58 protein-coding genes, 1 tRNA gene and 1 pseudogene (1 of these 60 cut by a window edge) are annotated in these 54,358 nt (G+C 70.9%); 22 read left to right on the top strand and 38 right to left on the bottom strand.

Features of this window, described 5'->3' with window-relative positions; genetic code table 11:
- A protein-coding gene (locus ACFUNE_RS00300) for an ACP S-malonyltransferase (protein ID WP_383560515.1) crosses the window boundary here: on the bottom strand, nt 1–781 show its 5' portion. The gene continues 134 nt to the left of window position 1, outside the view; 781 of the gene's 915 nt are visible here — the first part of the coding sequence; it begins with the start codon at nt 779–781; its stop codon lies beyond the left edge, outside the window.
- A gap of 89 nt (nt 782–870) precedes the next feature.
- Entirely contained in the window at nt 871–2,070 is a 1,200-nt protein-coding gene (locus tag ACFUNE_RS00295) for a PucR family transcriptional regulator (RefSeq protein WP_383560512.1), read from the bottom strand.
- A gap of 81 nt (nt 2,071–2,151) precedes the next feature.
- On the opposite strand from ACFUNE_RS00295, the gene ACFUNE_RS00290 reads away from it, so the two are divergent.
- The gene (locus ACFUNE_RS00290; RefSeq protein WP_383561655.1) at nt 2,152–2,820 is read left to right on the top strand and encodes a pirin family protein; all 669 of its coding nucleotides are present in this window, start codon (nt 2,152–2,154) and stop codon (nt 2,818–2,820) included.
- 34 nt (nt 2,821–2,854) lie between these two features.
- Here ACFUNE_RS00290 and ACFUNE_RS00285 read toward each other — a convergent pair whose 3' ends face one another.
- The 4 genes from ACFUNE_RS00285 to ACFUNE_RS00270 all read right to left on the bottom strand — a co-directional run bounded on the left by ACFUNE_RS00285 (nt 2,855) and on the right by ACFUNE_RS00270 (nt 7,559).
- Nucleotides 2,855–3,511: a response regulator gene (locus ACFUNE_RS00285; protein ID WP_383560509.1), complete on the bottom strand. Its 657-nt coding sequence runs from the start codon at nt 3,509–3,511 to the stop codon at nt 2,855–2,857.
- A gap of 1 nt (nt 3,512) precedes the next feature.
- Nucleotides 3,513–4,706 carry a sensor histidine kinase gene (locus ACFUNE_RS00280; protein ID WP_383560507.1) on the bottom strand — a complete coding sequence of 398 codons (1,194 nt, stop codon included), beginning with the start codon at nt 4,704–4,706 and terminating at the stop codon, nt 3,513–3,515.
- Between the two features lie 4 nt (nt 4,707–4,710).
- Nucleotides 4,711–6,906 carry an MMPL family transporter gene (locus ACFUNE_RS00275; RefSeq protein WP_383560504.1) on the bottom strand — a complete coding sequence of 732 codons (2,196 nt, stop codon included), beginning with the start codon at nt 6,904–6,906 and terminating at the stop codon, nt 4,711–4,713.
- A gap of 179 nt (nt 6,907–7,085) precedes the next feature.
- On the bottom strand, nt 7,086–7,559 hold the full coding sequence (locus tag ACFUNE_RS00270; protein ID WP_383560501.1) for a DUF2269 family protein: 474 nt from the start codon (nt 7,557–7,559) through the stop codon (nt 7,086–7,088).
- 86 nt (nt 7,560–7,645) lie between these two features.
- Here ACFUNE_RS00270 and ACFUNE_RS00265 point away from each other — a divergent pair, with 86 nt between their 5' ends.
- Complete coding sequence (locus ACFUNE_RS00265; protein ID WP_383560498.1) at nt 7,646–7,990, top strand: PadR family transcriptional regulator; 345 nt, start codon at nt 7,646–7,648, stop codon at nt 7,988–7,990.
- Entirely contained in the window at nt 7,987–8,661 is a 675-nt protein-coding gene (locus tag ACFUNE_RS00260) for a permease prefix domain 1-containing protein (RefSeq protein WP_383560495.1), read from the top strand. Before ACFUNE_RS00265 ends, ACFUNE_RS00260 begins: the two co-directional genes overlap by 4 nt.
- Nucleotides 8,662–8,730: 69 nt before the next feature.
- Here the strand turns inward: ACFUNE_RS00260 and ACFUNE_RS00255 are convergent, their stop codons facing one another.
- The 3 genes from ACFUNE_RS00255 to ACFUNE_RS00245 all read right to left on the bottom strand — a co-directional run bounded on the left by ACFUNE_RS00255 (nt 8,731) and on the right by ACFUNE_RS00245 (nt 11,109).
- On the bottom strand, nt 8,731–9,357 hold the full coding sequence (locus ACFUNE_RS00255) for a DUF4232 domain-containing protein (RefSeq protein ID WP_383560492.1): 627 nt from the start codon (nt 9,355–9,357) through the stop codon (nt 8,731–8,733).
- Between the two features lie 579 nt (nt 9,358–9,936).
- Complete coding sequence (locus tag ACFUNE_RS00250; RefSeq protein WP_383560489.1) at nt 9,937–10,467, bottom strand: hypothetical protein; 531 nt, start codon at nt 10,465–10,467, stop codon at nt 9,937–9,939.
- Nucleotides 10,468–10,530: 63 nt separating this feature from the next.
- The gene (locus ACFUNE_RS00245) at nt 10,531–11,109 is read right to left on the bottom strand and encodes a hypothetical protein (RefSeq protein ID WP_383560487.1); all 579 of its coding nucleotides are present in this window, start codon (nt 11,107–11,109) and stop codon (nt 10,531–10,533) included.
- 158 nt (nt 11,110–11,267) lie between these two features.
- Here ACFUNE_RS00245 and ACFUNE_RS00240 point away from each other — a divergent pair, with 158 nt between their 5' ends.
- A complete protein-coding gene (locus ACFUNE_RS00240; RefSeq protein ID WP_383560484.1) occupies nt 11,268–12,416 on the top strand; it encodes a hypothetical protein in 1,149 nt (382 codons plus the stop codon).
- Nucleotides 12,417–12,420: 4 nt separating this feature from the next.
- On the opposite strand, the gene ACFUNE_RS00235 is transcribed toward ACFUNE_RS00240, so the two are convergent.
- A complete protein-coding gene (locus ACFUNE_RS00235; RefSeq protein WP_383560481.1) occupies nt 12,421–12,687 on the bottom strand; it encodes a DUF397 domain-containing protein in 267 nt (88 codons plus the stop codon).
- A complete protein-coding gene (locus tag ACFUNE_RS00230; RefSeq protein WP_383560478.1) occupies nt 12,647–13,495 on the bottom strand; it encodes a helix-turn-helix domain-containing protein in 849 nt (282 codons plus the stop codon). The genes ACFUNE_RS00235 and ACFUNE_RS00230 overlap by 41 nt, the downstream gene beginning before the upstream one ends.
- Before the next feature lie 83 nt (nt 13,496–13,578).
- Here ACFUNE_RS00230 and ACFUNE_RS00225 point away from each other — a divergent pair.
- Nucleotides 13,579–13,986: pseudogene (locus ACFUNE_RS00225) on the top strand (ATP-binding protein); the annotation flags it as partial.
- Between the two features lie 2 nt (nt 13,987–13,988).
- On the opposite strand, the gene ACFUNE_RS00220 reads toward ACFUNE_RS00225, so the two are convergent.
- Entirely contained in the window at nt 13,989–14,810 is an 822-nt protein-coding gene (locus ACFUNE_RS00220; RefSeq protein WP_383560475.1) for a serine hydrolase domain-containing protein, read from the bottom strand.
- A gap of 87 nt (nt 14,811–14,897) precedes the next feature.
- On the opposite strand from ACFUNE_RS00220, the gene ACFUNE_RS00215 reads away from it, so the two are divergent.
- Together ACFUNE_RS00215 and ACFUNE_RS00210 are read left to right on the top strand one after the other, a co-directional pair.
- Nucleotides 14,898–15,362: a MerR family transcriptional regulator gene (locus ACFUNE_RS00215; RefSeq protein ID WP_383560472.1), complete on the top strand. Its 465-nt coding sequence runs from the start codon at nt 14,898–14,900 to the stop codon at nt 15,360–15,362.
- A gap of 5 nt (nt 15,363–15,367) precedes the next feature.
- A complete protein-coding gene (locus ACFUNE_RS00210; protein WP_383560470.1) occupies nt 15,368–16,384 on the top strand; it encodes an aldo/keto reductase in 1,017 nt (338 codons plus the stop codon).
- A 19-nt stretch (nt 16,385–16,403) separates the two neighbouring features.
- Here the strand turns inward: ACFUNE_RS00210 and ACFUNE_RS00205 are convergent, their stop codons facing one another.
- The 7 genes from ACFUNE_RS00205 to ACFUNE_RS00175 all read right to left on the bottom strand — a co-directional run bounded on the left by ACFUNE_RS00205 (nt 16,404) and on the right by ACFUNE_RS00175 (nt 24,289).
- On the bottom strand, nt 16,404–17,612 hold the full coding sequence (locus tag ACFUNE_RS00205; protein ID WP_383560467.1) for an acyltransferase: 1,209 nt from the start codon (nt 17,610–17,612) through the stop codon (nt 16,404–16,406).
- Nucleotides 17,609–18,652, bottom strand: a complete 1,044-nt coding sequence (locus ACFUNE_RS00200) for an alpha/beta hydrolase (protein ID WP_383560464.1) — start codon at nt 18,650–18,652, stop codon at nt 17,609–17,611. Before ACFUNE_RS00200 ends, ACFUNE_RS00205 begins: the two co-directional genes overlap by 4 nt.
- A 316-nt stretch (nt 18,653–18,968) precedes the next feature.
- Nucleotides 18,969–19,649 (bottom strand): response regulator, encoded by a 681-nt coding sequence (locus ACFUNE_RS00195; RefSeq protein WP_383560461.1) that lies wholly within the window; start codon nt 19,647–19,649, stop codon nt 18,969–18,971.
- Between the two features lie 13 nt (nt 19,650–19,662).
- Nucleotides 19,663–20,994 carry a sensor histidine kinase gene (locus ACFUNE_RS00190; protein ID WP_383560459.1) on the bottom strand — a complete coding sequence of 444 codons (1,332 nt, stop codon included), beginning with the start codon at nt 20,992–20,994 and terminating at the stop codon, nt 19,663–19,665.
- Nucleotides 20,995–21,159: 165 nt separating this feature from the next.
- Nucleotides 21,160–22,065, bottom strand: coding sequence for a DUF4429 domain-containing protein (locus ACFUNE_RS00185; RefSeq protein ID WP_383560457.1), 906 nt, complete (start codon nt 22,063–22,065; stop codon nt 21,160–21,162).
- A 107-nt stretch (nt 22,066–22,172) separates the two neighbouring features.
- Nucleotides 22,173–23,384, bottom strand: coding sequence for an alpha/beta hydrolase (locus ACFUNE_RS00180; RefSeq protein ID WP_383560454.1), 1,212 nt, complete (start codon nt 23,382–23,384; stop codon nt 22,173–22,175).
- A gap of 236 nt (nt 23,385–23,620) precedes the next feature.
- Complete coding sequence (locus ACFUNE_RS00175) at nt 23,621–24,289, bottom strand: TetR family transcriptional regulator (protein WP_383560452.1); 669 nt, start codon at nt 24,287–24,289, stop codon at nt 23,621–23,623.
- A 238-nt stretch (nt 24,290–24,527) separates the two neighbouring features.
- On the opposite strand from ACFUNE_RS00175, the gene ACFUNE_RS00170 reads away from it, so the two are divergent.
- Together ACFUNE_RS00170 and ACFUNE_RS00165 are read left to right on the top strand one after the other, a co-directional pair.
- Nucleotides 24,528–26,015, top strand: a complete 1,488-nt coding sequence (locus ACFUNE_RS00170; RefSeq protein WP_383561653.1) for an MFS transporter — start codon at nt 24,528–24,530, stop codon at nt 26,013–26,015.
- Nucleotides 26,016–26,223: 208 nt separating this feature from the next.
- The gene (locus ACFUNE_RS00165) at nt 26,224–26,652 is read left to right on the top strand and encodes a peptidase inhibitor family I36 protein (RefSeq protein ID WP_383560449.1); all 429 of its coding nucleotides are present in this window, start codon (nt 26,224–26,226) and stop codon (nt 26,650–26,652) included.
- A gap of 221 nt (nt 26,653–26,873) precedes the next feature.
- On the opposite strand, the gene aceE is transcribed toward ACFUNE_RS00165, so the two are convergent.
- Nucleotides 26,874–29,606: a pyruvate dehydrogenase (acetyl-transferring), homodimeric type gene (gene aceE, locus ACFUNE_RS00160; protein WP_383560446.1), complete on the bottom strand. Its 2,733-nt coding sequence runs from the start codon at nt 29,604–29,606 to the stop codon at nt 26,874–26,876.
- 480 nt (nt 29,607–30,086) lie between these two features.
- Here aceE and ACFUNE_RS00155 point away from each other — a divergent pair, with 480 nt between their 5' ends.
- From ACFUNE_RS00155 to ACFUNE_RS00130, 6 genes are all read left to right on the top strand, one after another.
- Complete coding sequence (locus ACFUNE_RS00155) at nt 30,087–30,524, top strand: DUF3052 domain-containing protein (protein WP_383560443.1); 438 nt, start codon at nt 30,087–30,089, stop codon at nt 30,522–30,524.
- A 166-nt stretch (nt 30,525–30,690) separates the two neighbouring features.
- Nucleotides 30,691–31,149 carry a peroxiredoxin gene (locus ACFUNE_RS00150; protein WP_383560441.1) on the top strand — a complete coding sequence of 153 codons (459 nt, stop codon included), beginning with the start codon at nt 30,691–30,693 and terminating at the stop codon, nt 31,147–31,149.
- Nucleotides 31,150–31,365: 216 nt separating this feature from the next.
- On the top strand, nt 31,366–31,941 hold the full coding sequence (locus ACFUNE_RS00145) for a TerD family protein (RefSeq protein WP_124276684.1): 576 nt from the start codon (nt 31,366–31,368) through the stop codon (nt 31,939–31,941).
- Nucleotides 31,942–32,093: 152 nt separating this feature from the next.
- The gene (locus ACFUNE_RS00140) at nt 32,094–32,669 is read left to right on the top strand and encodes a TerD family protein (RefSeq protein WP_383560437.1); all 576 of its coding nucleotides are present in this window, start codon (nt 32,094–32,096) and stop codon (nt 32,667–32,669) included.
- A 71-nt stretch (nt 32,670–32,740) separates the two neighbouring features.
- The gene (locus ACFUNE_RS00135) at nt 32,741–33,892 is read left to right on the top strand and encodes a DUF475 domain-containing protein (protein ID WP_383560435.1); all 1,152 of its coding nucleotides are present in this window, start codon (nt 32,741–32,743) and stop codon (nt 33,890–33,892) included.
- Nucleotides 33,893–34,053: 161 nt separating this feature from the next.
- Nucleotides 34,054–34,788, top strand: a complete 735-nt coding sequence (locus tag ACFUNE_RS00130) for a Tellurium resistance (RefSeq protein WP_383560432.1) — start codon at nt 34,054–34,056, stop codon at nt 34,786–34,788.
- 33 nt (nt 34,789–34,821) lie between these two features.
- On the opposite strand, the gene ACFUNE_RS00125 is transcribed toward ACFUNE_RS00130, so the two are convergent.
- Nucleotides 34,822–35,691, bottom strand: coding sequence for a TerD family protein (locus tag ACFUNE_RS00125; RefSeq protein ID WP_383560429.1), 870 nt, complete (start codon nt 35,689–35,691; stop codon nt 34,822–34,824).
- A 212-nt stretch (nt 35,692–35,903) separates the two neighbouring features.
- On the opposite strand from ACFUNE_RS00125, the gene ACFUNE_RS00120 reads away from it, so the two are divergent.
- The 4 genes from ACFUNE_RS00120 (at nt 35,904) to ACFUNE_RS00105 (ending at nt 41,412) form a co-directional block, all read left to right on the top strand.
- Complete coding sequence (locus ACFUNE_RS00120) at nt 35,904–37,064, top strand: HpcH/HpaI aldolase/citrate lyase family protein (RefSeq protein ID WP_383560426.1); 1,161 nt, start codon at nt 35,904–35,906, stop codon at nt 37,062–37,064.
- A gap of 38 nt (nt 37,065–37,102) precedes the next feature.
- The gene (locus tag ACFUNE_RS00115; protein WP_383560424.1) at nt 37,103–39,727 is read left to right on the top strand and encodes a phosphoribosyltransferase; all 2,625 of its coding nucleotides are present in this window, start codon (nt 37,103–37,105) and stop codon (nt 39,725–39,727) included.
- A gap of 68 nt (nt 39,728–39,795) precedes the next feature.
- The gene (locus ACFUNE_RS00110) at nt 39,796–40,695 is read left to right on the top strand and encodes an HAD family hydrolase (RefSeq protein WP_383560421.1); all 900 of its coding nucleotides are present in this window, start codon (nt 39,796–39,798) and stop codon (nt 40,693–40,695) included.
- A 57-nt stretch (nt 40,696–40,752) separates the two neighbouring features.
- Nucleotides 40,753–41,412, top strand: a complete 660-nt coding sequence (locus tag ACFUNE_RS00105) for an O-methyltransferase (protein ID WP_383560418.1) — start codon at nt 40,753–40,755, stop codon at nt 41,410–41,412.
- Nucleotides 41,413–41,512: 100 nt separating this feature from the next.
- Here ACFUNE_RS00105 and ACFUNE_RS00100 read toward each other — a convergent pair whose 3' ends face one another.
- From ACFUNE_RS00100 to ACFUNE_RS00085, 4 genes are all read right to left on the bottom strand, one after another.
- Nucleotides 41,513–41,743 (bottom strand): zinc ribbon domain-containing protein, encoded by a 231-nt coding sequence (locus ACFUNE_RS00100; RefSeq protein ID WP_383560415.1) that lies wholly within the window; start codon nt 41,741–41,743, stop codon nt 41,513–41,515.
- Between the two features lie 9 nt (nt 41,744–41,752).
- Nucleotides 41,753–42,340, bottom strand: a complete 588-nt coding sequence (locus ACFUNE_RS00095) for a DUF4383 domain-containing protein (RefSeq protein ID WP_383560412.1) — start codon at nt 42,338–42,340, stop codon at nt 41,753–41,755.
- Between the two features lie 282 nt (nt 42,341–42,622).
- Nucleotides 42,623–43,990 carry a hypothetical protein gene (locus tag ACFUNE_RS00090; protein ID WP_383560408.1) on the bottom strand — a complete coding sequence of 456 codons (1,368 nt, stop codon included), beginning with the start codon at nt 43,988–43,990 and terminating at the stop codon, nt 42,623–42,625.
- Nucleotides 43,991–44,060: 70 nt separating this feature from the next.
- Nucleotides 44,061–44,834 carry a DUF4097 family beta strand repeat-containing protein gene (locus ACFUNE_RS00085; protein ID WP_383560405.1) on the bottom strand — a complete coding sequence of 258 codons (774 nt, stop codon included), beginning with the start codon at nt 44,832–44,834 and terminating at the stop codon, nt 44,061–44,063.
- Between the two features lie 195 nt (nt 44,835–45,029).
- On the opposite strand from ACFUNE_RS00085, the gene ACFUNE_RS00080 reads away from it, so the two are divergent.
- A tRNA-Val gene (locus ACFUNE_RS00080) sits at nt 45,030–45,104 on the top strand.
- A gap of 100 nt (nt 45,105–45,204) precedes the next feature.
- On the opposite strand, the gene ACFUNE_RS00075 is transcribed toward ACFUNE_RS00080, so the two are convergent.
- From ACFUNE_RS00075 to ACFUNE_RS00015, 13 genes are all read right to left on the bottom strand, one after another.
- Nucleotides 45,205–46,341 carry a tyrosine-type recombinase/integrase gene (locus tag ACFUNE_RS00075; protein ID WP_383560402.1) on the bottom strand — a complete coding sequence of 379 codons (1,137 nt, stop codon included), beginning with the start codon at nt 46,339–46,341 and terminating at the stop codon, nt 45,205–45,207.
- Complete coding sequence (locus ACFUNE_RS00070; protein ID WP_383560400.1) at nt 46,341–46,553, bottom strand: excisionase family DNA-binding protein; 213 nt, start codon at nt 46,551–46,553, stop codon at nt 46,341–46,343. The genes ACFUNE_RS00075 and ACFUNE_RS00070 overlap by 1 nt, the downstream gene beginning before the upstream one ends.
- Nucleotides 46,550–47,932 (bottom strand): replication initiator protein RepSA, encoded by a 1,383-nt coding sequence (gene repSA, locus ACFUNE_RS00065; protein ID WP_383560397.1) that lies wholly within the window; start codon nt 47,930–47,932, stop codon nt 46,550–46,552. Before repSA ends, ACFUNE_RS00070 begins: the two co-directional genes overlap by 4 nt.
- Nucleotides 47,929–48,123, bottom strand: coding sequence for a hypothetical protein (locus tag ACFUNE_RS00060; RefSeq protein ID WP_383560395.1), 195 nt, complete (start codon nt 48,121–48,123; stop codon nt 47,929–47,931). Before ACFUNE_RS00060 ends, repSA begins: the two co-directional genes overlap by 4 nt.
- 95 nt (nt 48,124–48,218) lie before the next feature.
- The gene (locus tag ACFUNE_RS00055) at nt 48,219–48,770 is read right to left on the bottom strand and encodes a GGDEF domain-containing protein (RefSeq protein ID WP_383560392.1); all 552 of its coding nucleotides are present in this window, start codon (nt 48,768–48,770) and stop codon (nt 48,219–48,221) included.
- A gap of 89 nt (nt 48,771–48,859) precedes the next feature.
- Nucleotides 48,860–49,180: a SpdD-like protein gene (locus ACFUNE_RS00050; RefSeq protein WP_383560389.1), complete on the bottom strand. Its 321-nt coding sequence runs from the start codon at nt 49,178–49,180 to the stop codon at nt 48,860–48,862.
- 23 nt (nt 49,181–49,203) lie between these two features.
- On the bottom strand, nt 49,204–49,359 hold the full coding sequence (locus ACFUNE_RS00045; RefSeq protein ID WP_106972736.1) for a hypothetical protein: 156 nt from the start codon (nt 49,357–49,359) through the stop codon (nt 49,204–49,206).
- A gap of 11 nt (nt 49,360–49,370) precedes the next feature.
- Entirely contained in the window at nt 49,371–49,562 is a 192-nt protein-coding gene (locus ACFUNE_RS00040) for a mobile element transfer protein (RefSeq protein ID WP_030876212.1), read from the bottom strand.
- Between the two features lie 21 nt (nt 49,563–49,583).
- Complete coding sequence (locus tag ACFUNE_RS00035) at nt 49,584–50,273, bottom strand: DUF2637 domain-containing protein (RefSeq protein ID WP_383560385.1); 690 nt, start codon at nt 50,271–50,273, stop codon at nt 49,584–49,586.
- Nucleotides 50,273–50,458 (bottom strand): hypothetical protein, encoded by a 186-nt coding sequence (locus ACFUNE_RS00030; RefSeq protein ID WP_030876218.1) that lies wholly within the window; start codon nt 50,456–50,458, stop codon nt 50,273–50,275. The genes ACFUNE_RS00035 and ACFUNE_RS00030 overlap by 1 nt, the downstream gene beginning before the upstream one ends.
- An 84-nt stretch (nt 50,459–50,542) precedes the next feature.
- On the bottom strand, nt 50,543–51,898 hold the full coding sequence (locus tag ACFUNE_RS00025; RefSeq protein ID WP_383560383.1) for an FtsK/SpoIIIE domain-containing protein: 1,356 nt from the start codon (nt 51,896–51,898) through the stop codon (nt 50,543–50,545).
- 2 nt (nt 51,899–51,900) lie between these two features.
- Nucleotides 51,901–52,254: a hypothetical protein gene (locus ACFUNE_RS00020; protein WP_383560381.1), complete on the bottom strand. Its 354-nt coding sequence runs from the start codon at nt 52,252–52,254 to the stop codon at nt 51,901–51,903.
- Between the two features lie 139 nt (nt 52,255–52,393).
- Nucleotides 52,394–53,173, bottom strand: coding sequence for a GntR family transcriptional regulator (locus tag ACFUNE_RS00015; RefSeq protein ID WP_383560378.1), 780 nt, complete (start codon nt 53,171–53,173; stop codon nt 52,394–52,396).
- Nucleotides 53,174–53,191: 18 nt separating this feature from the next.
- Between ACFUNE_RS00015 and ACFUNE_RS00010 the strand changes: the two genes are divergently transcribed.
- Both ACFUNE_RS00010 and ACFUNE_RS00005 read left to right on the top strand, forming a co-directional pair.
- Nucleotides 53,192–53,662 (top strand): NUDIX hydrolase, encoded by a 471-nt coding sequence (locus ACFUNE_RS00010; RefSeq protein ID WP_383560375.1) that lies wholly within the window; start codon nt 53,192–53,194, stop codon nt 53,660–53,662.
- Entirely contained in the window at nt 53,659–53,946 is a 288-nt protein-coding gene (locus ACFUNE_RS00005; protein WP_383560372.1) for a hypothetical protein, read from the top strand. The genes ACFUNE_RS00010 and ACFUNE_RS00005 overlap by 4 nt, the downstream gene beginning before the upstream one ends.
- The last annotated feature ends 412 nt before the right edge of the window (nt 53,947–54,358 follow it).

Genomic DNA, 54,358 nt, shown 5'->3' with positions numbered 1-54,358 from the left:
TGAGGGCCGTGACACCGAGCTCGGCGAAGGTCTCCATGCACAGGTCCCAGCGGACCGGGTTGGCGACCTGGCCGACGAGCCGCGAGATGACCTCGGCGCCGTCGGCGACCGTCTTCCCGTCGGCGTTCGACACGTACGTCACCTTCGGGTCGGTGACCGTCAGGGCGGCGGCCGCCGCACGCAGCTTCTCCACGGCCGGAGCCATGTGGTGCGTGTGGAACGCGCCTGCGACCTTGAGCGGCACCACGCGGCGCACGCCTTCGGGCTTGTCCTCGGTCAGCGCGGCGATCTGGGCGGCCGTGCCGGCGGCGACGATCTGCCCGCCGCCGTTGACGTTGGCCGGGGTGAGCCCCAGCTTCTCCAGATGCTGCACGGTGACCTCGTGGTCTCCGCCGAGGAGCGCGGCCATGCCCGTCTCGGTGACCGCGGCGGCCTCGGCCATGCCGAGCCCCCGGGTGCGCACGAAACGGAGCGCGGCCTCGTCCTCGATGACGCCGGCGAGCGCGGCGGCGGTGATCTCACCGACGCTGTGTCCGGCGACGACGCCGGGAGAGGCGTCCAGGGCGGCGGCGGAGAGGAGACCCGCGGCGACCAGCAGTGGCTGAGCCACCGCCGTGTCGCGGATCTCGTCCGCGTCGGCCTTCGTGCCGTAGTGGGCAAGGTCGAGCCCGATGGCGTCGGACCATCCCGCGATGCGGTCGGCGGCACCGGGGAGTTCGAGCCAGGGAGTCAGGAAGCCGGGCGTCTGAGCGCCTTGGCCGGGAGCGACGAGTACGAGCACCCTCACACTCTCTCTTGTGGACGGCCCCGAACGCCCGTGGGGACAGGGACGAAGAACCGTCAGGGGAATTGTTGAAGTTCGACAAAAGTCTAGGACTGAGTGTCCCCGTCGGCCAAGCGCCCCAGGATGAGGGCGATCCGCAGAGTGAACGCGGATCGGACGTCGGAGGGTGACCACCCGGTGACGTCGGTCACACGTCGCAGCCGGTAGCGCACGGTATTGGGGTGCACGAACAGCATCCGTGCCGCGCCCTCCAGGCTGCTCGCCTGCTCCAGGTACACACTCAGGGTCTCCAGAAGTGCCGAACCCGCTTCTTCGAGCGGTCTGTAGATCTCCTCCACCAGCTGATCGCGCGCGGCGGGGTCGCCCGCCATCGCGCGCTCAGGAAGGAGATCGTCCGACAGGACGGGCCTCGGAGCGTCCTGCCACGCCGAGCAGGCCTTGAGACCGGCGGCCGCGGCCTGCGCGGAGCGGGTGGCCGCGAGCAGGTCGGGCACCACCGGGCCGGCGACGACAGGACCGGCCGCGTACGGGCCGATCAGCGACTTCGCCACGTTCAGAGGGTTGTCGCTGCCGCCCGCGATCACGACGAGACGGTGGCCGAGGACCCCGGTCAGGACCTGGAGCTTGGCGTGCCGGGCCGCCCGCCGGATCGCCTCCACGGTGAGCTCGCTGTCCCCGTCGGGCGCGGTGCCGAGGATGACGCACACGTGCTCGGGGGAGTTCCAGCCGAGGGCGGCGGCCCGGGACACGGCACCCTCGTCGGCCTCGCCGGACAGCACCGCGTTCACCACGAGCGACTCCAGCCGGGCATCCCACGCGCCACGCGCCTCGGCGGCCTGCGCGTACACCTGCGCGGTCGCGAAGGCGATCTCGCGGGCGTACACGAGCAACGCCTCGCGCAGCACCGACTCGTCGCCGGGCGCCGCGACCTCGTCGATCGCGGCCTCCATGACCTCGATCGTCGTCCGTACCATCTCGACGGTCTGCCGCAGGGTGATCGCCCTGGTCAGCTCGCGCGGGGCGGTGCCGAACACGTCGGTCGAGATGGCCTGCGGCGTCTCCGGGTGCCGGAACCATTCGGTGAACGCGGCGATACCGGCCTGGGCGACCAGGCCGATCCAGGACCGGTTCTCCGGTGGCATCGCCCGGTACCACGGCAGCGTCTCGTCCATGCGGGCGATGGCGTTGGCGGCCAGCCGGCCGGAGGACTGCTCCAGCCGTTTCAGGGTCGCGGCGTGCAGATGGGCGTCATGCGTGGCGGGCTGCTCAGGATCGGGTCGGGGCACGCACACAAGACTGCCTTATCGGGACAGGTGCCCGGAGTGGCGGGGCGGAAGGTCGTCCGGCGGGGATACCTTGGTGGCGTGATGGACGTACGCCGCTCCGGGGACCGCTTCCGCGGCGGGGACCCGGCCACGGGTGACTCCGCGGGCATCGAGACGCTGCACGCCTTCTCCTTCGGGCGGTTCTACGACCCGGACAATCTCCGCTTCGGGCCGATCCTGGCCTGCAACGAGGAGCGTCTCGCCCCGGGCGCCGGCTTCGACGAGCATCCGCACAGCCACACCGAGATCGTCACCTGGGTGGTGGAGGGCGAGCTCACGCACCGCGACTCCGCCGCGCACGCCACCGTCGTACGGGCCGGTGACGTCCAGCACCTCAGCTCGGCCGCCGGGGTCCGGCATGTCGAGCGCAACGACGCCGCGCAGCCCCTGACGTTCATTCAGATGTGGCTGGCCCCTCTGCGGCCCGGCGGGGAGCCCTCCTACACGCACGTCGCCGGAATCGCCGACTCCACCCCGTACGCCCTCCCCGAGGCCGGCGCGATGCTCCACGTGCGCCGCGTGTCCGAGGGGGAGCGCACCGCGGTGCCGGACGCGGCGGGTGTCTACGTCCACGTGGTGCAGGGCCGGGTGATGATCGCCGGTGAGGAGCTGGGGGCGGGTGACTCGGCGCGGATCACGGAGTCCCGCGGACTGGAGATCGAGGGGCTGGAACAGTCCGAGGTGCTGCTCTGGGAGCTCGCCACGGTGTGAGGGTGGCCACCGGGCGCGGGCGGGTGCCGAAGGCCTACCCGCGCCGTTCCAGCAGACCCAGTTCCAGGGCCGTGACCACCGCGTGTGTGCGGTCGCTGACGTCGAGTTTGGCGAAGACCCGCAGCAGGTGCGTCTTGACCGTGGCCTCGGTGATGACGAGCCGGCGGCCGATCTCCACGTTGGACAGCCCGTCGGCGACCGCTCCCAGCACGTCGACCTCCCGCCTGGTCAGGGTCGCCGGGGCCGGCCTGCGCATACGGGCGACCAGCCGCGCGGCCACCCGCGGAGCCAGGACCGTCTCGCCGCGGGACGCGGAGTGGACCGCGTCCACCAGTTGCCCGCGGGTGGCGTCCTTGAGCAGATAGCCGACGGCTCCGGCCTCGACGGCGCGTTCGATCTCCGCGTCGGTGTCGTACGTCGTCAGGATCAGCACGCGGGTCCGGGTGCGGCCGGCGACGATCTCCGCGGTGGCACTCGTCCCGTCCAGGACGGGCATCCGCAGGTCCATCAGCACCAGATCGGGCTCCAGCTCCTCCACCAGTGCGACGGCCGCCCGGCCGTCCTCGGCCTCGCCGACGACGTCGATGGTGGGGTCGTCGGCCAGCAGGGCGACGACCCCGGCGCGCATCACCGTGTGGTCGTCCGCCACGACGACGCGGACCCTGCCGGGTGCCCCTGTGACCCGATTCATGTCAGACCTGCCCGTCGGTGGTCGTAGTGGGAATCATCGCGAGGATGCGGGTGCCGTCGCCGACCGAGCTGGTGACGGTGAGTTCGCCGCCCAGCTCGGCGAGACGCTTGTGCATGCCGTTCAGTCCGAAGCCGTGCGAGTCCTCGGTCACGAAGCCCCGGCCGTCGTCGGTGATCTCCAGCTCCACGCCGTACGCGTACGGCGTGAGGACCACCTCCACCGTGGAGGCGCCCGCGTGCTTGCGGATGTTGGCCAGGGACTCCTGGGTGCACCGCAGGAGCGCGATACGGGTCTGCTGGTCGCAGGCCACGTCCGGCAGCTCCGAGGTGACGGCCAGCCCCGTGTCCTCGGTGAACCGGTCCAGGGTCCGGCGCAGGGTGGCCGCCACCGAACCGGGGGCCACGCCGCTCTGCGGGGCCGAACCCACCAGGACGCGCGCCTCGGCGAGATTCTCGCGAGCGGTGTTCTCGATCGCGAGCAGGTGCCTCGCGCTCGTGGCGGGGGCCGTCTCCAGGCCGGAACGCGCCGCCTCCGCGAGCACGATGATGGACGCGAAGCCCTGGGCGAGCGTGTCGTGGATCTCCCGCGCGAGGCGTTCACGCTCGTCCGTGGCCCCTTGGCGTTGGTGCGCCTCGACCAGCCGCAGCCGCGCTTCCTCCAGTTCGCCGCTGAGCCGGCGGGCGCGCTCGTCGGCGTCCGCGGTGATCCGGCGCACCCCCAGCCCGGCCAGCACGCCCACCGCGTAGCCGATCAGGGTGAAGAGGACGTTGCCCGTGAGGAACTCCCCGCCCCAGCCCTGTCGTACGACGTTTCCGGCCACCACCGCAGCCGCGGCGAGCCCGCTGAGGGCGATCGAGGTCCGGGGGTTCGCGGCGTAGATCCAGAAGTGCGGCAGCGTCACCACGAAGAGCGCCGCGCCGCCGTCGAGCAGGTACGACATCCCGCCGAGGCCCACGACGAGTACGTACAGGTAGGGGCGGGGACGCAGGACCGGGTTGCCGGGGAACAGGCCCACCGCACCGTAGGACAGGGCCAGTACGGCCAGCGTGGCCAGCGCCGGGTACCTCGTCGAGCCGGGGGCGTCCGCCACCGCGATGGCGGGCGGGACCAGGCCCAGCAGCACCCAGAGGACGGCGTTCCAGCGGTGCAGTGACGGGACGGGCAACTCGGCGCCGGACCACGGCCGTTGATTCACCGCGTCAGCCTACGCGTGCCGGCTTCGCGGCGCCGGGGACCAACGGGCGCCCGCCCCGGTCAGGTCGCCGCCCCGGCCACCAGGCGCGCTCGCCGAGGAGCAGCAGCACCGACGGGAGGACCATGAGCCGGATGATCACGGCGTCCAGCAGGACGGCCACGGCCAGGCAGAAGCCCATCTGCTTCATCTCCGTGAGGTGCAGGGCGACGAACGCGCCGAAGACCGTCACCATCACGATCGCCGCACTGGTCACCACCTTTGCCGACCGGTTGATGCCCTCGATCACCGCCTCGCGGGCGGACATGCCCTGCTGCCTGGCCTCCTGGATCCGGCTGACCACGAACACCTGGTAGTCCATCGACAGCCCGAAGAGGATCACGACGAGGAAGAGCGGCACCCGGGACGCGATCGCGCCGAGGGAGTCGAAGGCCAGCAGTCCTTCCGCCCACGTCCCCTGGAAGAACAGCACCAGCATGCCGAGCGAGGCACCGGCCGAGAGCAGGTTGAGTGCGACGCCGACGACGCCGATGACCACCGAGCGGAACGCCCACACGGTCATCAGGAAGGTCATCAGCAGCAGGAACCCGATCACCAGCGGCAGCTTGCCGCTCTCGTGCTCCACGTAGTCCCGGTTGCGGGCCACGTCGCCGCTGACCGCCTCCTCCACACCGGCGAGCCGTCCGACGGTCGCGGGGATGAGGTCCTGGCGGAGGTGGGTGAGTGACTCGATGGCCTCGGCGGAGGGTGCGGGGAAGGGGACGGCGAGTGCCAGCACGCTGGTCCTGCCGTCGGACGACGTACGCGGCGCCGGCTCCGCCTTCCTGGCGAACAGAGGGTCTGCCTGGGCCCGCTGCCCGAGGTCCACCAGGGCCTGCTTCACCTCCGCGGCCCGCTCCGGGGTGGACCGGACGACGACCTCGTGCGTGACGAAGAGCTCGGGGAAGGCGCCGGTCAGCCGGTCGTGGACCTGCATGGCCGGGATGTCGCGGGAGAAGGTGTCCTTGCCCGGGTCGATGAGCTTCATGCCGAGTGCGGGGGCCGCCAGGCCGAGCATCACGAGGACCGACAGGCACAGGGTGAGCGCGGGACGGGTCCGGGCGGGCCGCAGGAGCGCGCCGAACACCCTCCCGGTCTCGGGTTTCGCCGCGGGGGCGGGCTTGCCGCGCTTCGCCCTGCGGCCGGCGAGACGCTCGGTCCGATGGCCGATCATGACCAGCAGGGCGGGGAGCACGGTGAGCGAGCTGGCCACGGCGACGGCCACCACGAGGATCGTGCCGGTCGCCAGCGAGGAGAAGATGACGTCCGTGGCCAGGTACAGGGTGGCCGTGGAGAGGATCACCGCGAGGCCCGAGATCACGATGGCACGGCCGGCGGTCGCCGCGGCCAGCTCGACGAGCGCCTCCGAGCTGAGCCGCCCGCCTGCCCGGGTCCGTTCCTCACGTTCCCGCTTCAGATAGAAGAGCGTGTAGTCGACGCCGACCGCCAGGCCCATGAGCAGGATGAAGTTCATCCCGACCCCGGCGTCGGGCAGGACGTGCGAGACGACCATGGACAGGCCGATGGCGGAGGCGATAGAGGAGAGCGCCAGCAGCAACGGCACACCGGCCATGATCACCGAGCCGAAGACGACCAGCAGGGTGATGAGCGTGACCGGCAGGGTGATGCGCTCGGAGAGGGCGAGATCCTCCCCGCGCTGGTCGTTGACGCCCTTGCTGATGGAGGGCGATCCCGTCTCCTCCACGATCAGCTCCGGGTGGTCCGCCTGAACCTCGGCGGTCTGCCCGAGGAGCGCGACGACGTTCTTCCTGCCCTCCAGCTCGGGGCCGTTCAGGGTCACCGAGACCAGCAGGACCGTGCCGTCGTCCGAGAGGACGGGGGCCGCCACGCGCTCCACCTCGGGCAGGTCCCGCATCCGTGCGGTCACGTCCTGGGCCGCGGCCCCGGCCGCGTCCGTGTCCAGTTGTCCGGACCTGGCCCGGATCATGATCCGCTCGGTGGGTGTGCGTTCGAGGCCGCCCTCGGTGGCCATCGACTCCGCGCGCCCGGCCTCACCGACCCAGAAGTCCTCCGTGGTGGCCTGGTTGGTGCCGACCGCGATGCCGGCTCCCAGGCACAGGACGACGAACACGAACCAGCCGACGACGGACTGCCAGGCGTGCCGGGCGCTCCATCGGGCTATGCGTACGGGTAGTTGTCTCATGCCAGGAATCCTGGCCGGAGGGGTACCGCGCCCGGCACGTCCTGCCGGTTGAACCTGTTGTCCACCGGCCGGTGGACAACAGGGGTGGGGCTACCGGCACCACCTGCGGCGGGCTGCCCCCGAAGAGCCGGCCCGGACCTCCTCGGACGCGGTCCCGGCGGGTACTGCGCGCGTGGCGCTCACGCGCCCGTGGTGGAGCCGGGGCGGACGATCATCAGGACGACGACCACCGCCCAGATGAGGTTGAAGATGCCGGTGAGCATCGTCAGACGCGTCGCCGTGGGGCGTGCCGCCTCCTCGGTGAGCGCGTCCTCGCCCTCGGCGAGCATGCGCCGCTGCCCGGGCAGGACGGCGAATCCGAGGAGGGCCGCGGCGATCAGGGTGAGGACGAGCGAGACGATCAGCCAGACGTCGGTGAGCACTCCGAGCGCGGCGCCGGTCGCTGCCCCGAACACCGGCACGAAGATGCCCGCGAGCGAGTAGCCGTAACAGATGCGGTGCAGGAGCGCGGCGACCCCTGCGGAGCGGCCGTCCTCCTCCGTGCCGTCCAGCGCCCGCAGCGCGTAGCGCGGGAACATCGAGGCGGCGACGGTGATCGACCCGACGGCCACGATCGCCGCGAGGACATGGATGGACAGCAGCAGCTTGGTCACGCGGGTGCCTCCTGCTCGATACGCGTGTATGTGTTGTCTGCCAATACATACACTGCCTACGGTTCCTTTGGGTAGGCTGCCTACTCATGAAGGCTGATGCGGTGCGAGGGCACCTCGACGGACTGTTGCTGGCCGTGCTGGAACCGGGCCCGCTGCACGGGTACGCGATCATCGCCGCCGTGCAGCGCCGCAGCGGGGGCGTACTCGAACTGCGCACGGGCACCATCTATCCGGCGCTGAACCGGCTGGAGCGGGTCGGACTGCTGAGCAGCAGCTGGGAGTCCGCCGCCGGTGAACGGCGCCGGCGCTGCTACGAGCTCACCGAGGAGGGGCGGCGCACCCTGGCCGGGGAGCGGACGGCGTGGGACGAGTTCACCACGGCGATCGGCTCCGTCCTCAACCCCGCTGCCGCACCCGGGTTGACCTCATGAGAGCCGCCGGCCGGGAGGACGGCCCCGTCGCCGCATACGAGGCGGCCCTGACGGCCGCCCTGCACGGACCCGGTGGGGCCAAGGCCCGCATGATCGAGGAGCTGTGCGACGGTCTGGCCGACACGGTCGAGGCCCACCTCGCAGAGGGAATGCCCCACGAGCAAGCCTCTCGCCTGGCGGTGCGGGAGTTCGGGACCGTCGAGGAGGTCGCGCCGGCCTGCCAGCGTGAACTGGCCATCGCCCAGACCCGGCACACGGCCCGGGCCGCCGTCCTCGCGGTGCCCTTCCTGGTCACCTGCTGGCTCCTGGCCCGGACCTCAGGGCTCCCCGACACGGCCGGGCAACTGCCGCGCACCGCCCAGCTGCTGGCGGTGAACCTGGCGGGCGTGGCGATCCTCGCCGCGCTGCTCACCGCGGTGGCGTCGGCCGCCACCGGCGCGGTCGCCCGCAGGTTGCCCACGCCGCACCGGTTGCCACTGGTGGTCGCCTGGGCCGGTACCACGACCAGCGTCGCCATGGCCGTCGCCACGCTCGCGCTCGCCGTCGCCGCGGCGCTCACCGCGGACTGGCCGCTGTTCGCCCTGGCCGGTGCGCTCTCGGCCGTCTCGCACGCCGTGGTGGCGGCTTCGGCCCGCGCGGGCCGCCGCTCCGCCCGCCTGGCCGTCTCGTAGTCCTGTCCCGCCGCCCGGCCCGGGGGAGTGCTCCACGGTCGCGCGAGCGGCCGCTCGGGTGGCCGTACGTCACTGCTTGCCGGTGCCGACCGGGTCCACCACGACCTTCTGGTCGGCACCGTCGGCGATCTGGAGACGGAGGGAGACCGGCAGGGCCTTGGAGTGGGTCTCGTTGGGCGGGGTCACCTCGATGGCGCTGACGTACGCGCCCGTGCCCTCGGCCGGCGGGTAGTGCAGGGTGAAGCGCGTGGTCTCGCCGTTGGCGAGGTTGACGACCGGGGCGTCGAGCCCGCTGCGCTCGGCGCTGAGGGGGCCGGAGGCGTCCTGGGACCTCAGGTCGACTCCGGGGAACCCCTTGAGGGTGCAGGCGTCGCCGGTGTTCTTGAGGCTGACGAGGAGGTCGCCCTCGCCCATGCCGTGAGCGGTGCCGAACGCGAGGTTCGAGGTCTTGCAGGTACCGGTGGTGATCCGGCCGTTGCCGCTGCCCTGGGCGGACTCCGTCGTGGTCGCCTCGTCGCCGGCGGCCGTGGTGCTCTCCTCGGGCGCGTCGCTGCCGCCGGACGTCGCGGTCGAGGCCGAGGAGGAGGACCCGGAGTCGTCGGTGCTCGCGGCGGAGTCCTCGTTCCCCTGGCAGGCGGTGAGCGAGAGGCCTGCGGCGAGTGCCAGTGCGGTGAGAGTGAGCTTCTTGGCGCGCATCGTGTGTTCCTTTGCGGTCGGTGCCGTACTCCGGCTGGAGCGAGCGTTGCTGATCATGAAGACCCGCATCCGCCCCCGGGGCGTTGCACTCGACCGTCCCCTAATACATGCCCGTTACACGCGACCGGGGGTGCGTGGATGTCGCCGGTCGTGCCCCCACCGTCCGGGACGGCCGGTCCGAAGCCGGCTCCGGACCGCCCCTCCAGCCCGGGAAACGGGGCCTGGGGGTGATGCCGAGCGGGTGCGTACCGACCCCGCCCGGACGCCGGTTCCCGTAGCTCTCGCCGGGGATTCCCGCGGTCCCCCGGCTGGGACACAGCCGTTACGGGCAGCCCCTTGAACATCATGGGCGGCACAGCCTCTTCACCCGCCGCACACCTCGGTCCGACACCATCCGTCTTCGCGGCTGTTTCGCAGGGCCCGGGGATACCCAGGGCGTGCTCAGGCCTTCGTCCGGTCGGCCAGCTTGTCCAGTTCGTGTATCGCCTGGCCATGGGCGCTCATCCGGCGGGACACCGTCCCGATGGTGAAGAGGGACGTTCCGACGACCGAGACGGATATCCCGGGCTCCCTGCGGGATCAGTCAGCGGAGCGCCGAAGCCACGCGTCCAGGGTGGCGAAGTCCGTGCCGGTCAACCCCCGCCAGGCGTCCACGCGGTGCAGGAGCGCCCGGCCCGGGTGATGCGCCTCCACCCATGTGCGGTCGATGTCGGTGATCTCGTCGTCGACCCAGGCGAAGGGGCGCCCGGCGGCCCACCCGACGAGCCCGGGGGTCTTCCAGTGCAGCCCCTCCGGCTCGTCCTCGGGAGCGGGGTCCGGCCAGTCCACCAGGGGCAGTTGCGGCAGTCCGAGCCATGGTGAGATGCAGTCGTTCGCGTCGGACATCCACGTCGTGGCCCACACCAGCTCGCACGGCAGCTCCCTCAGCCGGGGTCCGTGGCCGGGGTCGATCCTGGCGGTCAGGGGATTCTCCCCGGCTTCGCGGGGCCCGCACCCCGTCCCGTAGGTCGGGTACCCGTCCGGGAGCTGCAGGCGGGTCGCGCCGAAGGGGAGGAGGGGCCCGTCGACGTCGAGGAAGAGGAGGGGGAGAGGGAGCGCGGAACCGGTCACGCCTGCACGGTAACGACGTCCGGCCGCCGGTGCACCGTGACGGAGCCGGTACGCGGCACGTCCTCATCCGGCGGCTCTCGGTGCCCTGGAGGACGCCGGCCCGGAGGCCCGGGCCACCGGAGCGAGACCGGCCGTCAGGAGCAGCGCGCCGACGGGCAGCAGGTCGAGGTCGGCGGCGAAGAGGACGAAGCCCCCGAGGACGAGGAGGGGACTCCACGCGGGCAGCAGGCGCGGTGTGGCGGTCACCAGGATGACCAGGAGCGTGAGCCACCCCAGCTGGAACGCGAGCGGGCCGATCATCTCCAGCAGTTCGGGCAGCGGCGCCGCCTCGGCCACGTCTGCGGACAGGTCGCCGAGGATCACCCAGAGGAAACAGGCGATGCCGAACAGGCTGACCACCGTGGCCACGTTCGCCATGAGGCGTCCGCGCGGGCTGGTGCCGGGGACGAGCTCCCGCAGCCTGAACGTCACCACGCCGAAGAGTAAGAAGCCGACGAAGAACAGAGTGTGTCCGAGGTTCCAGGCGAGCCCGGGTCCGTGATCCCCGTCCAGTCCGTCGACTAGGCGCAGGAGGCCGTACAGGGCGAGCAGGAGCGGGGCGATGAGAGCGGGGCTGCGTAGGCCCGCGAGTCGTGAGGTCATACCGGCAGCGTCACAGGCCGCCGGTCTCCCGCCTATCGGGGGCGTCCCTCACCCGACCCGGGGATACGTCCCGTAGGGGAGAGACGAAGTCGCCCGGCAGTCCGTGCCCATCGGGCGGCGCTCGCGGAAAGTCTTGCGGCGACCCTAGTCTTCGGCCGGTGACAGAGACGCCTATGACAGAACCGCAGCACGCCGCCGCCTGGGCCAGGCTGAGTCCGGTCTCCGGGATCGACCGGCGCACCGTCATCACGTGGCTCGAATGGATCGGCTTCAACCGTGCGGCCCCGGACGATCTCCTCGTCGGACTCCTCGACCTCGACGAGACCGGGTTCCTGCACCGCGACGACCTGCCGGAAGCGGTTGTCGACGCCGCGCTCGTCCATCCGTCACGCCGTGTCCGCAGCGGTGTCGCGGAGATCCGCAGGCTCGGCCAGGACCAGTGGGACAGGCTCGTCGCGGCCTCGCCGGAGCCGGACCTGCGTGAGGTGCTGAGAAGGGACGCGGAGGACCGGCGGGCGTTCGCGCGGCTGTCGCGCGGTGGCCGAGGCGTCGGGTCCGCACCGCACCCCGAGGCCGCACCCCCGACGACACCCGCCGAGATCGCCGCGATGGCCGCCGAGGTCCCCGAAATCGCCCCGGAGGGCCTGACGATGGCGCTGTGGTGGATCGGTGCGCTGCACGCGAATGCCGAGGCCATGCGTCAGCTCGCGAGCTCCCGCAAGCTGCTGGTCCGCCGCAGTGTCGCGAGGGCGCCCCGGCTGCCTGCGGACGTCGTCGCGGTCCTCGCCCGTGACGAGGACCGCGTGGTGCGGCTCTTCCTGGCCGAGTCCTGCGACGACGCCCCACCGGAGATGCTCCTGGAAGTGGCGGGTTGGTGGGATCCGAGCCTCTCGTTCCCCGACCGGCCCCGTCGCCACCCCAACTTCCCGCTTGACGGTCTGCTGCGCCTCACGGCAGACCCGAACCCTCGACTGCGGGCTCTCGCGCTCGACGACCCGGCCTCCGCCGCCTCGCTCGTCGAGCAGTTCAGCCGAGACCCCGACCCGATCGTGCGCAAGGCCGCCGCCGAGGACCCCCGGCTCACGCCCGAGGCCGCGGTCGCCCTGGCCGCCGATTCCGACCAGGGCGTGCATCTGCGTGCCCGGGCGAACCCGGCTGTGCCGCCGGAAGCGTTGGTGGATCTCCTGCTCGATCTGGACAGCGCGATGGGCGCCGTCCGCAATCCCGCGATCCCGGTTCCCGTCATGCACCGCATGGTCGCGGACGCCGCCCCGGTGCTCGAAGCCCTGCGCGGCACGGCTGGGTGACTCGTCAGCGCAGCCCGTCCACGAAGGCCTGCCAGGCGGCCGTGCTCATGACCAGGACGGGGCCGGCCGGGTTCTTGCTGTCGCGGACGGGGACGAAGGCTGAGCAACCGTCGGCGACCTCGACGCAGTCGCCGCCGTTGGTGCCGCTGTACGAGGACTTCCGCCAGGCCGCGCCGCCGGTGACGGTGCACTCGACGCATTCGCCACCGGTGCTTCCGCTGTAGCTGGACTTACGCCACGCCGCGCTCTTCAGGTTCGGGCCGGTCGCCATAACGCTCCTCCATCACGCGGGTGATCAATGCCGCGGAAGCCTCGACGGAGAGGGCTGCGGCCTGCACGTGAGCGTAACGGCGCATCGCCTCTCTGATGGTCTCGGGGTTGGCGGTCATGTGTCCGGAGATGAGGTCCTCCGTGTAGATGATGCCCGGATCGTCGTCGAAGCGCATCGCGGTGAACGACCCATCCAGGCTTGAGTGTTCACCTGCCACGAACGGCAGCACCTGAATCCGCATCCAGCGGTGCGAGGCGAACTCCAACAGCCGCGCGAGTTGGTTCCGCATGACCTCGACACCGCCGATCGGCCGGTGCAGCACCGCTTCGTCCAGGATCGCCCAGGCCAGCGGCGGCTGTTCCCGTTCCAGGATGCGCTGGCGCTCCATCCGGGCCGCTACCAGGCCGTCCAGATCGTCGGGCATGCCCGTGGCCAGCACCGCCCGCGCGTACTCCTCCGTCTGGAGCAGCCCGTACACCAACTGCGCCTGATATGTGGAGATGTACGTAGCTCGCGCCTCCATCTCCGCGTACGGCTGGAACCACGTCGGCAGTTGGCTCCGCAGCACCAGGCCGACCAGCCGCGAGAACACCCCGTCCGTACCGAGCGCGGCGTCCAGGCGTTCCGAGAAGTCGCGGGTCGGCACCTTCCTCGTCGTCTCGATCTGGCCGATCAGTGAGCCCGTGCAGAAGATGATCTCGCCGAGCTGCCCCTGCCGCAGGCCGTGGGCCTCGCGCTGACGGCGCAACTCCCAGCCGTAGTAGTCGAGTGGGGAAGCGCTGGGGTCGAGCGACTGCACGTTGGCCACGGCGGGGGCCTCTCGCTTCAACGCCTGGCGGCGTTCGTTTCAGGTCGTAGCCGAGAGTAATCAGCGCGCTGCACGCTGGTGGCATGAATCACGTATCCGACACCCGGACCGGTGACGCGGAGGAAGCGGTCTACCGCGCCGACCTGGCGATGGGCGAGCACTCCGCGCGCCATCTGCGCCGCATCCTGCGGCTCTACCTCACCCGCTGGGGCCTGCTCGCCGTGGCGGACGCGGCGGAACTCGCCCTGACCGAGCTGATCGCCAACGTCGTACGGCACGTTCCCGGGCGTCGCTGCCAGACCCTGATCTTCCTGCTCCCGGGGAGGGGTGTGCGGGTCGAGGTCGCCGACGCGTCGCCCCGCCTGCCCCACGCGGTCGCGGGTGACGCGCTCGACGAGGGCGGGCGGGGGCTGCTGCTGGTCGAGGCCGTCACCGATGACTGGGGCGTCGAGACGCACGGCGACCGGGGCAAGTCGGTCTGGTTCGAGTGCTCTCAGCGCGCGGTGCCGAGCTCTGCCAGCACCGCGTCCGTGAACGGCGTCCAGACCTCGGCGGCCCACGGCCCGAACGCCCGGTCCGTCAGTGCGACGCAGGCCGCGCCCGCCGCCGGGTCGATCCAGAGGAACGTGCCGGACTGGCCGAAGTGGCCGAAGGTGGCGGGGGAGGAGGAGAGCCCGGTCCAGTGCGGTGACTTGGAGTCACGGATCTCGAAGCCGAGGCCCCAGTCGTTGGGATTCTGATGGCCGTACCCGGGGAGCACGCCCTTGAGGCCGGGGTGGACGACGGTCTGGGCCTCCAGGACCGTACGCGGGTCGAGGAGCCGGGGTGCCTGCACCTCGGCGGCGAACCGCGCCAGGTCGTCCACGGTCGAGACGCCGTCCTTGGCCGGTGATCCCTCCAGGGTCGTCGACGTCATGCCCAGGGGTTCCAGGACCGCCTGGCGCGCGTACTCGGCGAACGGGATCTCCGTGGCCTTCGCGATGTGGTCGCCGAGCACCTCGAAGCCGGCGTTGGAGTACAGCCTGCGGGTGCCGGGCGGGGCCGTGACCCGGTGCTCGTCGAAGGCGAGACCGCTGGTGTGCGCGAGGAGGTGGCGGACGGTGGAACCCTCGGGTCCCGCCGGTTCGTCCAGCTCGACCGCGCCCTCCTCGTAGGCCACCAGTGCCGCGTAGGCCGCGAGCGGCTTGGTCACCGAGGCCAGCGGGAAGCGGTGCGCGGTGGGACCATGGGTGCCCAGGAGCGTGCCGTCCGAGGTGACCACGGCGGCTGCCGCGGTGGGGACGGGCCAGTTCTCGATCATCGCCAGGCTCTGCATGCGTACGAGCCTAACGGGAGCCCGAATCCGAAATCTCCAACCGTATACGCTTGCTTCGAGTGCACTCCAAGGTTCTAGCGTGGAGGCATGACGGTGATGGAGAGCACGGAGAGCGTTACCGCACGGACGGACACCTGCGCCTCGGCGCCGAAGGCCCATCCGCGACCCGAGGGCCAGGACCGCTACACGATCAGCGAGGTCGTCGCCTTCAGCGGGCTCACCGCCCACACGCTGCGCTGGTACGAGCGGATCGGGCTGATGCCGCACGTCGACCGGTCCCACACGGGCCAGCGCCGGTTCAGCAACCGTGACCTGGACTGGCTCGCCTTCGTCGGCAAGCTGAGGCTGACGGGAATGCCGGTCGCCGACATGGTCAGGTACGCCGAACTGCTCCGCGAGGGCGACCACACCTTCACCGCACGGCAGGAACTGCTGGAGGCGACCCGACGCGACGTGAAGACGCGGATCGCGGAGCTCCAGGGCACCCTCGCCGTACTCGACTTCAAGATCGACTTTTACAGCGGCGCCCGCACGGCGTCGGAAGGGGTCTGACGAACATGGGCGACACCGACAGGATCGCGACAGCACAGCTCGGGACCGGAGGTCCGGAGGTCGGCGTGCAGGGCCTCGGCTGCATGGGGATCAGCGAGTTCTACGGGGACACCGACGAGGCCGCCGCCCGCGACACGCTGGAAGCGGCGCTGGAAGCCGGGGTCACGCTCTTCGACACCGCCGACATCTACGGCCGGGGCGCCAACGAGACGTTCCTCGCGCCGTTCGTGGGGGCGCACCGGGACGAGATGACGCTGGCCACGAAGTTCGCGATAGAGCGGACCGACGACCCGCACTACCGGGGTGTGCGCAACGACGCCGCCTACATCCGTGAGGCGGTCGAGGCCAGCCTCCGCAGGCTGAACACCGACGTCATCGACCTCTACTACATGCACCGCCGCGACCCGCTCGTCCCGTTCGCCGAGTCGGTCGGCGCCATGGCGGAGCTGGTGAGGCAGGGCAAGGTGAAGCAGCTCGGTCTGAGCGAGGTGACCGGGGACGAGCTCCGCGAGGCGCACGCCGTGCACCCGATCGCGGCGCTCCAGTCCGAGTGGTCGCTCTTCAGCCGCGACGTGGAGCTCAGCGCCGTGCCCGCGGCCGTCGAGCTCGGGGTGACGTTCGTGCCGTACTCCCCGCTCGGCCGCGGATTCCTGACCGGGTCCTTCGCGGACGCGGGCAAGGACCTGGGGGAGAGCGACTTCCGTAAGCACCAGCCGCGCTTCACCGGTGAGAACGCGAAGACCAACGCCGCCCTCCTTGAGCCCGTGCACAAGATCGCGGCGGCCCACGGGGCCACGGCCGCACAGGTCGCCCTGGCCTGGGTGCAGCAGCGGGCGCAGGTGCACGGCCTGAGCGTGGTGCCGATCCCCGGCACCCGCAAGCGGAGCCGTCTGCTGGAGAACGTCGGCGCGACCCGGCTGACCCTGACCGGGCAGGAGCTGGAGCTGCTGGAGCCCATCGCGGGCCAGGTGGCCGGGGACAGGTACCCGGACATGAGCAGCACCTCGGCCGCGCGCGAGTAGGAGCGCGGCAGGAGAGAGCTCACGCCAGTCGGAGCGCGAACACCGCGAACCCCGCCGCGAGCAGTCCGGCCGCTGCCCGGCGGGCTGCCCCGGCCCCACCGCGCGCCTCCCAGGGAGCCTCGAACCGGCGGGCGTACCGGGCGATCACCACCAGCAGCACGGCGAACAGCGGCATCCAGGCGAGCCGGGCCAGGATCCAGCCGACCGAGTCCGGCGATGTCGTCAGCCCGGGCACCGCACCGGCGAAGGATGCGGGCACGGCAGCCGTCAGCATCGCCGTCTGGTGCCAGCACAGGATGGTCATCGCCGACAGGTTGATCACCACGACGGGCGCCCACAGCGCGGGGCGGCGCAGGGCGCGGCCGATCCGGCCGTGCAGCAGGACCGCGGCACCGCTCTGCGCCGAGGCGAGCGCGAGGACCAGCAGCGACGGCGGGTGCGAATTGGTCCGCGCCTCGCCCGGTACGCCGACCATCGACGCCGGGTAGTGGAGGACGAGCAGCAGTGCGGCGAACAGGGCCGCGCCGCCCACGAGCAGGAGCCCGGCCCCGCGCCGGGTGAGCCGGCCCTGCCCCCAGGAGACACCGAGCTGGTACGCGAAGAGCCAGCCGGGCAGGATGTTCAGCACGCCCAGCCAGGACGGCACGGCATCCGCGTACGGCCCGTAGCGCAGGAGGTCGACCGCGGCGACCGTCCCGATCAGCGGGGCCGCAGCCCAGCCGCCGAGCCGCCCGGCCGCCCGGACGCAGTACGGCGTCAGGGCCGTCACCACGGCGTACACCCCGACGAACCAGAGCGGCTGGATCACCAGCTTCGCTCCCGTGCGCAAGGTGTCCTCGGGCACGCCGGCGGCGTACAGCACCGGGATCATCAGCGCCCACACGGCGGTCACCCCGAGCACCGGCCTGCCCAGCCGGACCATCCGGCCGCGCAGCCAGGCCCCGGTGGTGGACGGCCTGCGGTGGTAGGAGAGGACGGAGGCGTAGCCCCCGACCAGGAAGAACACGCCCAGCATCTGGAGCACCCAGCTCACCGGGGAGAACACGGCGAACGTGGAGAGCGGGCTGGCATTGTGCAGAGCGCCCCCGGTGTCCAGCGTGAATCCGCCGAGCAGCCAGTGACCGGCGGGCACCGCCAGCAGGGCGAGGGCGCGCAGCCCGTCGACGGCGCGGTCACGGTGGGCGGGGGTGTCCGCGTCGATCCGGGAGGCGAGCCGGCGCACGTTCATCGGGAGACCCCCTCGGCGATGGCGGCGAAGGCGCGCAGCGAGTCCGTGCCGGGAGCGAAGTACCCGGTGTGCCCCTCGGCGTCGTCCGCAGGCACCCTGCGCGCCCCGAACTCCTCGTCCGTCGGGTCGGCGCCGTGCCCGAGCCCCGCCACCTCGACGTGCGGCACGTCGTCGATCCAGTCGGTGTCGTCCTTGGCCGCCCAGACCCGCGCCCCGGTGTGCAGACCGGCCACGTCGTCGGCGCGCATCCCGGGGGAGCCGAACACGACCAGGTCCGTGGCGCCGAGCCCGGAGGCCGCGATCCCGCACACCACCGAGCCGTAGCTGTGGCAGAACACGACGGGCGCGGGCAGTCCGTCGGCGGCCAGCCCGGCGGTGAACAGGGTCAGCCGCTCCGCCCCCGCCTCGGCCAGGCCTCCGGTCGCCGCGTCCAGGCCGAGCCCGACCGGTGTGGTGTACCCGGCCCAGGCGATCACCGCACCGCCCGGAGCGGTCTCTTCGTACAGCGACCTCGCCATGCCCGCCGGAGTGCCGTACACATCACCGCGCCGGTCGAAGGTTCCGGCGTCGATGTCCGACCCGGGGACGACGACTGACACGTGACGGGCGGAACGGAGGTCCCCGAACACCTCGGCGACCTGGCCGCGCCCCCGCGGATCGAACGCGAGGATCTGCCGGCCGGAGCCGGCGAGCGAGGCGTAGCGGGGGTCGTGGGAGGCCCGCAGCGCCAGGGCGTTGGCGCGGTAGCGGAGCTCCAGCGGCACCCCGTCCAGATTGCCGACCACCGACGGGTGGCGCTCCGTCAGCTCCCGCTGCTCGGCCGCGTCCAACCGGCCGAAGAACGCGCGGACCTGAGCCGGGGTCGCGCGGCCGGGGTCGGGGAGCTCGCGGCCCAGCACTCCGTCGGCACGCCATGAGGCGCTGCCCGGCGGTGGACCCGTCACCGCCCGCTGGCTGTTGCCGGAGGCCCAGCCGGCCGTGCCCGCCACCACCGTGGCCGCCAGTGCGACCGCTGCCAGCGTCCTCGTGAATCGGCGCATCGTGCCCTCCCCGTCCTGCTTCGCCCACACCGATCGGTGTGCCGGGGAGGAAGGTAGGAGGACGGCAGGTGACAGGACGTCACCCTGCGGAGCCAACCGCACGGTGATACCGGGGTACGGGGTGTACGGGGGGACGGCCGGGGGCGTAACGGGGGGACAGCCCTACCGTCGGGTGCGCCCGGGGCGGGGCACGGCGGTCGTGCCCGGGCGTCGGGAGGAGCGCGCGGGCGGGCACGTCCGCGCCTTTCCGGGCGGGAGGAGCGCGCGGGCGGGCACGTCCGCCCCGGGCCCTTGTGCCCGGACCCCGCGCCCGTCCTCAGGCCTCGCCCGGGGTCACCAGCCCCGACTCGTACGCGAAGATCACGGCCTGCGCCCGGTCCCGCAGGCCGAGCTTGGCCAGCACCTTGCCGATGTGCGTCTTCACCGTCTGCTCGGCCACCACCAGCCGCGCCGCGATCTCCTGGTTCGACAGGCCCCGGGCGATCAGCTCCAGGACCTCCGTCTCACGCGGTGTCAGGCCGTTCAGCCGCAATGCGGCCCCGCCGGACGGCGTCGCGGGCCCCCGGCGCGCGAAGTCCGCGATGAGCCGCCGCGTCACGGACGGCGCGAGCAGAGCGTCCCCCGCCGCCACGATCCGCACCGCCGAGATCAGGTCCGCGGGCGGGGCGTTCTTCAGCAGGAAGCCGGACGCCCCGGCGCGCAGGGCCTCGTAGACGTAGTCGTCCACGTCGAACGTGGTGAGCATCAGGACCTTCGGCCGGTGCACCACCCCCACGGGCGGGCTCAACAGCTCGCGGGCGGCGGCCAGTCCGTCCATCTCCGGCATCCGGACGTCCATGAGGACGACATCCGGATGCGCCGTCCTGCTGACCTCGATGCCCTTGCGCCCGTCCGGGGCCTCGCCCACCACGTCGATGTCGCTCTGTGCCGCCAGCAGCGCGGCGAACCCGGCCCGGACCATGGCCTGGTCGTCGACGATGATCACGCGGATGGTCACGGTTCCTCCGGAGTCAGGGAGCCGGGGGCGGCTCGGGCGGCGGCAGCGGGAGCCGGGCGGCCACCCGGAACCCCCCTTCCGGCAGCCGGCCGGTGTCGAGGGTGCCGCCGGTCAACCGTACGCGTTCCCGCATGCCGACCAGCCCGTGTCCCGTTCCCGACGTCTCCAGCGGCGAACCCGGGCCCTGCGCGGTGTCGTTGACGACCAGCACCGTCAGATGCCCGTCGCCGGCCGTCACCGACACACGGGTCCTGGCACCCGGCGCGTGCCGCACCACATTGGCCAGCGACTCCTGCACGATCCGGTACGCCGACAGGTCGACGGCCGGAGGCACACCGCCCCGTTCCACCGCGTCCAGCACGTCCGCCCCCAGCGACAGCTCGGCCGGCAGCCCCGCCCGGACGGTCGCCTCCACCAGCTGCTGAAGCCGGTCGAGCCCCGGCTGCGGGGACAGCTCGCCCCGGGTGCCGTCACTGCGCAGCACCGACAGCAGCCGCCGCATCTCGGCCAGCGACTCCCGGGCGGCGGACGCGATCGACGCGAACTCGGCCTGTGCCTCCTCGGAGAGCCCGTCGATCCGGTACGGAGCCGAGTCGGCCTGCACGGTGATCACCGACATGTGGTGCGCGACCACGTCGTGGAGCTCGCGGGCGATCCGGGTGCGTTCCTCCAGCAGCGTCCGCTGCGCCCGCTCGGCCTCACTGATCGTCTCCTGCTCGACGAGCCGGCGCTGGGCCTCGCTCCGCTCCCGTACGGCCGCCCCGATCACCAGCACCACCCCGCCGAGGACGAACAGCAGGAGCGCGCCGCCGTCACTGTGCGAGGGCCTGACCAGGTGCAGCACCAGCCCGGCCGCGCCCGTCGCCAGCCAGACCCCGATCACGGTCCGCCGGCTCTCGCGCAGACCGAGGGCCAGCAGCACGAAGAGGTAGCCGATGATGGCCGGCGGCGTCCACGGCCAGATGGTGTCCGGCCTCAGCCCCTGCCCCAGCAGCACCAGAGCGCCCACGATGTCGGCCGTGAAGACGATCCACCAGGCCTGGAGCGGCCGGTGCGCCAGCATCAGCAGGGGCGCGGCCTGCCCCACGGCCAGCGCCCCTGCCAGCCCGCCCGGCACCCCGTAGTCGTTGGCCAGGACCTGGATCGTGACGGGGACGAAGGTGGCGGTGAGGGCGAGAACGACCGCGTACGGCAGGAGCCGCAGCCAGCGTTGCGGGGATTCGGCGAACAGCGGGATCGGCGGATGGGACGCGTGGGACAGCCCGTGGGCGAGCTCGCGCAGATTGCGGCGGGCGGCGCTCAGCAGACCGTCGGCGGGCGGGGGCCCGGCGGGGGAGGTGGGCATGATCGGGTCAGAGTAGGCGCGGAGCGCGGCGGGAGGCGTCATACCGGGGTGCGGACCGCAGGTCCTCGGCCCCCTACCCCGGTACGGGGCCGAGTGCCTGCGGCGCGCCGGCTCCGTCCGTGGTGCGCCGCGGTCGCTTCGACCGGTCCGTCCGCGGTCCGCCCTCTACAGCTCGGCGAGCAGCTCCGCCTTCTTCGCGCTGTACTCCGCGTCGGTCACCAGACCCGCCTGGTGCAGATCCCCGAGGTGGCGTATCCGCTCGGCGATGTCCGCGGGGTCGCGCCGCGGGCCGCCGACCGGGACGGGGGCGGTCGCGACGGGCACGGACTGGGTCCGGCGCACCGACTCCAGGACGGCCGCCGCGAAGGGCAGCGACTCGTGCACCGGACCGTACCCCAGCCCGAAGATGACGGCCGCCGGGTCCTGGTCGGGCTGGACCCGGCCCGCGGGCACGGGCTCGGGGTCCGGGCCGGCCTCGGAGTCCGCCGCCGTGCCACGCGGCACCAGCCGGAGATAACCCTCGAAGGCCTCGGGCGAGCGCCACTCGATCCCGCCGAGCTCCGCCACGGGGAAGGTCTGGTCGCCCGCCTTCCACTTGGCGCTCGACGCACCCGTCCAGAACCACCGGAAGGAGACCAGGGTCCCGTCGAAGCCCGCCCGGCCGTCGTACGCCTTGAAGTGCATCGGCGCCTCGGGGGCCGTCACCATGAAGCGCTCGGCGGGCAGGGCCGCCTCGTCCAGGAGCACGGCGCGCAGCTCGTCCGCGTAGTACTCGGCGAGCGTCTCGCGCTCGGCGGGGAGCACCAGGCGGTAGGGGTCGATGCCCTCCTTGAGCTGCCCGGCCGCGGCCTCGAGCAGCGGATCGGCACCGGGTCTCGGCACCGCGTGCAGGACCACCGTGCCCCGCTTGCCCGGGGTCAGCGTCACCGACGACAGTGCCGCGTACGGAATGCGGCGCTCACGCAGGCTCTGGAAGAGCCTCGGCGTGCGGATCCCCCGCTCGAAGCGGATGAGCACGGAGTCGGTGTCGAACTCCCAGGTGGCATGAATTCCGGCCAGCACATCACCCATGTGCCTCATCGTATGTGGCACAGGCCCGAACGTCCCCCCTCGGTACAGGCGAAATCGGGCAGGCCGTTTCGCCGCTCTCTACACGCGTCCGACGTTTTCTACGCGCGTCAGGCCTCTTCCTTTCCGGAAATCTCCCGGTGACACGTGGCATCGGCATGTGCGCAGCTGACCGAGTCGTAGGCACCCACGCCGATCGCGGCGAAGTTGTCGAGGCTCTCGGTGCCCGGCTCGAAATAGCCGCTGTGCCCGATCGCGCCGTTCGCCGACACGATCCTCGCGCCGAAGGCCGGGTCGACCGGGTCGGCGCCGTGGCCGAGGCCGCCGACCGCCATGTTCGGCACGTCCGCGATCCAGTCGTCGCCGTCCCGCATCGCCCACACCCTGGCCCGGGTGTGCAGCGCGGCGGCGCTGTCCGCCCGCATCCCGGGGCTGCCGGCGACCGCGATGTCCGACACCCTGGACGGCAGGTCGTGCGCGGCCACACCGCACAGCACGGAGCCGTAGCTGTGGCAGAACAGCGAGACGTCCGACGAGCCGGGCAGCGACTCCAGCAGGGCGTTCAGCCGCACCGCCCCCTCCTTCGCGAGCCCGCCCAGCGCGGCGTCCATGCCGATCCCGGCGGGCGCCGTGTAGTCGGCCCACGCGATGACCGCCGTACGCGAACCGGGGCGCGCCGAGCGTTCGGCGCCGTACAGCGACTGCGCCATGCCGACGGGCGCCGCGTTCTTCTTGATGCCGGTGCGCTCCAGCGTCAGGAGGTTCGTGTCGACCCCGGGCACGACGACCGAGACCCGCTCGGCGCGGTCGAGGTCGCCGAAGACCTCGGCGGCCCGGCCGCGGCCCGACGGGTCGAAGGCAAGGATCTGCCGGTCACCGGCGAGCAGGGAGCGGAAGCGTTCCAGCCGGGCCGCGGCCTGGTGGCGGCCGTCCGGGGAGAGCCGCACGTCCAGCGTCCGCTGCTCCTCGGCCGTCTCCGCCTGCTCCAGTGCGTGCCGGTTGGCCCGGTAGCGCAAGGTGACCGGCGCGCCGTTCAGATTCCCCACCACCAGCGGGTACTTGTCGGTCAGGGCGACCTGCTGGCCCGCCGTGAGCGTCGCGAAGAAGTGGGCCAGGCGGTACGCCGGGGCGCCCACGTCCGGTAGGGAGTGACCGGCTATCCGGTCCTTCGCCCAGGAAGCGAGCGCGACCTCGCGCGGTGCGGCGGAGTGCTGATGACGCACGGCGGTCCAGCCGGTGGTCGCCAGCATCACGAACACGACCGCGATGGCGAGCAGCGCGCGCCATGCGGTGAGAGTGGGGGAGGAGTCGAAGGAAGTCACTGCGCCCCACCCTAGGAGACGCGCGCGTGACGCCGTCGCAGGGGTGACACGGATCACCCGACCGCGGGGAATTGACCGCCCGTCTCTTACGCTCCGTGTGCGCCGCGTCCACGCTCCGGCGCCCCGGACGGCCTCCGGGCGTCCGAAATGCCCCGAGGGGCAGGGGCTTTGTGAAGTCGGCCATGCCGCACCCATGAGGAGTGCGGCACACCTGTGCGGTTCGCGTAAGGACGTGCCTATGCGGCGCGCCAGCTCCCTGAGAGTGCAGGTCCGAGCTGGTCCAGGTGGAGTTCGGTCAGCTCCCGGAGCGCCTCCACCCCTGCGTCCCTCCGGCATCCCCACAGCTGTCCGGTCAGGCGCATCACCCCGGAGAACGCGGCGACGGCCACGCGTGGGCGCGGATCCGCTTCGAGGTCGAGCCCCTCACGCTCCGCGATCAGCAGAGCCGTCTGCTGCTCCAGGCCGATGTGGCGCCGCATGTGGGCGGCATGCAGCGCGGGGGTCGATTCGATCATCCGGTAGGCGCGCATCTGGAGTTCGGCCGTGACGTCCTCGTCATCGCCCTCCGCGAGGGTGCTCCAGGCGCTCAGAGCGGCCCCGCGCATTGCCTCGAAAGGGGACTCCGCGGCGGGGCGTTGACGCAGCTCCGCCAGGAAGCGGGCGTCGACCGCCTCCTGGACGGCGAAGGCGACGGCCTCCTTGTTCGCGAAGTAGCGGAAGAAGGTGCGCTGGGAGACGTCCACGGCGTCGACGATCTCGTCGACGGTGGTCCGGTCGTACCCCTGGGTGGTGAAGAGTCTGAGGGCGGCGTGCAGCAGGGCCTCACGGGTGCGTCGCTTCTTGCGCTCGCGCAGCCCGGCCGGAGCCCCTGGCGCGGGAGCCCCGGATGTCTGCCTGCGTGTCACGTGCCGGACCTCTTTTCGCTGCTTTGCCCTGATCAGCCTACCTGTGAGCTACGTGACAGTTACTGTCTTGTGAATTGGTTTGTCAACTGTCAGTGGCTGACATAACGTCCTGTGCATGACTAGTCAGACCACTGTCGAGAAGGCGCCGCGGGAGCCTGAAGACACCCTTGTTCCCGCACCGGCGAAAGGGCTGCGCGGCCACCCCTGGCTGACGCTCTTCGCCGTGGCCATCGGCGTGATGATGGTGGCGCTCGACGGCACGATCGTCGCGATCGCCAACCCCGCCATCCAGAAGGACCTCGGCGCCTCGCTCGCCGACGTCCAGTGGATCACCAACGGCTACATGCTCGCCCTCGCGGTCTCCCTGATCACCGCGGGCAAGCTCGGTGACCGCTTCGGCCACCGCCAGACTTTCCTGATAGGCATCGCGGGGTTCGCCGCGGCGTCGGCGGCGATCGGCCTCTCCCAGGGCGTGACCCTGGTGATCGTCTTCCGGGTGCTCCAGGGCCTCTTCGGTGCCCTGCTGATGCCGGCGGCGCTCGGTCTGCTGCGCGCCACCTTCCCGGCCGAGAAGCTGAACATGGCGATCGGCATCTGGGGCATGGTGATCGGCGCCTCTACCGCGGGCGGCCCCATCCTCGGCGGTGTGCTCGTGGAGCACGTCAGCTGGCAGTCGGTCTTCTTCATCAACGTGCCGGTCGGCGTGCTCGCGCTCGTCTTCGGCCTGGTGATCCTCAAGGACCACCGTGCCGTGAACGCGCCCAGGTCCTTCGACATCGGCGGCATCGTGCTGCTGTCGCTGGCGATGTTCTGCCTGATCTGGTCGCTGATCAAGGGTTCCGAGTGGGGCTGGGGCGACCCGAAGACGATCGGTTTCCTCGTCGGCGCCGTCGTCCTGTTCGCCGCGTTCGCGTTCAGCCAGACGAAGGTCGCGGAGCCCCTCATCCCGCTGGCCATGTTCCGCTCCGTGCCCCTCTCGGCAGGTGTGGTGCTGATGGTGATGATGGCCTTCGCCTTCATGGGCGGGCTGTTCTTCGTGACCTTCTACCTGCAGAACGTGCACGGTATGAGCCCGGTCGACAGCGGTCTGCACCTGCTGCCGCTGACCGGGATGATGATCGTCGGCTCGCCGCTCGCGGGCCTCGCCATCACCAAGCTCGGCCCGCGCGTCCCGCTGGTCGGCGGCATGGTGTTCACCGCGGTCGCCATGTTCGGCATGTCGCAGCTGACCGTCGGCACCAGCACCCTGACGATGTCCATCTGGTTCGGCCTGCTCGGTCTCGGCCTCGCCCCGGTGATGGTCGGCGCGACCGAGGTCATCGTCGGCAACGCCCCCATGGAGCTCTCCGGAGTCGCCGGAGGGCTCCAGCAGGCCGCCATGCAGGTCGGCGGCAGCCTCGGCACGGCCGTCCTCGGCGCCGTCATGGCCGCCCAGGTCGACGCCAAGCTCGGCGACAACTGGAAGGCCGCGAAGCTCCCGCCGGTCGACCCCGCGCAACTGGACCAGGCGTCGTCCGCCATCAAGGTCGGGATGCCGCCGATCGCCCCCGGTACCCCGCCCGAGATCGCGGCGAAGATCACGGGGGTCGCCCATGACACGTTCGTGTCGGGCATGAGCTCCGCCTTCATGGTCGCGGGCATCGTCGCCGTGGTCGCCGCCCTGGTGGCCACGCTCACCAAGCGCGGCGCGAACGCCGAGGCCGGCATGGGCGCCGGCCACATCTGACCCTCCGCCGCTCCCTGGACCGCCCGGCATCCACCGGGGCCCAGGGCGTCAACACAGCGCATCCGACAGCCCCGCCGGACGGTTCCGGCGGGGCTGTCGCCTATCAGGGTGGTCCGCCGCGCAGCCCCTTCCCGGACCGCACCCGCGCAGGTCAGAGTGCGGACATGGCGAGCCGCCCGGCTCGCTCGACCACGGGGGTAGATCCACCATGCGTACGACCGTTCTCGCCGCGGCCCTGGCGGCCACCGCGCTCGTCCCGGCCACGGCCATGTCCTCGGGCGCGGCGCCGGCCGCCCACCACGGGCCCACCGGACAGGAGCACTCACGCAGCGCGCCGAAGACCGCGCCGACGGGTCTCGCGCCCTGCGGGGCGGGGCAGCTCTGCCTCTGGGCGAAGCCCGACTTCACCGGGGCCGCACAGGTCCACGAGCTGTCCACCGTCGACATCGAGAGCTGCGTCCCGCTGCCGGCCGGCGGTACCGCACAAGCCCTGGTGAACCGCACCGGGAGGCCCGTCACCACCTACCAGTCGGCCGAGTGCGCCGAGACCGGGGAGTTCGAGACCTACCCGGGCGGCGGCACCTGGGTGCCCCGGTCCCCGTATACGGTCAGGGCCTTCAAGATCTGGGAGAGCTGAGCGGCCGTGAGGTGCCGAGGAGGCGCCGGGCCCACCTGACCTCAGTGACAGCGGGGCCCGCGTTCCTCCCGGGGCCCGCGCCCTCCGCCGGGGGCGGCGGTCCTCCGGAGCCTGCGGTTCCGCGGCTGGGGCTTGTGGCCTTCCGGGGCGGGGCGGGTCCGCGGAACGCCGAAGGGCGGCGGACCGGAGGCCCGCCGCCCTTCGTCAGGAACCCGCGTTCCCTACGCGTCACCGCCGGCAGGGCCGGGGCCCGCTGCGGCCACGTCCAGCAGCTCGTAGCGGTCGAGCGCCGTCTTCAGCGCCGAACGGTCGATCTTGCCTTCCTTGGCCAGCTCGGTCAGCACCGCGAGGACGATCGACTGCGCGTCGATGTGGAAGAAGCGGCGGGCCGCACCCCGGGTGTCGGCGAAGCCGAAGCCGTCCGCACCCAGCGACTGGTACGCACCGGGCACCCAGCGCGCGATCTGGTCGGGCACGGAGCGCATCCAGTCCGAGACCGCCACGAACGGGCCCTCGGAACCCGAGAGCTTCTGTGTGACGTAGGGGACGCGCTGCTCCTCCTCCGGGTGGAGCAGGTTGTGGCGCTCCACTTCCACGGCCTCACGGCGCAGCTCGTTCCAGGAGGTCGCCGACCAGACGTCCGCCTTCACGTTCCACTCGTCGGCGAGGATCTGCTGGGCCTCCACCGCCCACGGGACCGCCACACCGGACGCCAGGATCTGGGCCGGGATCTGGCCGCGCTCGCCGGCCCGGTAGCGGTGCACGCCCTTGAGGATGCCGTCGACGTCCACGTCGGCGGGCTCCGCCGGGTGCTGGATCGGCTCGTTGTAGACGGTGAGGTAGTAGAAGACGTCCTCACTGGCCTCGCCGTACATCCTGCGCAGACCGTCCTTGACGATGTGCGCGATCTCGTACCCGAACGCCGGGTCGTAGGAGACGCAGGCGGGGTTCGTCGAGGCGAGCAGCTGCGAGTGGCCGTCCGCGTGCTGCAGACCCTCACCGGTCAGCGTCGTACGGCCGGCGGTCGCACCCAGCACGAAGCCGCGGGAGAGCTGGTCGGCCATCTGCCAGAACTGGTCACCGGTGCGCTGGAAACCGAACATCGAGTAGAAGACGTAGACCGGGATCAGCGGCTCGCCGTGCGTGGCGTAGGCCGAACCGGCGGCGATCAGCGAGGCGGTGCAGCCCGCCTCGGAGATGCCGTCGTGCAGCATCTGACCGGTCGGCGACTCCTTGTACGCGAGGAGCAGCTCACGGTCCACGGACTCGTACTGCTGGCCGAGCGGGTTGTAGATCTTCGCACTCGGGAAGAACGCGTCCATGCCGAAGGTGCGGTACTCGTCGGGGGCGATCAGCACGAAGCGCTTGCCGATCTCCTTGTCCCGCATGAGGTCCTTGAGGACGCGGACGAACGCCATGGTCGTGGCGATCGACTGCTGACCCGAGCCCTTCTTCGCGGTCGCGTATGCCTTCTCGTCGGGCAGGGGCAGTGGCTTCGCGCGCACCACACGCGTCGGGACGTAGCCGCCCAGACCCTGGCGGCGGTCGTGCATGTACTGGATCTCTTCCGAGTCGCGGCCCGGGTGGTAGTACGGCGGGTTGCCGTCCTCCAGCTGCTTGTCCGCGATCGGGATGTGCAGCCGGTCGCGGAAGCGCTTGAGGTCGTCGGCCGTGAGCTTCTTCATCTGGTGGGTCGCGTTGCGGCCCTCGAAGTTCGGTCCGAGGGTCCAGCCCTTGACCGTCTGCGCGAGGATCACCGTCGGCTGGCCCTTGTGGGCCTTGGCCGCCGCGTACGCCGCGTAGACCTTGCGGTGGTCGTGACCACCGCGGCCCAGGTGCAGGATCTGGTCGTCGGACATGTCCTTGACCATGTCGCGCAGCCGCGGGTCGTCACCGAAGAAGTGATCACGGATGTACGCCCCGGTCTCGGTGGCGTACGTCTGGAACTGGCCGTCCGGCGTGGTGTTCAGCTTGTTGACCAGGATGCCCGTGCGGTCCTGCGCGAGCAGCGGGTCCCAGGTGCGGTCCCAGACCAGCTTGATGACGTTCCAGCCGGCCCCGCGGAACTGCGACTCCAGCTCCTGGATGATCTTTCCGTTGCCGCGTACCGGGCCGTCCAGGCGCTGCAGGTTGCAGTTCACCACGAAGGTGAGGTTGTCCAGCCCCTCGCGGGCGGCGATGGAGAGCTGGCCGAGCGACTCGGGCTCGTCCATCTCGCCGTCGCCGAGATAGGCCCAGACATGCGACTTGGAGGTGTCGGCGATGCCGCGCGCCTCCATGTAGCGGTTCATCCGCGCCTGGTAGATCGCGCCGAGCGGGCCGAGGCCCATCGAGACGGTGGGGAACTCCCAGAAGTCCGGCATCGACCGCGGGTGCGGGTAGCTGGACAGCGCGTGGCCGGCCTTCGACTTTTCCTGGCGGAAGCCGTCGAGCTGCGCCTCGCTCAGCCTGTCGAGCAGGAAGGCGCGGGCGTAGATGCCAGGGGAGGCGTGTCCCTGGAAGAAGATCTGGTCGCCGCCCAGACCGTCGTCCTTGCCGCGGAAGAAGTGGTTGAAGCCCACGTCGTACAGCGAGGCGGAGGAGGCGAAGGTGGCGATGTGGCCGCCGACACCGATCCCGGGACGCTGGGCGCGGGAGACCATCACCGCGGCGTTCCACCGGGTCGCGTTGAGGACCTTGCGCTCGATCTCCTCGTCGCCGGGGAAGAACGGCTCGTCCTTCGTGGCGATCGTGTTGATGTAGTCGGTACTGCGCATCTCGGGCACGGCCACGCGCTTCTCGCGCGCTCGCTCGATGAGCCGGAGCATCAGGTAGCGGGCCCGCTCACGGCCTCGCTCGTCGACGGCGGCGTCGAGGGAGTCGAGCCATTCCTGGGTCTCTTCTGGATCGAAGTCCGGGACCTGGCTCGGAAGGCCGCCAATGATGATCGGGTTGCGATCGGATCCGGAAGCCACGCTGTTCCTTCGCTGTTCGGTGGTGCTCTTCGGGGCCTGGTTGCGGGGAACGTACCCCCGGGGTGGCTGCTCTACGCCGACTCCATCGTGTACCGCGAGGACCCAAACGTCATCTCTACCGTGGGGTAACGCAAGGTTCTCGGACGCCGTGTCCGGGCACCAGTACCAGCAGCACGAGGGCGGTCCAGCCCAAACCGCAACCATACGCCCAACCCGGCCAAGCGTTCCCAAAGCCCGTTCGAATCCGAATGGCGGAGCGAAACGGCATAAGCTGAGGAAGGACGTAAAGGGTCCGGACACCATTTCCGGCCCCGCAGGAGACGGCCGGACGATGCGGCGACGTGGCAGGGAACGTCACCGTTTAGGCGGTCTCGGACGCCGGGTACTTGCGCGATTCGCCGAGCCCGTGTGGACTACGGCCAATGCCCCGCGCACGCGCGTGGCTGAAGCATTTTCCGAAACATGATCAGGAGGCAACCCGTGAGCGCGACCGCGGACCACGCGGAGGAACGGACCAACACGGCCGTAAGGCTTGGGTTCGAACCCGGACAGGTGGTCCAGGAGATCGGCTACGACGACGACGTCGAGCAGGAGCTCCGTGAGGGCATTGAGGCCACAATCGGCCAGGAACTCGTCGACGAGGACTACGACGACGTCGCTGACGTCGTCCTGCTGTGGTTCCGCGACGAGGACGGCGACCTTACGGACGCGCTGGTGGATGCCATTGGTCTGATCGAGGACGGTGGGGCGGTCTGGCTGATGACGCCCAAAACCGGCCGAGACGGATACGTCGAGCCGAGCGACATCAACGAGGCTGCCCAGACAGCTGGTCTTGCCCAGACCAAGAGCATCAGTGCGGGCAAGGACTGGACGGGCAGCCGTCTGGTCACCCCCAAGGGGGCCCCGGCCAAGCGCTGAGTGCTCTTTCATCACCCGAGGCCCCCGACGGCACCACGCCGCCGGGGGCCTTCGTACGTTCCCCCGCGGGCCTGCCCCGGGTCGGCGGGGGACGCTGCGTAGGGTGGGTGTCACCCGGACGGCCCAGGCCGGGGAAGTACGACGTTTGCGAAGGGACGCGTTTCACATGGCGATCGAGGTCGGCACGCAGGCTCCGGATTTCGAGCTGAAGGACAACCACGGGCGGACCGTGAGGCTCTCCGACTTCCGGGGCGAGAAGAACGTGGTGCTGCTCTTCTACCCCTTCGCCTTCACCGGCGTCTGCACGGGCGAGCTGTGCGCGCTCCGCGACGAGCTCCCGAAGTTCGAGAACGACGACACCCAGCTGCTCGCCGTCTCCAACGACTCGATCCACACCCTGCGCGTCTTCGCCGAGCAGGAGGGCCTCGAGTACCCGCTGCTCTCGGACTTCTGGCCGCACGGCGCAGCCTCGCGTGCGTACGGCGTCTTCGACGAGGACAAGGGCTGCGCGGTGCGCGGCACGTTCATCATCGACAAGCAGGGCGTGGTCCGGTGGACCGTCGTCAACGGCCTGCCGGACGCGCGTGACCTGAACGACTACGTCAAGGCGCTCGACTCGATCTGATCCGGGGCTCCCGGGGACCGGCCCGCGCCGAGTCCGGGCCCGTGACGAGCGGGATCCGGGGTTTGTGACGTGCCGTATCCGGGGATCTCCTGGCGGCGACCGGCCAAAAGCCTGTTTTGGCCGGGAACCGGTCACTAGGATCCAATCGTTGATCCGATGCCACGCACGACGGGGGCGCTGGTGTCTGCCGGCCCTCTCAAAACTTTTGGAGGACTCGTGGGAGTCAGCCTCAGCAAGGGCGGCAACGTCTCGCTGACCAAGGCCGCGCCGAACCTGACCGCGGTGATCGTCGGTCTGGGCTGGGATGCCCGTACGACCACCGGCGGTGACTTCGACCTCGACGCCAGCGCACTGCTGACGAACGCCGAGGGCAAGGTCGGCAGCGACGGGAATTTCGTCTTCTTCAACAACCTCAAGAGCCCCGACGGCTCGGTCGAGCACACCGGTGACAACCTCACCGGTGAGGGCGAGGGCGACGACGAGGTCATCAAGGTCAACCTGGCCGGCGTCCCGGCCGACGTCGACAAGATCGTCTTCCCGGTCTCGATCTACGAGGCCGAGAGCCGTCAGCAGAGCTTCGGCCAGGTGCGCAACGCGTACATCCGCGTGGTGAACCAGGCGGACAACAGCGAGCTCGCGCGCTACGACCTGAGCGAGGACGCCTCGACGGAGACCGCCATGGTCTTCGGCGAGCTCTACCGCAACGGCGCCGAGTGGAAGTTCCGTGCCATCGGCCAGGGGTATGCCTCGGGTCTGCGCGGCATCGCGCAGGACTTCGGCGTCAACGTCTGAGCCGGTCCGGAGAAGCCTCCGGACACCTCAAGCTCCATCGCGTCCGGCGCCGCACATGTGCGGCGCCGGACGCGCTCGGCAGAGCGCCCCGCGTCCGTCAGGCGCCCGTGCCGGGCCGGAAAGACCGTCCATCGACTCGGGGAGGACACACCATGGGCGTCACGCTCGCCAAGGGAGGCAATGTCTCCCTCTCCAAGGCCGCACCCAACCTCACGCAGGTGCTGGTCGGGCTCGGCTGGGACGCACGATCCACGACGGGAGCCGACTTCGACCTCGACGCCAGCGCACTGCTGTGCCAGTCGGGACGGGTCCTCGGCGACGAGTGGTTCGTGTTCTACAACAACCTCACCAGCCCCGACGGCTCCGTCGAGCACACCGGGGACAACCTCACGGGGGAGGGCGACGGCGACGACGAGTCCGTCATCGTCAACCTCACAGAGGTCCCGGCGCACTGCGACAAGATTCTTTTCCCGGTCTCGATCCATGATGCCGACAATCGTGGGCAGACATTCGGTCAGGTCAGCAATGCCTTCATCCGCGTGGTGAACCAGGCGGACGGTCAGGAGCTGGCGCGGTACGACCTCACGGAGGACGCCTCGACGGAGACGGCAATGATCTTCGGCGAGCTCTACCGCTATGGCGGGGAGTGGAAATTCCGTGCAGTCGGGCAGGGGTACGCGTCAGGGCTCCGGGGCATCGCTCTAGACTTCGGGGTCAACGTTTCGTAAAGCCGCGCACGGCGCGGGGGAGCCCCGTACTCAACCGGGGGAGACCCGTTACTTACACGATGGGGTAGCCAGTGCTTCTGAAAACCTTCGGCTGGTCGTTCGCGGTTACCGCGCTCGGCCTGGTCGCAGCGGTGTTCTACGGGGGGTGGCAGGCATTCGGCGTCGTCGCGATCCTGTCGATCCTGGAGATCTCGCTGTCCTTCGACAACGCGGTGATCAACGCCGGAATCCTGAAGAAGATGAGTGCCTTCTGGCAGAAGATCTTCCTCACCGTCGGCGTTCTCATCGCGGTCTTCGGTATGCGGCTGGTGTTCCCCGTCGTGATCGTGGCCATCAGCGCTCAGCTGGGGCCGATCGAGGCCATCGACCTCTCGTTCAACGACCCCGACAGGTACAAGGAACTCGTGACGGACGCCCATCCGTCCATCGCCGCCTTCGGTGGCATGTTCCTGCTCATGATCTTCCTCGACTTCATCTTCGAGGACCGTGACATCCAGTGGCTGCGCTGGATCGAGCGTCCGCTCGCCAAGCTCGGCAAGGTCGACATGCTGTCGGTCTGCGTCGCGCTGATCGTCCTGCTCGTCTCGGCCATGACGTTCGCGACCCACGCGCACCAGCACGGTGGGGGTCACGCCGACAAGGCGTCGACCGTCATGCTCTCCGGCATCGCCGGTCTGATCACCTACCTCGTGGTCGGCGGTCTCTCCGGATTCTTCGAGAACAAGCTCGAGGAGGAGGAGGAGCGCGAGCAGGAGGCCGAGGAAGAGGCCAGGAAGGCCGGCAAGTCGGTCTCCGGGGTCGTCCTCGCCGGCAAGGCCGCGTTCTTCATGTTCCTCTACCTCGAGGTCCTCGACGCGTCCTTCTCGTTCGACGGTGTCATCGGCGCCTTCGCCATCACCAACGAGATCGTGCTGATGGCGCTCGGCCTCGGTATCGGCGCCATGTACGTCCGTTCGCTCACGGTCTACCTGGTCCGTCAGGGCACGCTGGACGACTACGTCTACCTCGAGCACGGCGCGCACTACGCGATCGGCGCCCTGTCGGTCATCCTGCTCGTCACCATCCAGTACGAGATCAACGAGATCATCACCGGTCTCGTCGGCGTCGTCCTGATCGGCTGGTCCTTCTGGTCCTCGGTGCGGCGCAACAAGGCGATCGAGGCGGCCGGCGGCGACAGCGGCGGCGGCTCGGATTCCAAGGCGGAAGTCTCCTCCGGGGTGTGACCCGGTAGGGATTGAGGAACGCTCTCTCTGCGGGGCGGCCCATGCCGGCGTTCTCGGGTGACACCCGGACCCGGCCCGGTGGCCGCCCCGCAGTGACGTGCGGGGCCTGTGGGGCCGTATGGGCGGGGTCGGCGGTACTACCGATACATGTGGGGGTTGGGATGGCCTTCTGGGACGGCCTGTTTCCGCGGCGGGCGTCGCAGTTCGAGTCGGGTAACTCCGCGACGAACTCGATCGTGCTCTCCAAGCGCAATGCCACGGTCTCGCTGAACAAGCAGGGCGCGCTGTCCGGCAACCTGCGCGTCAACCTGTCGTGGCGGATGCGTACGTCGGACATCGGCGGCAGGTCGCGACAGGGCGGCCGGCTGCTGCGTCCGCTGAAGCTCTTCCAGCCCGACGTGGTCCAGGCGCACACCCAGGGCATGGTCAACGTCGACCTGGACCTGGGCTGCATGTACGAGCTGGCGGACGGGACCAAGGGCGTGGTGCAGCCGCTGGGCAACCTCATCGGCGACCTGAACGCGGCGCCGTACGTCAGGCTCAGCGGGGACGACCGGTTCGGGGCCCCGTCGGGTGAGACCGTCTACGTGAACCTCGACAAGCGCGACGAGATCAAGCGCCTGCTGTTCTTCGTATACATCTACGACCAGACCCCGGCCTTCGACCGCACGCACGCCAAGGTGACGCTCTACCCGGGCAACGGCCCGCGCATCGAGATCGAGCTGGACGAACGGGCCCCGCAGGCCCGCTCGTGCGCGGTTTTCACGGTGGAGAACGTCAAGGGCGAACTGATCGTGCGGCGCGAGGTGAAGTTCGTGTACGGCTTCCAGTCGGAGCTGGACCGGATGTACGGCTTCGGCATGCAGTGGGGACGCGGCTACAAGACGCGGGCCTGAGTGCGCTCCGGGAAGCGCGACCGCGTCCCCGGCTCACGGGCGGAGGAACTGCGGGCCCTGCGGGGGGAGCACGAAATTCGGGTCGGGGGCGTGCGCCGCCGCCGCGGCGGGCTGCGGGTAGCCGTACGCGGGCTGGGCCGCCGCGGGCTGCGGATAGCCGTAAGCGGGCTGCGGAGCCGAGGTGGGCTGCGGGTAGCCGTAGGACGGCTGGGGTGCCGCAGACGGCTGCGGGTAGCCGTAGGCGGGCTGCTGGTGCTGGACGGTGGCCTGGGAGTCGGGCGCGAGCTGCTGGTGCTGGACCGTGGCCTGGGTGTCGGGCACGGCCGCCGGGCCGGGCTCGGACGCGGCCTCCGCCTCGTCCACCGAGATCCCGAAGGCCGTGGCCAGCCCGACGAGACCCGTCGGGTAGCCCTGCGCCACCGCCCGGAACTTCCAGCCGTCACCGCGCCGGTACAGCTCGCCGCAGATGACCGCGGTCTCCTCGCCGGTCTCCGCCCGCACGTCGAAGACCGCGAGCGGCTCGCTCCCGGCGGCCGCGGCGTCGTACAGCGATATCCGCAGGTCCGTCACACGCTCGAACGCCGCCTCGTCGCAGGACGCGGCGATGACCACCTGATCCACGGAGGGGTCGAGCGCGGAGAGGTCCGCCTCGATCGTGTCCGTGAGTCCCTCGGGCGCACTGCGCTTGGGCAGGCGCCGGACGAGGCCCGAAGGGTGCCGGGGCTGGTTGTAGAAGACGAAGTCCTCGTCGGAGCGCACCCGTCCGTCGGAGCCGATCAGCAGGGCGGAGGCGTCCACATCCGGGACACCGGCGCCCGGGGTCCAGCGCAGCACCGCCCGGACGGCCGTGGCATCGAGAGGGACGTTCGAGCCCTTCAGCATCGCGTGCGTCATGGCGGTCATCCTGCCTGCTGGTGGGGCGTCCGGACAACGCGGGGGTACGAACCAGTAGGCCAGGCGCCGTTCGCGAGAGGCGCGCAGGCGCGCCGTACGGGGTACGGGATACGCCGGGGACACCCGAAGTTCATACGGCTGGGGAACCGACGACACCTCGCCGAACGTACTATTACCGGCCATACGTTTGTCCGGTCTCTATGGCAGTACGGGGGAATCACATGCGTCATTTCGGGCACATCTCGCCCGCTGTCCGGGAGAGCCTGTTCTTCAGGGAGCCGTGCGAATTCGACGCGGGTTCCTCGTCCCGCATGCTGTCCGCGGCCCTGGGCGCCACGCTCTACAGCCCCGCCACCCGGCCCAGACTGGCCGACGACGTGGTCAAGCAGGCAGGGCTGGGAGTCGTCTCCATGGTGCTCTGCCTGGAGGATTCCATCGACGACGCCGAAGTGGTCGGCGCCGAGGCCAACCTGGTGCAGCAGTTCGCCGATCTTGAGAAGCGGGCTGCCGACGTGCCGCTGCTCTTCATCAGGGTCCGTGAACCGGAGCAGATTTCGGACCTGGCGCGGCGGCTCGGAAGCTCTGTCCGATTGTTGTCCGGATTCGTACTTCCGAAATTCACCGAAGAGCGTGGCGAGCTCTTCCTGGAGGCCCTCACCGAGGCCGAGGCGTACAGCGGGCACCGGCTGTTCGCCATGCCCGTCCTCGAATCGCCCGAGCTGCTGCACCTGGAGACCCGGGGCGACACCCTCCGGGGAATCGCCCGCACCGTCGACAAGTACCGCGAGCGGATCCTGGCGCTCCGGCTCGGCGTGACGGACTTCTGCTCCGCCTACGGCCTGCGCCGGGCACCCGACATGACGGCGTACGACGTCCAGATCGTCGGCGCCGTCATCGGCGACGTCGTCAATGTGCTCGGCCGGGCCGACGGCACCGGTTTCACGATCACCGGGCCCGTGTGGGAGTACTTCCGACTTCAGGAGCGGATGTTCAAGCCCCAGCTGCGCCGCAGCCCCTTCGTGGGGCAGGCCGAGGAGCTGCGCACCGCCCTCATCGAGCACGACCTGGACGGGCTGCTGCGCGAGATCGAGCTCGACCGGGCCAACGGGCTGCTCGGCAAGACCTGCATCCACCCGTCCCACGTCCTGCCCGTGCACGCGCTGTCGGTCGTCAGCCACGAGGAGTACAGCGACGCGCAGGACATCCTGCGGCCCGAGCGGGGCGGCGGCGGAGTGCTGCGTTCCGCGTACACGAACAAGATGAACGAAGTGAAACCGCACCGGGCCTGGGCGGAGCGGACCCTGCAGCGGGCGGAGGTCTTCGGCGTGGCACGCGAGGACGTCGGCTTCGTGGAGCTGCTGGCCGCCGGAGTGGCGGGCTGAGCGCGGGCATGGGCGGGAACGGGCGAGCACACGAGCACATGACGGAAGAAGAGGCAGTGGACGTGGAGTGGTCGGGTAACTGGGTCGCCGGGAGGCTCGGGGTCGAGCTCGTCGGGGACGGGGAACTCCGGGAGCTGCTGGGCCTCGCCCTGCGCCGCAACCCGAAGCGCGCCCATCTGCTCGTGTCGAACGTCCTGGGCAAGCACGTGCCGCAGCGGCCGTCGGTCGTCCACGGCGTGGGCTACGAGCTCGGCGAACGGGTGCGTGACCTGCTCGGCGAGGCGGAGGCGCGCCGAGCGGTCGTCCTCGGGTACGCGGAGACGGCGACCGGGCTCGGCCACGCCGTCGCGGACGGCCTCGGGGTCGCTCCGTACCTCCACTCGACCCGGCGTCCCGTGGACGGCGTCGCCCAGGCGGGCGGCTTCGAGGAGGCGCACTCCCACGCCACCTCCCACCTGCTGCTGCCCGAGGACCCGGACCTGCTGGACGCCGGCGGTGAGGGGGCGCCGCTGGTCCTGGTCGACGACGAGTTCTCCACCGGCAACACGGTGCTCAACACCATCCGGGCCCTCCACGTGCGCTACCCCAGGGACCGGTACGTCATCGTCGCCCTGGTGGACATGCGGTCCGAGGCCGACCAGGGGCGTCTCGCGGAGTTCGCCGAGGAGATCGGCGCGCGCGTCGACCTGGTCGCCCGCGCGCGAGGCACCGTACGCCTGCCGGCCGGGGTCCTGGAGAAGGGCCGGAGCCTGGTGGCCGCGCACGACGCGCACGACGCTTCGAGGTCGTCCGGTGCGTCCGGTGCGTCCGGGGCGTCCGGTGCGCGCGAGGTCGGCGGTGCGGGCGACGCGGGCGGCGCGACGGCTGGGTCCCCCGCGCCGCGGTCCGCCCCCACCCGCGTGGCACTCGACTGGCCGGCCGGCGTCCCCGACGGCGGACGCCACGGCTTCACGCCCGTCCACCGCGCCGCTCTGGAGGCCGCCCTCCCGGTCATGGCCGGGCGTATCGCGGACGCCCTGGGTGACGCCCGCAGCGTGCTCGTCCTCGGCTTCGAGGAGCTGATGTACGCGCCTCTGCGCCTCGGCACCGCGCTGGAGGACGCCACCACGGCGGAGGTGCGCTACTCCACCACCACCCGCTCGCCCGTGCTCGCCGTCGACGACCCCGGTTACGCGATACGCAGCCGACTCGTCTTCCCCGCCCACGACGACCCGGCCGACGGGCCGGGCGACCGGTACGCCTACAACGTCGCGGGCGCGGGCTTCGACGCCGTCGTCGCCGTCGTCGACTCCGCCGCGGACACTCCGGCGCTGCACGCGCCCGACGGACTGCTGGCCCGCCTCGCCGAGCACACCGGCCGGGTGCTGCTCGCGGTCGTCCCCTCGTACGTCCCGTCGCGGACCACCGGCAGGGCCGGGCTCCCGGCCTCCGCCAGGCTCTCCACCCCGGCCTCCGACAGGAGCTCGTCACCGGCCTCCGCCACGGTCCCGTCACCGACCTTCGACAGGCAGGAAGCCGCCATGCTGCCCGAACCCCTCCGGGGTCCCGCCTTCTCCTCCTACGCGGCGGACGACGTCGGCTGGCTGCTCCAGGACCTCTCGGACACACCCCTGGAAGCCCCCACCGAGGAGCGGGAGGAGGCGATCCAGAGCGGCGGCGCGCACTACGCCGAATCGCTGCCGGTCGAGTACCAGCCCAGCCCGCAGTACCAGGAGCTGTTCAAGGCGGCCCTCGACTCCTCGGCGGCCCGTATCGCCCGTGCCGTGGGCACGGTCACCGAGACCGTCCTCGCCGAACGGGGGCCACGCCCCGTCCTGGTCTCCCTCGCCCGGGCCGGCACCCCCGTCGGGGTCCTCATGCGCCGATGGGCCGAGCACCGGCACGGCATCGACCTGCCGCACTACGCGGTCTCCATCGTGCGGGGCCGCGGCATCGACGCCAACTCCCTGCGCTGGCTGGCCGCCCACCATGACCCGGCAGACGTCGTCTTCGTGGACGGCTGGACCGGGAAGGGTGCCATCACTCGTGAACTCGCGGCCGCCCTGGAGGAGTTCGAGGGGTTCAACCCGGAGATCGCCGTACTGGCCGACCCGGGCGGCTGCGTACGGACCTACGGGACCCGCGAGGACTTCCTCATCCCGTCCGCCTGCCTCAACTCCACGGTGTCCGGGCTGATCTCCCGCACGGTCCTGCGCTCCGACCTGGTCGGCCCGCACGACTTCCACGGCGCGAAGTTCTACCGCGAACTCGTCGGCTCCGACGTCTCCGGCCTGTTCCTCGACACCGTCGCCGCTCGCTTCGACGAGGTGGTCGAGGCCGTGGACGCCGAGGCGAAGGAACTGCTCGCCGCGGACCGCGCTCCCACCTGGGAGGGCTGGGCCGCGGTCGAGCGCATCAGTGAGGAGTACGGCATCCACGACGTCAACCTGGTCAAGCCCGGTGTCGGTGAGACGACCCGGGTGCTGCTGCGCCGTGTTCCCTGGAAGATCCTGGCCAAGCGGGGGGCGGGCGCCGACCTCGACCACGTGCGGCTGCTCGCCGAACAGCGCGGCGTGCCGGTCGAGGAGGTCGGGGAACTCCCTTACACCTGTGTCGGGTTGATCCACCCCAAGTACACCCGTGGTGCCACCGGCGCGGACGGCACGGCGGTGACGGCGAAGTGAGCGAAACCTTGAGCACGCCCTCCGGCGATCCCTTGGACGCCGTTGGCAGCACCGCCGGGAGCCCACCGGTGACGGCCTCCGGGAACGCGGAGGTGACCGCTCCCGCGACCGGGCCGGTGACGCTGGCGACCGCTCCCGCGACCGGGCCGGTGACGCTGGTGGCCAGCGACCTCGACCGCACCCTCATCTACTCGGCGGCGTCCCTCCAGCTGACCATGCCCGACGAACAGGCCCCGCGCCTGCTCTGCGTGGAGGTCTACGGCCGGGCACCCCTCTGCTACATGACGGAGACCGCCGCCGCGCTGCTCGACGAACTGGCCCGCACCACGGTCTTCGTCCCGACCACCACCCGGACCCGGGAGCAGTACGGCCGCATCCACCTGCCCGGCCCGGCCCCCAGGTACGCCATCTGCGCGAACGGCGGACACATCCTGGTCGACGGTGTCTCCGACCCGGACTGGCAGGCACAGGTGACCGGCCGGATCGCCGACGAATGCGCGTCCCTCGCCGAGGTCCGCGCCCACCTCCAGGCCGTCGGCGACCCCTCCTGGCTGCTCAAGGAACGGGTGGCCGAAGACCTCTTCGCCTACCTCGTCGTCGACCGGGCGGCGCTTCCCGAAGGCTGGGTGAAGGAGCTGTCCGCCTGGGCCGACCCACGGGGCTGGACCGTCTCCCTCCAGGGCCGGAAGATCTACGCCGTACCCAAGCCGCTCACCAAGAGCGCCGCGATGCGGGAGGTGGCACGCCGCTGCGGTGCCACGCTGACGCTCGCCGCCGGTGACTCCCTCCTGGACGCGGACCTGCTGCTCGCCGCCCACAAGGCATGGCGCCCGGGACACGGCGAGTTGGCCGACTGCGGCTGGGGCGCACCCAACACCGAGGTGCTCAGGGAGCAGGGCGGCGCCGCCGGCGAGGAGATCCTGCGCCGCTTCCTGCGCGCAGCCGACCCTCGGCGGGCGGGTCGCTGAGCCCGCGCGAGCGATCTTCGGCAAGCTGTACGGGCCGCAGCGACCGAAGGGGACCGTATGACCAGGGGCAACACCACCAAGATCACCGATGAGCTGTACGCGTACACGCTGGCGCACAACCCACCGCTGGACGCCGTGCAGCGCGAGCTCGTGGAGACCACCTACGCCGAACTCCCCGGCCAGGCGGGCATGCAGTCCGCCCAGGAGCAGGGGCCGCTGCTCGCCTTCCTCGTCCGGCTGACGCGGGCCCGGCACATCGTGGAGGTCGGCACCTTCACCGGTTTCTCGGCGCTGGCGATGGCCCAGGCGCTGCCCGCGGACGGGGTGCTGATCGCCTGCGACATCTCCGAGGAGTGGACGGCGTACGGCCGGGAGGCCTGGAAGAAGGCGGGCGTCGCCGACCGGATCGACCTGCGGATCGCGCCCGCGCTGGACACCCTGCGCGCGATGCCGGCCGAGCCGCACATCGACATGGCCTACCTGGACGCGGACAAGGAGAGCTACATCGCGTACTGGGAGGAGCTGGTCCCGCGCATGCGTCCCGGAGGGCTCGTCGTCACCGACAACGTCCTCTTCCACGGGGGCGTCACGGATCCGCTGGCCACCGGGGGCGCGGCGGCGATCAGGGGGTTCAACGACCACGTGGCCGCCGACTCCCGGATGGACAGCGTGCTACTGACCGTGGCGGACGGGCTGGCGCTCTCACGCCGGAAGTGACCGGACAGCCGCACGTGGGTCCGGCCGCCCGTGGGTCCGGCCGCCCGTGAGGGCGGCCGGACGCGGCGACGGTGGGGCGACTGCCCGGTGGGGCGGCAGCTCAGCCGCAGCAGCCGCCACCGCAGCATCCGCCGCCACCGCCGCCCGACGACGGTGCGGGAGCGGCGGAGGACGCCGAGGAGGCCGAGCCGCCCACCGCCACGGTGGAGAGCAGCTTCACGGTGTCCTCGTGCCCGGCGGGGCAGGAGGCGGGAGCGGAGGACTCGGCCATGGGGCGGCTGATTTCGAACGTCTCGCCGCAGGAGCGGCAGCGGTACTCGTAACGAGGCATGGCCCCAGATTAGAGCTTCTTCCCCCTCGTGACCTCGGGCATCGGGGGGTACTCCCGTCGTTCTTCCACGGCGACCTGCTCGGGATGGCGGGCCCGCCAGTACGGATTGTCGTGGGGCAGCCCACCACTGACCCTTCCGTACATGCCGAACATCATCAGCAACAGCCCGGCCACGAAGCTGAACAGCACGTTCTGCATCTGGAAGGCCAGGAAGTTCATACCGGTGTCCAGCAGTGCCAGATTCACGAACCCGCTGAGGATGAACGCGATGCCCAGGACCATGTTCAGGGTCGAGGCGAAGTTGCCTCCGACGACCATCCCGACGAACAGCAGCAGCCCGACGCAGATGGACAGGATGCTCAGCGCACCGTTGGTGTTGAGACCCCCCACCGTGTCGCCGCCGGTGTCGAAGAAGCCGATACGGTCGATGAGCCCGAGGATGCCGAAGGCGACGAGCAGCAGGCCCATGAGTCCCGCGCCCACCCGGTAGACCTTGCTGAGGCGGTGGTCGACGGGCAGGTGCTCGTCCAGGGCAGTCCCCTTGCGGGGGGTGGGCCGGCCGCGCCGGCCGGTGGGGTGCAGGACGTGTGTGGCCATGACGGCCTCCTTCGGCCGCAGGCGGCCAGGGACGCGTCAGCGGAAGCCGCTGCGTACTACCAGGATCGGCCCACCGGCTGCCGGGGACAACTCCACCCTTCCCGGAAGCCCTCGACCGCGTGGCTCCGGCCCGCGTGGCCCCGACAGTGCGGCTCCGGCCGACCGGCCTCAGCCGGCCGGAGCCGGAGCCGGAGCCGGAGCAGCCCTGGGCCGGGCGCCACGCGTCTCCGCGTGGGCCGTGCGCATCCCCCGGTGGGGGCTCAGCCACCACCTGGGGCGGGCTCAGGAGCCGCCGCCCAGATCCTCGCGGATCGCGGAGACCACGCGGTTCGCCGTCCGGCGGACCGCTTCGGTCTCGGTGAGGAAGTGCCAGTAGTCGGGATGGCGCCCATCGAGCCCCGCGATCGCACGGTCCAGCCGCGCCACGGCGTCGTCAAGCGGGCGGGCATGGCGCGGATCGGGCGTGTTGCGCCCGGCCATGGCGAGGCGCTGGGCGTCCCGGATCGCGAAGCGGGTGCGGTCGATCTCCGCCTGCGGGTTCTTCGCCACGGCGTCGAGCCGCTGCAGCCGGTCCCCGGCGGCGGACACCGCCTCATCGGTCGTGTTGAGCAGCGCCCGGACCGTGCTCAACAGGGACGTCGCGTCGGCCCAGCGCTGCTCGGACCGTGCCCCGGCGGCCTCGGCCAGCTTCGCCTCGGCCTGCCGGACGTTCACCGCCGCCTGCTCGGGAACCGGCTGCAGGTCCTGCCAGCAGGCGGCCGAGAAGCGCCGCCGGAGCTCGCTGAGCACCGGCTCGACCTGCCCGGCGCGCGTCGTGAGCGCCTGGGCCCGGGTGCGCAGTGACACCAGCCTGCGGTCGATCTCGGCGGCCCGTTCGGGAAGCCGGTCCGCCTCCGCCCGCACGGCTTCGGCGTCCCGCAGCACCTGATCCGCGCGCTGGAGCGTCTCGGCCACGCCGTGCCGCCCCGCACCCTGGTTGAGCTTGGTCAGCTCGGGGGCCAGAGCCGCGAGGCGGGCCGCGAGATCGTCCGCGCGGAGCCCGGAGGCGCGCACCGCGTCGAGGGCGTTGCTCGCGGCGAGCAACGCCTGACGGGCCCGCTCCACCGCCGGGGCGAGCCGTGCCAGCTGGGTCTCCGCGCTACTGAGCAGCGTCCCGAGCCCCTGGGCGAACCGGTCGAGCTCACCCTTCACCCGGACGAGCTCGTCCTTGGCCCGGGTCAGCTGGGTCCGTGCACCGGCCGCCGTCGAGGGCTCCAGGTCGTCACGGTCGAGGTCGTGGGCGTCGACCGCGGTGATGTACTCGTGGCTGACCTCGTCGATCCGCCGGCCCAGTGCCGCGAAGTCCTCGGCCACCTTGCGGGCGCGTGGCGAACTGTCCACGGCGGTGATCGTCTCGATCGAGATCTGGAGGTCGCGCTGAGCGGTGTCCAGCTCGTAGAAGGCCTCAGCCGCTGCGTCCTTCGCCGCCTGGGCGTCGGCCCGCTGATTCTCCCCACGGCCCCCGAACCAGCGGCGGGTGCCCCCGCCCGCGAAGGCACCCGGCAGCGCCGCGACGATCAGTGGGACGGGCAGAAGCATCAGCACCAGGACGTCCCTGACGGCGGAACCAACACCCGCTTTCGCCTGCGGCCGCGTGTGTGTCGCCGTCACATCCCTCTCCCGTGCCGATTCGCCCTGCCCGGTTCATTCTCGCACCAGTTAGGACGAACGCACGGGCCGGTTAGTTCGCACTTCGGACAGTGACTTCGCCGTTGTCGCTGCGTGCCTTCACCACGTGCGCGCTGTCTGCGCTGCGGGGTACGTCGACGGAGACGTCACCGTTGTCGGCCTGCGCGGACACCGCGTACGTGCTCCTCCCGCCCGGCAGGTCGATCGAAATGCTCCCGTTGTCACTGACGGTGTCCACCAGATCGGGGACCCGGGTGAATCCGAGCCGAACCGACCCGTTGTCCGATCGGGCGGTCACAGAGCTCCCCGACACCCGCTCCGCCTCGATCGTGCCGTTGTCGGCGCTCAGCTTCAGCGGCCCGGAGACGTCACGCACACTGACCCCGCCGTTGGCGGCGGAGATGTCGAGCGGGGTGGTGAAGCCGGAGGCGGTGACCTTCCCGTTGTCCCCGTCCACGGTCAGGGCCAGCCCGCGGGGCACCTTCACCTCGTGATGCGCCTCGCAGTTGCTGATCACCGCGTGGCACTTCACCTTGAGCGTCAGCTCGTCCCCCTCGAGCCTCCACACCGGGTCAGGCCCATCACCCAGCACGACCCACCCGTCGACCCGGCGGGTCACCTCGATCTGCTCCACGTCGGCGGGCACGAGGTCCAGGGTCGAGTTCTCGGCGTCGATGGTGAGCGCCTCCCCACTGAAGGCGAACGACTTGTGCTCGGCGGGGGCGTCCTCCGCGTCCGCACTGCCACAGCCGCTGAGCGCGGCCACGAGAAGCACGGTCCCTGCAGCGGCCACGAGGGCGTCGGTGCGTCGTGTACGGATGGTCATGATTCGAGTCCCCCTGAGAGCGCTGCCGATGTGGCTCCACCGTATGTACGCACCCACCCCCGGGACGATCCGGACGGCTACCGTCTCCGGGGTGGGGATATCCCCCGTATCCCGCCCCGCCCCGGGGGAACGGCGGGGTGGCCGACCGGATTGCCGCGGGGGGCTGTCAGCCATGTAACCTGTTGCCTCATCCACGGGTGCGTAGCTCAGGGGTAGAGCGCTGCTCTTACAAAGCAGATGTCGGCGGTTCGAAACCGTCCGCGCCCACCAGCAGGAAGCACGACGAAGGCCCAGGTCACCGGTACAGAACCGGGAGCCTGGGCCTTATTCGTTCCTCAGCCGCGGGGACGGGGGAGAGGCGTCGTGCCAGTCACGTGCCAGATGCGTCGCCGGGCTCTGCCGGCCGGGCCTTTCTGATCTGCTCGTCGACGTGAGCGGCGATTGCGTGGTCACGGCCGTTCACCAGGTGCTGATAGATCAGCGCGGCACGCACCGACGAGTGGCCCATCCGCTGCATCAACTCACGGGTGGTCGCACCGCCGGTCGCGGCGAGGGTGTTCCCGGTATGGCGCAGATCGTGGAAGTGGACGTCTCCCAGGCCAGTCATCTCCAGCGCCCGCAGCCACAGACGGCGGAAGTTGTTCCGGCGAAGCTGTCCGCCCCTCGCTCCCGTGAAGAGCAGCCCGGTGCGACCCGGCTCGGCATAGGCAGTGAGGTGAGCAGCCAGGCTCTCCGTCAGCGAGGCCGGGAAGGCGACGGTCCGCACACCGGCCGCACTCTTGGGCGCCTTGACCAGGATGCCGTCCGTCCGAGTCTCGGCCAGGGCACGCCGTACGGCGACGGTCCGCCGCTCGAGGTCGACGTCATGGCGCTGGAGCGCGGCGAGCTCCCCGAAGCGGAGGCCGGTGAAGGCCGCCAGAAGGATGAACACCCGGAAGCGCGCCGGCACGGCGTCGGCGAGCTGGAAGACCTCTGCGACATCGAGGAACGGCCGCTCGGCTGTCCTGGCCGCCCCAGCGCCCTTGATACGGCAGGGGTTGCGCTGGATCAGTTCGTCGTCGACCGCGGTGTTCATGATGGCGCGGAGGATCTGATAGGCCTTGGCGACCGTCGGCTCACCGACACCGGACTCCAGGAGGCCGGCACGCCAGCGGCGGATCTGCGGTGTCGTGATCTCGCTCAGGACCACGTTGGCGAAGGACGGCAGGATGTGGAGGCGTAGCGCGCTGCCGTTGCGTTCGCGGGTGGTCGCCGCGTAGTCGCGCTCCTTGAACCAGGCGTCGGCGTAGACCCCGAAGAGGACCTTGTCGTCCGGGTTCTTCCACCGGCCGTCGAGGATCTCCGCTTCCTTGCGGACGAGCCACCGATCAGCGTCGGTCTGAGTGGGGAAGGTCTCCGGCGCCGAACGCATCAGACCGTCCGGGCCGGGATACCGGGCCTGAAAGCGGCCGGATGGCAGCTTGCGGACCGAACCGAACCGGCGTCGCTTGCCCCTCTGGTTCGCCATCAGGCCACCACCCCGAACCGCCGCCGGCTTGTGACGATGGGCTGGACGGTGTTGGCCGAGATGAAGTCAGCCAACGCGCTCTGAGGGATGCGGACATGGCGCCCCACCTTCACGAACACGATCCGCCGTTCGGCGATCAGGCGTCGAGGAAAGCGAGCGGTTGTACCGAGGAGTTGCGCGGACTCCTCCACCGTGAGCAGTCGGTCAGTCATGCGGCCATGTCTCCTTCCAGGGCGAGGGCTTCGCGTGCGGTTTCGCGGTTGAGTTGCAGGTCTCTGGCGATCGAGGCGGCGAGGATCGATTCGCCGGGGCTGTGGCCTTGTCCGGCGTACTGCCAGTCGGTGAGGACGAGGACGGTGGGGTCCTGGTCCGGCTCGGGTAGACCGATTTCTTCGCGTTGTTGGGCGGCGCGGTAGTCGGCGCGGATCTGGCGGAGTGCGCCGAGGGTGGTGGAGTAGCGGCGGGACTTGGAGGAGAAGTGGCCGCGGAAGCCGAGCATGTGAGCCCAGGCCCTCAGCCGCCGGTCGGGGTAGAGCGGGTCGAGGTCGAAGCAGGCTTCGATGAGGCGGCGCGGGTGGTCGGGGACGTCGAGGAGGACCAGGGCTTCGCGGTTGCCGACGCGGCGGTCGATGGTGCCGGTCGTCTCGGCGGCTTTGGTGGCGTACTTGGCGACGTAGGAGGCGACGGCCTGTTCGGTGATGTCGGTCCCGGCGTCGAAGGCGCGGATGGGGCGGATGTCGAGCTGGGTGCCCCAGCGGAGCGGGCGGGTGGGTTGGCCGGCGGCGGCCGGGACAGTGATGGTCGTGTACGAGTGCGCGACGGCAGCGCGGATGGAGTCGTCGAGCAGCTGCACGGAGGCCCAGGAGGGTGGCGGGCTGTCGGGTCCGTCCGGGCCGTCGAGGCGGATGACGGCGTGGAAGTGGACGGCGCCGCGCTTCTGGAACTCGGCGACCTTGCCATACGAGATCCGTGCGGTTTCTTTGAGTTCGCGTTGGGTGAGGCCGGCGCGGGCGGCGATCTCGCGGCGGAGCCGGTTGGTGAAGCGCTGCCACAGATTCCCGGCGTGGTTGTTGAAGAGGACCGCCCCCGCGTAGTCGTAGGAGTCGGCGTCGAGCGGCGTGCCGAGGGTGTCGTCGTCGCGGCGGTGGGTGGTGCCGCAGCGGCAGCGGCCGGTGTCGGGGCGGTTGTGGACGGGGCCGAAGGACGGGGCGGTGAGTGTGGCGAAGACGCGGGGGTGGTCGCGGACGGTTGTGGGGACGTCCTTGTTCTGGTCGCCCGCGAGTCCGGCGCGGATGAGGTGGTAGGTGTCGGCGGAGTAGGTCCAGGCGCAGGCCGGGCAGCGGGAGGCGCGGCGGTTGCCGCAGGCGACGCGGAGCCGTCCGCCGGGCTCGGTGTCGGTGGAGTAGTGGTGCAGGGTCTGGCCGGTGGTGCGGTCCTTGGTGAGGGTCCAGCCGGAGAGGTGGATGGGGTTGGAGCAGCCGCCGGTGCGGCGGATCTGGTCCTGCCAGCGGTCGAAGCCGGTGGACCCGGCCACCCGCAGCAGGTCGCCGAGGGTGGCCGGGTCCAGACCCGTGAGGATCGTGTCCGTCACGCGTGCTCCCGCTGGACGACCGGAGCCGGAGCCGCAGTGAGGGTCGTACCGGTGCCGTGGCAGCGGCGGCAGGTGACCAGGAGGGTGGCGCGGGTCCCGTCGTCGAGGAGGGTGCCGGTGTCGATGGCGACGGCGGGGAAGCCGTCGCAGTCCGGGCAGATGCGCGTCGGGGCAGGGGTGTGCTGGGTCATGATGGTGGTCCTTTCGATTGCGGTTGGAAGGGGCCGGACCGTCCGGGCGGCGGCGATGCTTGGCGGCTTGTGCGCCGTCCGGAGGCCGGTCGAGATCAGCGGTTGAGCGTGCGGGGGCCGCGTCGGCCGGAGGTTCCCTTGGCCGTGTACATCGCACTGTCGGCGGTGGCGAGCGCGTCGGAGAGGCTGCGAACCGGCAGGTCTTTCACGTGGCAGGAGCCGACGGACACGAAGACCGGAAGCCGGTGTCCGGCGTAGGCCACGGGCTGGTTCAGGGCGGCTTGGAGGCTCTCCAGGTCTGGGGCCTGGCGGGCGATGGCGACGAATTCGTCTCCGCCGAGGCGTCCGGCGATGCCGTTGCGGCCGCACCAGGCGGCGAGGCGTTCGGCGGTGACGACCAGGGCGAAGTCCCCGGCGGCGTGGCCGTGGGAGTCGTTGAGGTTCTTGAAGTCGTCGAGGTCGAGCAGCAGGACCATGGCGTCCCGGTGCCGGCGGATGATGCGCTCGGCGAGGGCGGTCCATCCGGCGCGGGTGCGCAGGCCGGTGAGGGGATCCCGGCGGGCGGTGGCGAGCCGGTGGGTGAGCAGGGCGGTGTGGGAGGCCCAGCCGATGAGCGGTAAGGCGAGGGCGAGCGCTTGCGTGTCCACGGTTCTCCTTCGATGCGGTTGGAAGGGAGTGCGTGGGCCGTCCGGGCAGCGGCGATGCTTGGCGGCTTGTGACACCGCCCGGAGGCCGCTCAGCGGTGCTGGTTGTCGGAGGCGATGAGCGAGCGGATGACCAGGGCGCAGATGGCGACGGATGCGCCGGTGATGGCCACCGCGAGGAGCATCGAGACCAGGACCGCACCGACGACCAGGACGACAGCCGCCCCACCACCCACGAGGGCGAGGACGGAGCCGGGCGTGAGCTGGACGGTCGGCCGATTCGTAGTGGGCTGGGCAGCCAGCGGCGGAGGGCTCTGCGGGGTGCGCTGGACCACGGCGGTCGGCTCGACGACGGCCAGCGGGGTTGTGATGCCGGTGGGCTGGGGCATGGCGGGGACCTTCGGCTTGAACATGGTGGATCTCCCTTCGTGGACGGTTACTTGGTGACGCTGTCGATGGCGGGGGCGAGGAAGCTGTCCGCCAGGAGGTAGCCGCCCAGGAGCAGGACGGCGACCAGCCACAGCGGCGGGCGGATGAGCTTGATGCCGAGAGCGCCGACGACGATCAGGGCGAGCCAGAGCGGGACATCCACGGGTCGGTCTCCTATCGGGCGGTGCAGCGGTGGGTGCGGGCGGCGAGCTGGGCGGCGCTCTGGCTGGAGTAGTCGGCGGACCAGCCGCAGCGGTCAGCGCTGCAGACGGCGGCGTGTTTGGTGTGGCCGTGGCGGTCGCGGTGGGTGCCGATCTGCACGGGGCCGATCCGCATCACGGAGTGGAAGTGGTCACGAGCGGGCATGGCGGTGGTTCTCCCTTCTGGTCAGGCGAGTTGGGCGGCGATGGTCTCGGCGAGCTCCGGTGGGACGCCGAGGCGGGCGCGCAGGGTGTCGGTGTCGATCCGGGCACCGGTGCGGGCTTGGTGGTCGTCGGCGAGCTTGCGGGCGTGGTCGACCAGCGCGGCCGGGACCGGCGGACCAGCCGGGGCGGTGGGAGCGGGGGCGAGTGCCGGGATGTCCTCGGCAGCCGCGGCGATGGGCGCGGGCTCCGGTGCCGGATCGGGGGTCGATTCCCGCTCGACTGCTGTCACGGGGTCCGGGACTGCGGGTGCCGGCGAAACCGTCTCCGTCTCCGTCTCCAGATCCTCGGTGGTGTGGGAGTGGGCGAGGAGGGTGCCGCCGAGGAAGGCGAGGGCGGGCCATCCCGCGATGCCGAATCGCAGCCAGGCCGGCGGGTGGGCGAGGTCGAGGAATCCGGCGGTCGCGACGTTGGCACCTAGCGAGGCGAACAGCGCGATGAGGAACCAGCACCAGGCCAGCCGGGACGGTCCCTCACTGCGCAGGCGCCGCCAGGCAGCGACCAGGAGCAGGTCCACCGAGATCGGGTAGGCCCAGGCTTTCCAGCCGTCCTGTCCGGCGGCGGCGGCGAGGTCGTGGAGGTGGGCGAAGGACAGGGCACCGGCGATGACGGCCTGGACCAGGACGGCGTCCACGCGGAACGCGGGCCGGGCCATCAGACGCCGCCGATGGGGTCGTAGCCGGGCGGGAACATGCCCGGCGGCGGCTCCGGGAGCGATACGGCCAGGGACGGGCCGATGGTGTCGATGAAGTCGTCATCGGCGCCGGGGATCTCGGCGTACAGGGCCAGGGCGCCGAGCATCAGGACGGTGCGGTGGAAGTCCTCGATGTGCTCACACATGGGAGTCGCTCTCCCTTCCTTGAGGCATGGAGCGGGTAGGGACCTGGCGCGATGCGGTCACGCCAACCGAGGTGCGGGACGGAGTCAGGCGGTGGCGGGGGCAGCCTTGGTGAGTGGCTCGGAGGCCGGAGCCAGGGAGCCGACGACGGGCCGGAAGGGTGCGAGGACGGGCAGGTCCGGGGTGCGGTCGGCGTGCCGGTTGCAGATGTTCACGGCCGTACGGAGCGAGGTGTGCGGGGCGCGAATGCGGGCCCAACCACCGGAGGAATCACCGGTCACGGCGATGCCGGGCGTCTCGGTGGGAATCTGGATAGCGGCGAGGACGGCGTCGGGGGCGATGTCGCCGAAGGCCATGTTGGCGGAGGACTCGTCATTCACGCGGTGTGCGGTGCGTCCGGTGAGCTGGGCGCGGAGCATAGTGATGCCCTTGCCGAGTTCGGAGCCGAAGCGCTGCCCACAGATCTCCAGGTAGATCCCCGCAGCCCGGCCGAGCTGAGCGAGCCGGACCAGCGCGGTGATGATCCGGTCCCGTCGCTTCTCCTCGTCCTTAGTGGCGAAGAGGGCGAGTTCGGCGACCTCGTCCACCAGGACCACGACCGGGACCGGGCGCAGGTGGTCGGGCAGGTCCCAGATGTCAGCGGCGATCTCCGCATCCGGCACGTTCACCGTGATCCGCTGCTCGGCCCGGATCAGTTGGTAGACGTCCTCCATGTGCGAGACGAGCGCATCGAGGAGGTCCAAGGCGGTGTCGGGGTTGTCAGCGAGGGCGGAGAACCGGCGGGCCAGCGGGAAGAGCTCGACGCCCTGCTTGCAGTCGATCCCGACCAGCGCAACGTCCATCGGTGCGAGGCCGGCCACCAGATTGCGCTGATAGACGGACTTCCCCGACTCAGTGGCACCGAGGGTGAGCCCGTGCGGCACGGCACGGTAGTCGCGGTAGTGGACAGCACCGTCCTCACGCAGGGCGACCGGGACCCGCATCGGCGCCGGATCGGTCTTGACGGGCATCTGCACCCGCTCGAGGACGTCGTAGCCGGTCATACGTACTTCGACGACGCCGGAGCGCAGTTCGCGGGAAGTCACGCCGTACATGCCGAACGAGTGCCGCAGCCGGTCCGAGGCGGCGGAGACGTCGAAGGCGTCCTGTCCCGGGCGGAGCTTGAGGCGGAGCACCAGGCCGGTGCGGGTGGGGTGGACTCGCAGGATGCGAGGGGCTCGGGACTCCGGCACGGGCCGGTTGGTCATCCGGGCTAACGCCAGGCGCCAGCGGGAGGGCGGGACGGTCAGCCCGCACGCGTCCATCACCGAGACGTAGCGGACCAGGACCCGCACAGCGGCGAGGGCCGCGCCGAAGGCCAACCAGTACCAGGCGGGGCGCCGCCACCGCAGGATCACTGCGGCAGCGACAACCAGCACCAGGGCGACCGTGAAGCCGGTCATGATCAGGCCGCCTTCGAGGCCGACGCAGCGTTGGCGAGCGAGGTGACCGCGACCGCGCGGAAGGCGATCCCGTGCCGCTTCTGCCCGTTGAACTCGTTCTCCCACGCCGAGGCGACCAGCCCCGTCAGCGCGACCGGGGTGCCCATGGCCAGGTCCTCGGAGACGCCCGGCTGGGGAACGGTGAGCTTGAGGATCTCCACCTCGTCCGGTGTGGAGAACATGACCTCCACCGTCATCAGCATGACGCCGTCCTTGTCGAGCGCGACCTCACCGGTACGGCGGTCCTTGACCTTCTGCTGGGGAGCCTTGGCGACCATCACGGTCGCGTTCGTGGTGTCGACGGGAATCTGACGCACAGCAGATCACTCCTCTGTAGGTGCTCAACTCCGTCACTCATGTACATGAGTGACATGAAGAAGAGTGCAGCACTCCTGTACATGAGTCAACCCGCTACGAAGAAGAAATCGCAGCGGGTTGAAGTGAGTTGAGGTCGCGTCAGTCGGCGGCGGGGATCCTGTAGCTGAAGACGAACTGGTCAGCAGCCATGAGGGTGTCGCAGACCTCGACCACGCGGCCCTCTTCGGTCACGGCATCTCGGATGAGGTGAACGACCGGGGAGCCGGGGCTCAAAGCGAGTTCGGAGGACTCCGCCTTCGAGGCCGGCCGCGCCTGGAGAGTCTCGACAAACTCCGCGAAGACATGGCCGTCGTCTTCAAGTCGGGCATAGATCCCACCGGGGCCGGGGTTCTCGGAGAACAGCTCCGGGATGTCCTTCACAACGTCCCACGGCAGGTAGGACGTAGCAGTCTCGACCGGGGTGCCGTTGCGGAAGTAGAGGCGGCGGCGGGCCAGCACCTTGGCTCCGGGGTCCACGCCAAGGCGTTCCGCGACGTCGTCGGGCGCGTCGGCCGGGCCGATGAACAAGACGCTCACCTTGGCGGTCGCGCCGGCCTGCTCGGACTCCGCGAGGTAGGCGGCCTTGCCACCCTTGCGGTGCGAGCGCCGGAAGCGGTCCGAAGACCGATGCCGTACCGGAGGCCGAGCCTTCACCAAGGACCCCTTGCCGTGCCGGGTCTCGACCAGGCCACTCGCGCGGACCTCCACCATGGCCTTGCGGATCGTGCCGCCGGATACGCCGTAGCGGTCGACCAACTCGGACTCGCTCGGCACCATGTCACCAGGCTTGAGGACACCTGACCGGATCTGCTGAACGATCTCGTCGGCGATCTGAACGTACCGAGGTACGGCCCTGCCACCTCCTACTGCTGTTCCCATCGACCTACTCACTCTCCTATGCTCCTGTACATGAGTAACAGCGCCCAAGAAGCCCCGTCAACGCCGAAGCACAGTGTGTCCGTGGCGGGGGCTGTCGTGCGCGAGGACGGCCGACTCCTGGCGATCCGCCGCGCGGACAACGGGACATGGGAGCTGCCGGGCGGAGTGCTGGAACTGGAGGAGTCCCCGGAGCAGGGCGTCAGCCGCGAGGTCTGGGAAGAGACCGGCATTCACGTCGAGGTCGACGAGCTCACAGGCGTCTACAAGAACACCGCCAGGGGCATCGTCGCCATGGTCTTCCGTTGCAAGCCTTCCGGGGGCACCGAGCGCACGTCATCCGAGTCCACCGCGGTTGACTGGCTCACGCCGGAGCAGATCACCGAGCGCATGTCCGAGGTCTACGCGATCCGCCTGCTTGATGCCCTGGACGGGGCCGGCCCCCACGTGCGGAGCCACGATGGCAAGCACCTCGCTGGCTGGAACGCGTGAAGAACAGACTGCCCGTGCAGAACGCCGGCGACACGGAAGTTTGCCTGTTCGTCGAGCCGTATGGCGAAGACTTCTGGATGAAGCCCGCAGACGCCTTCGAAGTGGTGCCGTTGAGCGACGGCAACGTGCAGTTCTCGGTGGTCATCGCGGGAGGTCTCATCACGGTGTGGCTCTACGAGGACGGCGACCCTTACAACATGATTCTCGACTACGAGGTGGTCGACGCCAACGGCAAGAGGCTGGAGTGCGGGCACCAGAAGCCAAGCGATTCTGACGGAGCCTGAGCCTCAGTCACTCTGGTCTGCGTGAGCCGCTAAGCAGCGCGGTAAGACTTTCTCTACTTCATCAAGGCACCCGGCTGCGCTCCGCTCCGCCGGGCGCGCTTCCCGGCTCTGGCTGCGCCCGCGCTCCTGCCTCCGGCCCGCTCGGCGCTGCCGCCGCCGACGCGCGCCCGCTGTGTAGGCCCGAGGGCATGAGACGAGACCAAAGCCCGCGGCTTCAAGGACATGCCTCCGGCGGGGGCGCTCAGACTCCGGGATGGGAGGGGCGCCGTTCGCGGGTGCCGGCCGGAGCGTGGTGAGCGTTGTGGGGGCTCCCATCCCGACCACCTTCGACCCAGGCAGAGCCGAGCAGTCGTGGTTCAGGGCGTCAAGGTCGTTCGTACAGTGGCGCGCTCCACCTTGACGCCCTGAACCA

It is taken from the genome of Streptomyces sp. NPDC057287 (genome assembly GCF_042667905.1).
Classification (GTDB): domain Bacteria; phylum Actinomycetota; class Actinomycetes; order Streptomycetales; family Streptomycetaceae; genus Streptomyces.
Note: the sequence above shows the minus strand (reverse complement) of the source record. Positions and strands in the feature narration are given on the sequence as shown.

What these genes read in the sequence shown, in the direction of transcription:
- ACFUNE_RS00290 (WP_383561655.1), top strand. Translation starts at nt 2,152, where the DNA reads ATGGACGTACGCCGCTCCGGGGACCGCTTCCGCGGCGGGGACCCGGCC.
- ACFUNE_RS00285 (WP_383560509.1), bottom strand. Translation starts at nt 3,511, where the DNA reads ATGAATCGGGTCACAGGGGCACCCGGCAGGGTCCGCGTCGTCGTGGCG.
- ACFUNE_RS00275 (WP_383560504.1), bottom strand. Translation starts at nt 6,906, where the DNA reads ATGAGACAACTACCCGTACGCATAGCCCGATGGAGCGCCCGGCACGCC.
- ACFUNE_RS00265 (WP_383560498.1), top strand. Translation starts at nt 7,646, where the DNA reads ATGAAGGCTGATGCGGTGCGAGGGCACCTCGACGGACTGTTGCTGGCC.
- ACFUNE_RS00260 (WP_383560495.1), top strand. Translation starts at nt 7,987, where the DNA reads ATGAGAGCCGCCGGCCGGGAGGACGGCCCCGTCGCCGCATACGAGGCG.
- ACFUNE_RS00255 (WP_383560492.1), bottom strand. Translation starts at nt 9,357, where the DNA reads ATGCGCGCCAAGAAGCTCACTCTCACCGCACTGGCACTCGCCGCAGGC.
- ACFUNE_RS00245 (WP_383560487.1), bottom strand. Translation starts at nt 11,109, where the DNA reads ATGACCTCACGACTCGCGGGCCTACGCAGCCCCGCTCTCATCGCCCCG.
- ACFUNE_RS00235 (WP_383560481.1), bottom strand. Translation starts at nt 12,687, where the DNA reads ATGGCGACCGGCCCGAACCTGAAGAGCGCGGCGTGGCGTAAGTCCAGC.
- ACFUNE_RS00220 (WP_383560475.1), bottom strand. Translation starts at nt 14,810, where the DNA reads ATGCAGAGCCTGGCGATGATCGAGAACTGGCCCGTCCCCACCGCGGCA.
- ACFUNE_RS00215 (WP_383560472.1), top strand. Translation starts at nt 14,898, where the DNA reads ATGACGGTGATGGAGAGCACGGAGAGCGTTACCGCACGGACGGACACC.
- ACFUNE_RS00210 (WP_383560470.1), top strand. Translation starts at nt 15,368, where the DNA reads ATGGGCGACACCGACAGGATCGCGACAGCACAGCTCGGGACCGGAGGT.
- ACFUNE_RS00205 (WP_383560467.1), bottom strand. Translation starts at nt 17,612, where the DNA reads ATGAACGTGCGCCGGCTCGCCTCCCGGATCGACGCGGACACCCCCGCC.
- ACFUNE_RS00200 (WP_383560464.1), bottom strand. Translation starts at nt 18,652, where the DNA reads ATGCGCCGATTCACGAGGACGCTGGCAGCGGTCGCACTGGCGGCCACG.
- ACFUNE_RS00190 (WP_383560459.1), bottom strand. Translation starts at nt 20,994, where the DNA reads ATGCCCACCTCCCCCGCCGGGCCCCCGCCCGCCGACGGTCTGCTGAGC.
- ACFUNE_RS00185 (WP_383560457.1), bottom strand. Translation starts at nt 22,065, where the DNA reads ATGGGTGATGTGCTGGCCGGAATTCATGCCACCTGGGAGTTCGACACC.
- ACFUNE_RS00170 (WP_383561653.1), top strand. Translation starts at nt 24,528, where the DNA reads ATGATGGTGGCGCTCGACGGCACGATCGTCGCGATCGCCAACCCCGCC.
- ACFUNE_RS00165 (WP_383560449.1), top strand. Translation starts at nt 26,224, where the DNA reads ATGCGTACGACCGTTCTCGCCGCGGCCCTGGCGGCCACCGCGCTCGTC.
- ACFUNE_RS00150 (WP_383560441.1), top strand. Translation starts at nt 30,691, where the DNA reads ATGGCGATCGAGGTCGGCACGCAGGCTCCGGATTTCGAGCTGAAGGAC.
- ACFUNE_RS00140 (WP_383560437.1), top strand. Translation starts at nt 32,094, where the DNA reads ATGGGCGTCACGCTCGCCAAGGGAGGCAATGTCTCCCTCTCCAAGGCC.
- ACFUNE_RS00130 (WP_383560432.1), top strand. Translation starts at nt 34,054, where the DNA reads ATGGCCTTCTGGGACGGCCTGTTTCCGCGGCGGGCGTCGCAGTTCGAG.
- ACFUNE_RS00125 (WP_383560429.1), bottom strand. Translation starts at nt 35,691, where the DNA reads ATGACCGCCATGACGCACGCGATGCTGAAGGGCTCGAACGTCCCTCTC.
- ACFUNE_RS00120 (WP_383560426.1), top strand. Translation starts at nt 35,904, where the DNA reads ATGCGTCATTTCGGGCACATCTCGCCCGCTGTCCGGGAGAGCCTGTTC.
- ACFUNE_RS00115 (WP_383560424.1), top strand. Translation starts at nt 37,103, where the DNA reads ATGACGGAAGAAGAGGCAGTGGACGTGGAGTGGTCGGGTAACTGGGTC.
- ACFUNE_RS00105 (WP_383560418.1), top strand. Translation starts at nt 40,753, where the DNA reads ATGACCAGGGGCAACACCACCAAGATCACCGATGAGCTGTACGCGTAC.
- ACFUNE_RS00100 (WP_383560415.1), bottom strand. Translation starts at nt 41,743, where the DNA reads ATGCCTCGTTACGAGTACCGCTGCCGCTCCTGCGGCGAGACGTTCGAA.
- ACFUNE_RS00095 (WP_383560412.1), bottom strand. Translation starts at nt 42,340, where the DNA reads ATGGCCACACACGTCCTGCACCCCACCGGCCGGCGCGGCCGGCCCACC.
- ACFUNE_RS00085 (WP_383560405.1), bottom strand. Translation starts at nt 44,834, where the DNA reads ATGACCATCCGTACACGACGCACCGACGCCCTCGTGGCCGCTGCAGGG.
- ACFUNE_RS00075 (WP_383560402.1), bottom strand. Translation starts at nt 46,341, where the DNA reads ATGGCGAACCAGAGGGGCAAGCGACGCCGGTTCGGTTCGGTCCGCAAG.
- ACFUNE_RS00070 (WP_383560400.1), bottom strand. Translation starts at nt 46,553, where the DNA reads ATGACTGACCGACTGCTCACGGTGGAGGAGTCCGCGCAACTCCTCGGT.
- ACFUNE_RS00060 (WP_383560395.1), bottom strand. Translation starts at nt 48,123, where the DNA reads ATGACCCAGCACACCCCTGCCCCGACGCGCATCTGCCCGGACTGCGAC.
- ACFUNE_RS00050 (WP_383560389.1), bottom strand. Translation starts at nt 49,180, where the DNA reads ATGTTCAAGCCGAAGGTCCCCGCCATGCCCCAGCCCACCGGCATCACA.
- ACFUNE_RS00040 (WP_030876212.1), bottom strand. Translation starts at nt 49,562, where the DNA reads ATGCCCGCTCGTGACCACTTCCACTCCGTGATGCGGATCGGCCCCGTG.
- ACFUNE_RS00035 (WP_383560385.1), bottom strand. Translation starts at nt 50,273, where the DNA reads ATGGCCCGGCCCGCGTTCCGCGTGGACGCCGTCCTGGTCCAGGCCGTC.
- ACFUNE_RS00030 (WP_030876218.1), bottom strand. Translation starts at nt 50,458, where the DNA reads ATGTGTGAGCACATCGAGGACTTCCACCGCACCGTCCTGATGCTCGGC.
- ACFUNE_RS00025 (WP_383560383.1), bottom strand. Translation starts at nt 51,898, where the DNA reads ATGACCGGCTTCACGGTCGCCCTGGTGCTGGTTGTCGCTGCCGCAGTG.
- ACFUNE_RS00015 (WP_383560378.1), bottom strand. Translation starts at nt 53,173, where the DNA reads ATGGGAACAGCAGTAGGAGGTGGCAGGGCCGTACCTCGGTACGTTCAG.
- ACFUNE_RS00010 (WP_383560375.1), top strand. Translation starts at nt 53,192, where the DNA reads ATGCTCCTGTACATGAGTAACAGCGCCCAAGAAGCCCCGTCAACGCCG.